This is a genomic window from Pseudomonas sp. GM21 (assembly GCF_000282215.1).
Taxonomy (GTDB): Bacteria; Pseudomonadota; Gammaproteobacteria; order Pseudomonadales; family Pseudomonadaceae; genus Aquipseudomonas.
On sequence record NZ_AKJS01000025.1, the window covers coordinates 1 to 41,066 of the forward strand.

At 59.4% G+C, this 41,066-nt stretch carries 45 protein-coding genes; 27 read left to right on the forward strand and 18 right to left on the reverse strand.

Annotation, left to right across the window (positions count from 1 at the left end; translation table 11 throughout):
* Window positions 1-426: SDR family NAD(P)-dependent oxidoreductase (locus PMI22_RS23750; protein WP_007943590.1), on the forward strand; the 426-nt coding region annotated here is incomplete at its 5' end.
* 31 nt (window positions 427-457) lie between these two features.
* Entirely contained in the window at window positions 458-1,732 is a 1,275-nt protein-coding gene (fabF, locus tag PMI22_RS23745; RefSeq protein ID WP_007943592.1) for a beta-ketoacyl-ACP synthase II, read from the forward strand.
* Here fabF and PMI22_RS23740 read toward each other — a convergent pair.
* The 3 genes from PMI22_RS23740 to eat all read right to left on the reverse strand — a co-directional run bounded on the left by PMI22_RS23740 (window position 1,729) and on the right by eat (window position 4,168).
* On the reverse strand, window positions 1,729-2,286 hold the full coding sequence (locus tag PMI22_RS23740; protein WP_007943593.1) for a TetR/AcrR family transcriptional regulator: 558 nt from the start codon (window positions 2,284-2,286) through the stop codon (window positions 1,729-1,731). The genes fabF and PMI22_RS23740 overlap by 4 nt on opposite strands.
* Window positions 2,287-2,510: 224 nt before the next feature.
* Window positions 2,511-2,678 (reverse strand): DUF2897 family protein, encoded by a 168-nt coding sequence (locus PMI22_RS30315; protein ID WP_007943594.1) that lies wholly within the window; start codon window positions 2,676-2,678, stop codon window positions 2,511-2,513.
* A 125-nt stretch (window positions 2,679-2,803) separates the two neighbouring features.
* Entirely contained in the window at window positions 2,804-4,168 is a 1,365-nt protein-coding gene (gene eat, locus PMI22_RS23735; protein WP_007943595.1) for an ethanolamine permease, read from the reverse strand.
* Between the two features lie 406 nt (window positions 4,169-4,574).
* On the opposite strand from eat, the gene kdpF reads away from it, so the two are divergent.
* The 6 genes from kdpF to PMI22_RS23710 all read left to right on the forward strand — a co-directional run bounded on the left by kdpF (window position 4,575) and on the right by PMI22_RS23710 (window position 12,630).
* Window positions 4,575-4,664: a K(+)-transporting ATPase subunit F gene (kdpF, locus tag PMI22_RS30320; protein WP_007899818.1), complete on the forward strand. Its 90-nt coding sequence runs from the start codon at window positions 4,575-4,577 to the stop codon at window positions 4,662-4,664.
* An 8-nt stretch (window positions 4,665-4,672) separates the two neighbouring features.
* Window positions 4,673-6,367, forward strand: a complete 1,695-nt coding sequence (kdpA, locus tag PMI22_RS23730; protein WP_007943596.1) for a potassium-transporting ATPase subunit KdpA — start codon at window positions 4,673-4,675, stop codon at window positions 6,365-6,367.
* 10 nt (window positions 6,368-6,377) lie between these two features.
* Window positions 6,378-8,435 carry a potassium-transporting ATPase subunit KdpB gene (gene kdpB / locus PMI22_RS23725; protein WP_033048858.1) on the forward strand — a complete coding sequence of 686 codons (2,058 nt, stop codon included), beginning with the start codon at window positions 6,378-6,380 and terminating at the stop codon, window positions 8,433-8,435.
* Between the two features lie 121 nt (window positions 8,436-8,556).
* On the forward strand, window positions 8,557-9,102 hold the full coding sequence (gene kdpC / locus PMI22_RS23720; RefSeq protein ID WP_007943599.1) for a potassium-transporting ATPase subunit KdpC: 546 nt from the start codon (window positions 8,557-8,559) through the stop codon (window positions 9,100-9,102).
* A gap of 137 nt (window positions 9,103-9,239) precedes the next feature.
* Window positions 9,240-11,891, forward strand: a complete 2,652-nt coding sequence (locus PMI22_RS23715; protein WP_007943600.1) for a sensor histidine kinase — start codon at window positions 9,240-9,242, stop codon at window positions 11,889-11,891.
* Between the two features lie 49 nt (window positions 11,892-11,940).
* Window positions 11,941-12,630: a response regulator gene (locus PMI22_RS23710; protein ID WP_007943601.1), complete on the forward strand. Its 690-nt coding sequence runs from the start codon at window positions 11,941-11,943 to the stop codon at window positions 12,628-12,630.
* Between the two features lie 48 nt (window positions 12,631-12,678).
* Here PMI22_RS23710 and PMI22_RS23705 read toward each other — a convergent pair whose 3' ends face one another.
* A complete protein-coding gene (locus PMI22_RS23705) occupies window positions 12,679-13,719 on the reverse strand; it encodes a patatin-like phospholipase family protein (RefSeq protein WP_007943602.1) in 1,041 nt (346 codons plus the stop codon).
* Window positions 13,720-13,944: 225 nt separating this feature from the next.
* Here PMI22_RS23705 and PMI22_RS23700 point away from each other — a divergent pair, with 225 nt between their 5' ends.
* The 3 genes from PMI22_RS23700 (at window position 13,945) to PMI22_RS23690 (ending at window position 16,081) form a co-directional block, all read left to right on the forward strand.
* The gene (locus PMI22_RS23700) at window positions 13,945-14,223 is read left to right on the forward strand and encodes a hypothetical protein (RefSeq protein WP_007943603.1); all 279 of its coding nucleotides are present in this window, start codon (window positions 13,945-13,947) and stop codon (window positions 14,221-14,223) included.
* Window positions 14,224-14,267: 44 nt separating this feature from the next.
* Window positions 14,268-15,035 (forward strand): CHAD domain-containing protein, encoded by a 768-nt coding sequence (locus tag PMI22_RS23695; RefSeq protein WP_007943605.1) that lies wholly within the window; start codon window positions 14,268-14,270, stop codon window positions 15,033-15,035.
* A 248-nt stretch (window positions 15,036-15,283) separates the two neighbouring features.
* Entirely contained in the window at window positions 15,284-16,081 is a 798-nt protein-coding gene (locus PMI22_RS23690; protein ID WP_007943607.1) for an acyl-CoA thioesterase, read from the forward strand.
* Here the strand turns inward: PMI22_RS23690 and PMI22_RS23685 are convergent, their stop codons facing one another.
* Window positions 16,082-16,447 (reverse strand): Mpo1-like protein, encoded by a 366-nt coding sequence (locus tag PMI22_RS23685; RefSeq protein ID WP_007943608.1) that lies wholly within the window; start codon window positions 16,445-16,447, stop codon window positions 16,082-16,084.
* 202 nt (window positions 16,448-16,649) lie between these two features.
* On the reverse strand, window positions 16,650-17,459 hold the full coding sequence (locus PMI22_RS23680; RefSeq protein ID WP_007943610.1) for a TatD family hydrolase: 810 nt from the start codon (window positions 17,457-17,459) through the stop codon (window positions 16,650-16,652).
* 235 nt (window positions 17,460-17,694) lie between these two features.
* Between PMI22_RS23680 and PMI22_RS23675 the strand changes: the two genes are divergently transcribed.
* From PMI22_RS23675 to PMI22_RS23665, 3 genes are all read left to right on the forward strand, one after another.
* On the forward strand, window positions 17,695-19,116 hold the full coding sequence (locus PMI22_RS23675; protein ID WP_007943611.1) for a transglycosylase SLT domain-containing protein: 1,422 nt from the start codon (window positions 17,695-17,697) through the stop codon (window positions 19,114-19,116).
* 103 nt (window positions 19,117-19,219) lie between these two features.
* Window positions 19,220-19,654: a DoxX family protein gene (locus PMI22_RS23670; protein WP_007943612.1), complete on the forward strand. Its 435-nt coding sequence runs from the start codon at window positions 19,220-19,222 to the stop codon at window positions 19,652-19,654.
* Window positions 19,655-19,901: 247 nt separating this feature from the next.
* Window positions 19,902-20,210: a hypothetical protein gene (locus PMI22_RS23665; RefSeq protein WP_007943613.1), complete on the forward strand. Its 309-nt coding sequence runs from the start codon at window positions 19,902-19,904 to the stop codon at window positions 20,208-20,210.
* Between the two features lie 3 nt (window positions 20,211-20,213).
* On the opposite strand, the gene greB is transcribed toward PMI22_RS23665, so the two are convergent.
* Genes greB through PMI22_RS23650 form a run of 3 tightly spaced genes read right to left on the reverse strand, consistent with a single transcriptional unit; the run spans window position 20,214 to window position 23,933 of the window.
* Complete coding sequence (gene greB / locus PMI22_RS23660) at window positions 20,214-20,711, reverse strand: transcription elongation factor GreB (protein ID WP_007943614.1); 498 nt, start codon at window positions 20,709-20,711, stop codon at window positions 20,214-20,216.
* Window positions 20,712-20,745: 34 nt separating this feature from the next.
* Window positions 20,746-23,250, reverse strand: coding sequence for an ABC transporter permease (locus PMI22_RS23655; protein ID WP_007943615.1), 2,505 nt, complete (start codon window positions 23,248-23,250; stop codon window positions 20,746-20,748).
* A complete protein-coding gene (locus PMI22_RS23650) occupies window positions 23,250-23,933 on the reverse strand; it encodes an ABC transporter ATP-binding protein (protein WP_007943616.1) in 684 nt (227 codons plus the stop codon). Before PMI22_RS23650 ends, PMI22_RS23655 begins: the two co-directional genes overlap by 1 nt.
* Window positions 23,934-23,943: 10 nt before the next feature.
* Between PMI22_RS23650 and PMI22_RS23645 the strand changes: the two genes are divergently transcribed.
* From PMI22_RS23645 to PMI22_RS23635, 3 genes are all read left to right on the forward strand, one after another.
* Window positions 23,944-24,549, forward strand: coding sequence for an arylesterase (locus PMI22_RS23645; protein WP_007943617.1), 606 nt, complete (start codon window positions 23,944-23,946; stop codon window positions 24,547-24,549).
* 56 nt (window positions 24,550-24,605) lie between these two features.
* Window positions 24,606-24,899 carry a hypothetical protein gene (locus PMI22_RS23640; RefSeq protein WP_003226812.1) on the forward strand — a complete coding sequence of 98 codons (294 nt, stop codon included), beginning with the start codon at window positions 24,606-24,608 and terminating at the stop codon, window positions 24,897-24,899.
* Between the two features lie 99 nt (window positions 24,900-24,998).
* Window positions 24,999-25,970, forward strand: a complete 972-nt coding sequence (locus PMI22_RS23635; protein WP_007943618.1) for a L,D-transpeptidase family protein — start codon at window positions 24,999-25,001, stop codon at window positions 25,968-25,970.
* Between the two features lie 124 nt (window positions 25,971-26,094).
* Here the strand turns inward: PMI22_RS23635 and oprI are convergent, their stop codons facing one another.
* The gene (gene oprI, locus PMI22_RS23630; RefSeq protein WP_007943620.1) at window positions 26,095-26,346 is read right to left on the reverse strand and encodes an outer membrane lipoprotei OprI; all 252 of its coding nucleotides are present in this window, start codon (window positions 26,344-26,346) and stop codon (window positions 26,095-26,097) included.
* Between the two features lie 642 nt (window positions 26,347-26,988).
* Here oprI and PMI22_RS23625 point away from each other — a divergent pair.
* Window positions 26,989-27,270 (forward strand): GNAT family N-acetyltransferase, encoded by a 282-nt coding sequence (locus PMI22_RS23625; protein WP_007943621.1) that lies wholly within the window; start codon window positions 26,989-26,991, stop codon window positions 27,268-27,270.
* Between the two features lie 65 nt (window positions 27,271-27,335).
* Here the strand turns inward: PMI22_RS23625 and PMI22_RS23620 are convergent, their stop codons facing one another.
* Together PMI22_RS23620 and PMI22_RS23615 are read right to left on the reverse strand one after the other, a co-directional pair.
* Window positions 27,336-28,412 (reverse strand): 3-deoxy-7-phosphoheptulonate synthase, encoded by a 1,077-nt coding sequence (locus PMI22_RS23620; protein ID WP_007943622.1) that lies wholly within the window; start codon window positions 28,410-28,412, stop codon window positions 27,336-27,338.
* A gap of 118 nt (window positions 28,413-28,530) precedes the next feature.
* The gene (locus PMI22_RS23615; RefSeq protein ID WP_007943623.1) at window positions 28,531-28,974 is read right to left on the reverse strand and encodes a PilZ domain-containing protein; all 444 of its coding nucleotides are present in this window, start codon (window positions 28,972-28,974) and stop codon (window positions 28,531-28,533) included.
* Here PMI22_RS23615 and PMI22_RS23610 point away from each other — a divergent pair.
* The 5 genes from PMI22_RS23610 to cysB all read left to right on the forward strand — a co-directional run bounded on the left by PMI22_RS23610 (window position 28,973) and on the right by cysB (window position 32,929).
* Window positions 28,973-29,359 carry a thioredoxin family protein gene (locus PMI22_RS23610; RefSeq protein WP_033048860.1) on the forward strand — a complete coding sequence of 129 codons (387 nt, stop codon included), beginning with the start codon at window positions 28,973-28,975 and terminating at the stop codon, window positions 29,357-29,359. The two genes, PMI22_RS23615 and PMI22_RS23610, sit on opposite strands and share 2 nt — an antisense overlap.
* Window positions 29,356-30,312, forward strand: coding sequence for a putative 2-dehydropantoate 2-reductase (locus PMI22_RS23605; RefSeq protein WP_007943625.1), 957 nt, complete (start codon window positions 29,356-29,358; stop codon window positions 30,310-30,312). The genes PMI22_RS23610 and PMI22_RS23605 overlap by 4 nt, the downstream gene beginning before the upstream one ends.
* A gap of 24 nt (window positions 30,313-30,336) precedes the next feature.
* The gene (locus PMI22_RS23600) at window positions 30,337-31,242 is read left to right on the forward strand and encodes a 5'-nucleotidase (RefSeq protein ID WP_007943626.1); all 906 of its coding nucleotides are present in this window, start codon (window positions 30,337-30,339) and stop codon (window positions 31,240-31,242) included.
* 95 nt (window positions 31,243-31,337) lie between these two features.
* Window positions 31,338-31,841 (forward strand): universal stress protein, encoded by a 504-nt coding sequence (locus tag PMI22_RS23595; RefSeq protein WP_007943627.1) that lies wholly within the window; start codon window positions 31,338-31,340, stop codon window positions 31,839-31,841.
* Window positions 31,842-31,954: 113 nt separating this feature from the next.
* Window positions 31,955-32,929 carry an HTH-type transcriptional regulator CysB gene (cysB, locus tag PMI22_RS23590; protein ID WP_007943628.1) on the forward strand — a complete coding sequence of 325 codons (975 nt, stop codon included), beginning with the start codon at window positions 31,955-31,957 and terminating at the stop codon, window positions 32,927-32,929.
* A 167-nt stretch (window positions 32,930-33,096) separates the two neighbouring features.
* Here cysB and PMI22_RS23585 read toward each other — a convergent pair whose 3' ends face one another.
* Complete coding sequence (locus PMI22_RS23585) at window positions 33,097-33,579, reverse strand: GreA/GreB family elongation factor (protein WP_007943629.1); 483 nt, start codon at window positions 33,577-33,579, stop codon at window positions 33,097-33,099.
* 2 nt (window positions 33,580-33,581) lie between these two features.
* The gene (locus tag PMI22_RS23580) at window positions 33,582-33,995 is read right to left on the reverse strand and encodes a hypothetical protein (protein WP_007943630.1); all 414 of its coding nucleotides are present in this window, start codon (window positions 33,993-33,995) and stop codon (window positions 33,582-33,584) included.
* Window positions 33,996-34,118: 123 nt separating this feature from the next.
* On the opposite strand from PMI22_RS23580, the gene earP reads away from it, so the two are divergent.
* Together earP and PMI22_RS23570 are read left to right on the forward strand one after the other, a co-directional pair.
* A complete protein-coding gene (earP, locus tag PMI22_RS23575; RefSeq protein ID WP_007943631.1) occupies window positions 34,119-35,285 on the forward strand; it encodes an elongation factor P maturation arginine rhamnosyltransferase EarP in 1,167 nt (388 codons plus the stop codon).
* 48 nt (window positions 35,286-35,333) lie between these two features.
* Window positions 35,334-35,903 (forward strand): elongation factor P, encoded by a 570-nt coding sequence (locus PMI22_RS23570; RefSeq protein ID WP_007943632.1) that lies wholly within the window; start codon window positions 35,334-35,336, stop codon window positions 35,901-35,903.
* 183 nt (window positions 35,904-36,086) lie between these two features.
* Here the strand turns inward: PMI22_RS23570 and PMI22_RS23565 are convergent, their stop codons facing one another.
* The 4 genes from PMI22_RS23565 to PMI22_RS23550 all read right to left on the reverse strand — a co-directional run bounded on the left by PMI22_RS23565 (window position 36,087) and on the right by PMI22_RS23550 (window position 39,435).
* Window positions 36,087-37,103, reverse strand: a complete 1,017-nt coding sequence (locus PMI22_RS23565) for an alpha/beta hydrolase (RefSeq protein WP_007943634.1) — start codon at window positions 37,101-37,103, stop codon at window positions 36,087-36,089.
* Between the two features lie 33 nt (window positions 37,104-37,136).
* The gene (locus tag PMI22_RS23560) at window positions 37,137-37,556 is read right to left on the reverse strand and encodes an organic hydroperoxide resistance protein (protein ID WP_007943635.1); all 420 of its coding nucleotides are present in this window, start codon (window positions 37,554-37,556) and stop codon (window positions 37,137-37,139) included.
* A gap of 350 nt (window positions 37,557-37,906) precedes the next feature.
* A complete protein-coding gene (locus PMI22_RS23555; RefSeq protein ID WP_007943636.1) occupies window positions 37,907-38,368 on the reverse strand; it encodes a MarR family winged helix-turn-helix transcriptional regulator in 462 nt (153 codons plus the stop codon).
* A 212-nt stretch (window positions 38,369-38,580) separates the two neighbouring features.
* Entirely contained in the window at window positions 38,581-39,435 is an 855-nt protein-coding gene (locus PMI22_RS23550; protein WP_007943637.1) for a LysR substrate-binding domain-containing protein, read from the reverse strand.
* 96 nt (window positions 39,436-39,531) lie between these two features.
* On the opposite strand from PMI22_RS23550, the gene PMI22_RS23545 reads away from it, so the two are divergent.
* Complete coding sequence (locus PMI22_RS23545) at window positions 39,532-39,747, forward strand: DUF1127 domain-containing protein (RefSeq protein ID WP_007943638.1); 216 nt, start codon at window positions 39,532-39,534, stop codon at window positions 39,745-39,747.
* Between the two features lie 64 nt (window positions 39,748-39,811).
* Window positions 39,812-41,041: a winged helix-turn-helix domain-containing protein gene (locus tag PMI22_RS23540; RefSeq protein ID WP_007943640.1), complete on the forward strand. Its 1,230-nt coding sequence runs from the start codon at window positions 39,812-39,814 to the stop codon at window positions 41,039-41,041.
* The last annotated feature ends 25 nt before the right edge of the window (window positions 41,042-41,066 follow it).

Here is a 41,066-nt window from a genome sequence, read left to right on the forward strand (position 1 = left end):
TCGGCGGCGGCCGCCAGTTTTGCCAAGGCTGGCCGGGGTTCTATCATCAATATAGCGTCGGTGGTGGCGTTGTTTCCCGAGCGCTTTAACGCGACATACAGCGCCAGCAAGGCATATGTGTTGAGCCTGACGCAGTCCTTGAATGCCGAACTCGATGGCACCGGGGTTAAGGTTCAAGCCGTGTTGCCAGGCGTGACGCGTACCGAGATCTGGGAGCGCTCAGGTATCGACGCTAGCCAGATTCCGGCAGACATGGTGATGGAGGTAGGTGAAATGGTTGATACAGCGTTATCCGGCCTGGATCAAGGTGAACTGATCACTATTCCATCGTTGCCTAACGCCTCCGAGTGGGACGACTTTGTAAAAGCCCGCCTGGTCATGGCCCCGAATCTTTCCAGAAATACGGCCGCTGCCCGCTACAAATGAACGCCTTCCATTGGCTTGAGGTATTTGCGACATGAGTGATCGTCGAGTAGTTGTCACCGGCATGGGCCTGGTGTCTCCCCTTGGTAGCGGTGTTGAAGCTGTCTGGGGGCGTTTGCTGGCCGGGCGTTCGGGGTTGCGTAATCTGCCTGATGAGGTGGTTGCCGATCTGCCAGCCAAGGTGGGTGGCGCGGTACTGACTGTGGCGGAAGATCCCGAGGCGGGTTTTGATCCGGATCGGGCAACGTCCCCCAAAGAACAGAAGAAGATGGACCGTTTCATTCTGTTTGCCATGGAGGCTGCGCGGCAGGCATTGGAGCAGGCGGGTTGGCAAGCGCTGGATCTGCAAGCCCAGGAACGCACGGCAACCATTATCGGTTCCGGGGTCGGTGGGTTCGGAGCGATCGCCGACGCGGTACGTACCACTGACAGTCGTGGACCTCGGCGGCTATCGCCCTTCACCATACCGTCGTTCCTGGTCAATCTTGCGGCTGGCCATGTGTCGATTCAGCACGGATTCAAGGGGCCGTTGGGCGCTCCGGTGACGGCGTGCGCGGCCGGAGTGCAAGCGATTGGTGATGCAGCGCGGTTGATTCGATGCGGCGAAGCGGATATTGCCGTGTGTGGCGGTGCAGAGGCCGCGATCGATCGGGTCAGCCTGGCCGGGTTCGCCGCGGCGCGTGCGTTGTCCAGTGGTTACAACGAAACCCCTGAGCGGGCTTCTCGGCCGTTCGACAGTGGTCGCGACGGCTTTGTGATGGGAGAGGGCGCGGGTCTTCTGGTGATTGAATCCCTGGATCATGCCTTGGCGCGCGGGGCTCAACCGATAGCCGAGTTGGTCGGCTACGGCACCAGTGCCGATGCCTTTCACCTGACCGCGGGGCCGGAAGATGGCAGCGGTGCGCGCCGGGCGATGACGCTGGCATTGGCACAGGCCGGCATTTCGGCGGCCCAGGTACAACACCTCAATGCGCACGCGACGTCGACGCCAGTTGGCGACCTCGGCGAGCTGGCCGCTATCAAGTCGTTGTTCGGTTCAGACAACAAGGTCGCGGTGACGTCCACCAAATCGGCGACAGGGCATTTGCTCGGTGCGGCCGGTGGGATTGAGGCGATCTTCACGCTGTTGGCGATTCGCGACCAGATCGTGCCGGCCACCCTGAATTTCGATAACCCGGACCCGGCGGCACAAGGCGTGGACATCGTCCACGGTCAGGCGCGGCCAATGGCTATCGAGTATGCGCTGTCCAATGGCTTCGGGTTCGGCGGGGTCAATGCCAGCGTATTGTTCAGGCGCTGGCAGGATTAGTCCTGAGGTTGTTTAAGAAACGCGCGTGTTACGTCGAGAATCCGCTGGGCCAACTCGGGATTCTCGACACAGCGCGATAACAGCAACGCCCCGACCAGGGCTGACATGATGAAGATGCTCTGGTCCGCGGCATCGTCGCTTTCAAGGGCGCCTTCTATTTGTTGAAGGCGTGCGATGAGCACTACGTCCGAGGTCGGACTGGGCTGGCCACGCAAACCAAGCTCCGAAGACATGGTTGGCAACGGGCAGCCTTCATGAGGCGAGGTCTGGTGCCATTCGGACAAATAAGCATCGATGAAGGCATCCAGTGGGCGATCCTGGGCAAACAACTCGGCACACACCGCTTCTACCTGATCACCAGCCGCTTGCAATGCCTTTTCAACCAGTTCGTCCTTGGATTTGAAGTGTGAGTAAAAGCCCCCATGGGTCAACCCCAGCGCTTTCATCAGCGGTTGCAGGCCTGTCGCTCCAATACCGTCCCGGCGGAATCGCGCTGAAGCTTCCTTGATGATGCGCTTGTAGGTCTGGGCTTTATGGTCCTGCGAGTAACGCATCTGAAATCTCCGCAACAATGCGCCATCTTAACCAATGAAAATAAGATGGTGATTGTACTTCTACCTCTAAAAAGCATGCAGATGCGTCCAACTCTGTTCTAAATACGCCAAAGACTTGTCACAAATAATGACAGTTCCTTGACTGGATTGTAGGAGGGTGGTGTTTGCCTACAACGCTAGACAAACAAAACCCCGTCATTCACTGAGAGTGACAGGGTTTTGGATTAGCGGTCCTGCGCTTCCTTGGCATCCATTTCCGCATTGCGTTCAGCGACGCGTTTACGTTGCTCATCGGTCAGTTCGACCTTGTTGGCGGTGTCGCGCAACATCATCAAACCACCAACAATCGAGCCGATAGCAACGACCAGAATCAACCAGGCATACCAGGGCATTGGGACTCTCCTTGAGGGCAAGGCGATTGGCGGGGGTCACCAATCGTTCGTGCATACCACTTTGAGCGATGGGATTTCGCAGTGGTTCCATTCTATGCCTGATAGTCCAATCGCACCTGACCTGTTTATAACCCGGTCAACATCGCGTCTGCCGGTGCATCCGCGCGCAACTGCGCGGCCAGCAGGAAGTACACGAAACCCACCACCATGAAGCCGAGAAAGATCAGCCCGATCAAGGTGTTGAACCAGGCCATCGCCACCAGGCACACCACTGCCAATACAAGCGCGATCATCGGCACCAGCGGATAGCACGGCGCACGGAACGTACGCTCCAGGTTTGGTTCGGTTTTTCGCAGTTTGAACAGGCTGAGCATGCTCATGATGTACATCACGATGGCGCCGAACACCGCCATGGTGATCATGGCTGCCGTCAACGTCATGCCGCCGAGGTTGATTAGGCCGTTACTGTAAATCGCGGCGATACCAATCACGCCGCCAACAATGATCGCCCGATGCGGCGTCTGGAAGCGCGACAGTTTGGCCAGGGAGGCCGGCAGATAACCGGCCCGGGCCAGCGCGAAGAACTGTCGTGAGTAACCGAGAATGATCCCGTGGAAACTCGCCACCAACCCGAACAGGCCGATCCACACCAGCATATGCAACCACCCGGAGTTTTCACCGACCACGGTCTTCATCGCTTGCGGCAGCGGATCGTTGATGTTCGACAAGGTGCGCCAGTCACCCACGCCACCGGCAAAGAACATCACGCCCATGGCCAGCAATACCAAGGTCAGAATGCCGCTGATGTAGGCCTTGGGAATCGTCCGTTTTGGGTCCTTGGCCTCTTCAGCGGCCATGACGGCACCTTCGATGGCGAGGAAGAACCAGATGGCGAACGGAATGGCCGCGAACATCCCGGCGATCGCCGGGGCGCCAAATACATCGGAGCCGGCCCAGCCATTCAGCGCGAAGTTGCTGAAGCTGAACGCCGGGGCAACCACGCCCATGAACACCAGCAGTTCGGCCACGGCCAGTACGCATACCACCAATTCGAACGTCGCTGCGAGTTTCACCCCGAGGATGTTCAAACCCATGAACACAATATAGGCACCGACCGCCGCATGTTTGGGGTCGAGAGCGGGAAACTGCACGTTAAGGTAGGCCCCAATTGCCAGGGCAATCGCGGGCGGGGCGAAGACGAATTCGATCAGCGTCGCCAACCCGGCAATCAGCCCGCCTTTTTCTCCGAACGCGCGACGACTGTAGGCAAAGGGACCGCCGGCATGGGGGATCGCTGTGGTCAGTTCGGTGAAGCTGAAGATGAAACAGGTGTACATGGTGGCGACCATGAACGAGGTCACCAGAAAGCCCAATGTGCCCGCGACGCCCCAGCCGTAACTCCAGCCGAAATACTCACCGGAAATCACCAGTCCGACGGCAATACCCCACAGGTGCAGCGTACCGAGGGTGGGTTTGAGTTGTGTGTTCATGCGGTTGCTCCCTGAACGGTTTGGAATTGCTCAGGGGAAGGCGTGTGCAGTGGGCGTGCCAGTATCGTGATGGCAGTCGTAAAGCGTAAAAACACGTCGTATCGGGGATGTTCCCCGCTGGATGTGCGGTTTTTGTGCGCTAGTTGAGGGCGATGCTGTCAGTTATGCCGCCATCGCGGGCAAGCCCGCTCCCACAGGAAATCTGTGTAGTCAGGGGCAATCGCATTCCCTTGTGGGAGCGTGCCTGCTCGCGATGGGGCCAGTCCAGACACCGTTGTAACCAGCATAACCCCCACTCTTTACGCCTTCTTTATGCCCCGCCCGCACCCTCGATCTCGTTCCTTTACAGCCTCCCTGCCGACAATGAATCCACACGCGGCACTACGCCGTAATAGGGAGAACTTCCATGAGCGTTCTGGACGGAGTGTCACTGCTGCTGGCTGTGGGGCTGTTCATTTATCTGTTGGTTGCGCTGTTGCGCGCGGACCGGAACTAGGAGCGGCTATGCACAGTTATGACTATTGGCTGATCCTTGCTTTTTTCGCAGTGGTGTTGGTCCCGGCGCCGTTTCTCGGGCGCTTCTACTACAAGGTCATGGAAGGTCAGCGTACCTGGCTGACACCGATTCTCGGACCGGTGGAGCGCGGCTGTTATCACGTTGCCGGTGTTGATCCACAGGCGGAACAGAGCTGGCAGAAGTATGCCTTGGCCTTGCTCGCTTTCAACCTCACGGGCTTCTTGATGTTGTTTGCGATCCTGTTGTTGCAGGGGCACTTGCCGCTGAACCCGCAAAACCTGCCGGGTCAGGAGTGGACGCTGGCGTTCAACACCGCCATCAGTTTCATGACCAACACCAACTGGCAGGCCTACAGCGGTGAAGCCTCGCTGAGCTACTTGAGTCAGATGGCCGGTCTCACCGTGCAAAATTTCGTCAGCGCCGCCACCGGCCTGGCAGTATTGGTTGCACTGTGTCGCGGTATCGGTCGCAAGTCGGCCATGACGCTCGGCAACTTCTGGGTCGACATGACCCGCGCCACCCTCTACGGCTTGCTGCCGCTGTGTCTGCTGCTGGCGCTGTATCTGGTCTGGCAGGGCGTGCCGCAAACCTTCGCCCAGTACGTGAATGCCGTGACCATGCAGGGCGTCGATCAAGTGATCCCGCTCGGCCCGGCTGCCAGCCAGATAGCGATCAAGCAATTGGGCACCAACGGTGGTGGCTTCTTCGGCGTCAACTCGGCGCACCCGTTCGAGAACCCGACGGCGTGGAGCAACCTGTTTGAGATGGCCTCGATCATCCTGATCCCGGTCGCCCTGGTATTCACCTTCGGCCATTACGTGAAAGACCTGCGTCAGAGCCGCGCAATTATCGCCTGCATGTTGGCGCTGTTTCTGATTGGCGGCGCGACCTCGCTGTGGGCCGAGTACCAACCGAACCCGACCCTGAACAATGTCGCCGTCGAACAGACCGCGCCGCTGGAAGGCAAGGAAGCGCGCTTTGGTACGACTGCCACCGTGCTCTGGTCGGTCACCACCACCGCCGCGTCCAACGGTTCGGTCAACGGCATGCACGACAGCCTCAACCCGCTGAGCGGCATGGTCGCGCTGGTCAACATGATGGTCGGCGAAGTGATCTTCGGCGGCGTCGGCGCCGGGCTCTACGGCATGTTGCTCAACGTGTTGATCGCGGTGTTCCTCGCCGGGCTGATGATCGGCCGCACCCCGGAATACCTCGGCAAAAAACTGCAAGCCAGGGAAGTGCAACTGCTGGTGGTGACCCTGCTGGTGATGCCGGTCGGCGTGCTGGTGCTCGGCGCGATTGCCGCAAGCCTGCCCGGCCCGGTCGCGGCGGTGAGTAACCCCGGCGCCCACGGTTTCAGTCAGTTGCTGTATGCCTACACCTCGGCCAGCGCCAACAACGGTTCGGCATTTGCCGGCTTTGGTGCCAACACCGCGTTCCACAACCTGATGCTCGGCCTTGGCATGTTGATCGGTCGCTTCGGTTACATCCTTCCGGTACTGGCGTTGGCCGGCAGCCTGGCGATGAAGAAAAGCGCACCGATTGGCCAGAACAGCTTCCCGACTCACGGCCCGCTGTTTGTGACCCTGCTGACCGTGACCATTTTGCTGGTGGGTGGTTTGACCTTCCTGCCGACATTAGCGTTGGGCCCGATTGCTGAACATCTGAGCCTGAGCTTCTGAGGAATCAATGATGAATATGCCCGCAACGAAAGTCGCCACCGTCAAGGCGCCGGAACAACCGAAAACCGCGATCTCAGCCCTCTGGCGCCCAGCGCTGGTGCAAGCCTTCGTCAAGCTCGACCCACGGCAATTGCAGCGCGCGCCGGTGATGCTGGTGGTCGAACTGACTGCGATCCTGACCACTGTGCTGTGCTTCATTCCCGACAGCGCTGTGCCCACCTTTGTCGCCGCGCAAATCGCCCTGTGGCTGTGGTTCACCGTGCTGTTCGCCAACTTCGCGGAAGCTTTGGCCGAAGGTCGAGGCAAGGCCCGCGCCGACAGCCTCAAGGCCGGCAGCGAAGGCATGAGCGCCCGTCGCAAAACCGCCAATGGCACGTTCCAGGTGGTGCCGGCGACCACCCTGCGCAAGGGCGATGTGGTCCGCGTCGAAGCGGGGGAAATGATCCCCGGTGACGGCGAGGTGATCGAAGGCATCGCGGCAGTCAACGAAGCAGCGATTACCGGTGAATCCGCGCCGGTGATCCGTGAATCCGGGGGCGACCGTTCGGCCGTTACCGGCAACACGCGTCTGGTCTCCGACTGGCTGCTGGTGAAGATCACCGCCAACCCCGGCGAGTCGACACTGGACCGCATGATCGCCCTGGTCGAAGGCGCCAAACGCCAGAAAACTCCGAACGAAGTCGCACTCGACATCCTGCTGATCGGCCTGACCCTGATCTTCCTGCTGGTGGTCGTCACCCTGCAACCGTTCGCCCACTTCGCCAATGGCAGCCTGCCGCTGGTGTTCCTGGTGGCGTTATTGGTCACGTTGATTCCGACCACCATTGGCGGTTTGCTGTCCGCCATCGGTATCGCCGGGATGGACCGTCTGGTGCGGTTGAACGTGATCGCCAAGTCCGGTCGTGCGGTGGAAGCGGCGGGGGACGTACACGTCCTGCTACTGGACAAGACCGGCACCATCACCTTCGGCAACCGTCGTTGCACGGCGGTGCATCCGGCACCGGGTGTCACGGCCAGGGAACTGGCCGAAGGCGCGTTGTTCGCCTCGCTGGCCGATGACACGGCTGAAGGTAAATCCATCGTCGAGTACCTGCGCGGCACTCAACCACAACCAGAGCCCGCCACCGAGTTGCTGACGGCCGTACCGTTCAGCGCTGAAACCCGCCTGTCTGGTGTCGACTACCAGGGCCGTGTGTATCGCAAAGGCGCGGTGGATTCGTTGCTGGCTTTCGTCGATCTGAAACGTGCTGACCTGTCCGCACCATTGTCCCGGGAAATCGACAAGATCGCTCAGAGTGGGGGCACCCCGTTGCTGGTCTGCGCCGACGGTAAATTACTGGGCGTGATTCACCTCAAGGACGTGGTCAAGCCCGGCATCCGTGAGCGTTTTGCCGAGCTGCGCAAACTGGGGATTCGCACGGTCATGGTCACCGGCGACAACCCGCTGACCGCCGCCGCGATTGCCGCCGAAGCGGGCGTCGATGATGTGCTGGCCGAAGCCACGCCGGAGAAAAAACTGGCGCGCATCCGTCACGAGCAAAACGACGGGCGCCTGGTCGCCATGTGCGGCGACGGCGCCAACGACGCCCCGGCGCTGGCCCAGGCGGACGTCGGCATGGCGATGAACGACGGCACACAAGCGGCGCGCGAAGCGGCGAACATGGTCGACCTCGACAGCGACCCGACCAAGCTGTTGGACGTGGTGCAGATCGGTAAAGAACTGCTGGTGACACGCGGTGCGTTGACGACCTTTTCCATCGCCAACGACGTGGCCAAATACTTCGCGATTTTGCCGGCGCTGTTCGCTTCGATCTATCCGCAACTGGGCGTGCTGAACGTCATGCACCTGAGCAGTCCGCAGAGTGCGATTCTCTCGGCGATTGTGTTCAACGCGTTGATCATTGTGGTGCTGATTCCACTGGCCTTGCGCGGCGTGCGGGTGCAGGCCGCGAGTGCGGCGGCGCTGCTGCGGCGCAATCTGTTGATCTATGGACTCGGCGGGATTGTGGTGCCGTTCGTGGGCATCAAGGCGATCGACATGCTGTTGACCGCGTTGCATCTGGTTTGACGTCATCGCGAGCAGGCTCGCACCCACAGGGGATGCGCTGTTTTTGTGGGAGCGAGCCTGCTCGCGATGAATGCACCACGGTCCGCCTGATTATTTGTTATCCGAATTCGAGGATTTTGAAATGACCACACTGATACGTCCGGCCTTGAGCCTGCTGGTCCTGATGACCCTGATCACCGGCGTCGCCTACCCCTTGGTCGTCACCGGTGTCGCCCAGGTCGCGTTCCCGGATCAAGCCAATGGCAGCCTGGTGCGCGATGCCGACAACAAGGTCCGTGGCTCGTCACTGATTGCTCAGGATTTCGTCGGTGACGCCTGGTTCCATCCACGCCCATCGGCCGGTGCTTTTGCCACCGTATCGAGTGGCGCGAGCAACCTTTCACCGAGCAACCCGGCGCTGGCGACTCGGGTGATCGACGATGCCAACAAACTGCTGGTGCCCGGTCAGGGGCCGGTGCCTTTGGCGATGCTCACCACCTCTGGCAGCGGCCTCGATCCGCACTTGCCACCAGCCGCGATTGCCTATCAACTGGCGCGAGTGGCTGCCGCGCGCAATCTGCCGGTGGCGACCCTTGAGCAATTGCTGGATGCGCACATCGAGCAGCCGTTGGTGGGGCCGCCGGTGGTGAATGTGCTGGCGCTGAATATTGCGCTGGAAAAGCTGTAAGAGATGATCGTTCCCACGCTCTGCGTGGGAATGGATCGTCGGACGCTCTGCGTCCGCTTTTGGGACGCGGAGCGTCCCTGGCTGCATTCCCACGCGGAGCGTGGGAACGATCAACCTGAAAAAAGAGAATTTCAAGCATGAGCGATTCCGGCCGCGCCGACGCGCTGTTAGCAGACCTGCCCCGCGATGGCCGTGGCCGGCTCAAGGTTTTCCTCGGCGCCGCACCCGGTGTGGGCAAAACCTACGCCATGTTGCAAGCCGCTCACACCCAACTGCGTCAAGGCGTGAAAGTCATCGCCGGTGTGGTCGAAACCCATGGTCGCGCGGAAACCGAAGCGCTGCTCGGTGGCTTGCCGCAACAGCCCTTGGTGCGCTCGGAATACCGGGGCGTGATGCTCGAAGAATTGGACCTCGATGGTTTGCTCGCGGCCAGACCGAAGCTGGTGCTGGTGGACGAACTGGCCCACAGCAACGCTCCCGGCAGTCGCCACGCCAAGCGTTGGCAAGACATACAGGAGCTGCTCGCCGCCGGCATCGACGTCTTCACCACCGTCAACGTCCAGCACCTCGAAAGCCTCAACGATCAAGTGCGCGGCATCACCGGTGTGCAGGTGCGTGAAACCCTGCCGGACTGGGTCCTGCAAGAAGCCTACGAACTGCTGCTGATCGACCTGCCACCACGTGAACTGCTGGAGCGTTTGCGCGACGGAAAGGTTTACGTGCCGGAGCAGGCGCGGGCGGCCATCGACGCGTTTTTCACCCAGACCAACCTGACCGCCCTGCGCGAGATGGCGATGCAAACCGCTGCCGCTCAGGTCGACAACGATCTGGCCCAGGGTTATCGCCAGCTCGGTCAAGCGGCGCCAGCGGTGCGCGGTCGTCTGTTGGTCGGTGTTGATGGCGATGCCCAGGCCGAGCGTCTGGTGCGTCATGCCAGTCGCGTCGCCCAGCGTCGGCATTTGCCGTGGAGCCTGGTGCATGTCGACAACGGCAGCGTGCGTGACGAGCAATCGCGCCTGCGCTTGCAAAGTGCCCAGCAATTGGCCGAGCGCCTCGGTGGCGAAGTGGTGTTGTTGCGCGCCGGCGAAGTCGCGAAAACACTGATCCAGCACGCCGCCGAACGCAGGGCCAGTCTGGTGTTGGTCGGCCAGTCGCGGCAGCGTTTGCGTCGGCGCTTGTTCGGCGGTGGTTTGGCGTCGCGCCTGCTGCGTGATGCGCGCGGGCTGGAGATCAACGTCCTCGACAGCGATCACCTGCCGCATCAACCGCGCCAGCGTTCGCCACAGTCGCTGGTGTGGTTCGATTACGCGCTGGCGGCAGTGGCGACGGTGTTGGCCAGTGCCTTGGCCTGGGGCGTGGCGAGTATTTTGCCTCTACCCAATATCTCCCTGGTGTTCCTCGCCGCAGTGTTGCTGGTGGCGGTGCGCAGCAGCCTGGGCCCGGCGTTGGCCTGTGCGGCGCTATCGTTTCTCACCTACGACTTTCTGTTCATCCCACCGAATTTTTCCTTCGCCATCCAGCGCGAAGAAGACGTGTTGACCTTGCTGTTCTTCCTGCTGATGGCGGCGCTCACCGGCAACCTCGCGGCTCGCCAACGTCGGCAATTGCAGGCGTTGCGTGACACCCAGGAAGAGACCAGCGAACTGCTTGATCTGTCGCGCAAACTGACGGCTGCCACCGACCGTCAAGCCGTGGTCAGCGCCGCCGCTCAGCACCTCAACGGCTGGAGTGACTTGCAACTGTGCCTGCTCAATCAAGACGGGCAGGGAGGCTGGAACGTTGAAACCGGTGGCCCGCTGGAGTTTTCCGAAGGCGAACGGGCGGCCGCCGATTGGGCCTGGCAACACGATCAACCGGCGGGTTCGGGCACCGGTACGTTGCCGTCGGGACGTTGGTGGTGGTGGCCGTTATCGGTGGACGACGGGCCACTGGCATTGCTCGGTGTGTGCGCTAAAGAAGGCCAGATGTTAAGCGGCCAGCGTCGGCGTCTGTTGACCGCATTGAGCCAGCCGCTGGCCCAGGCGCTGGCCCGTGCACAACTGGCCGAGGATCTTGAAGCGGCGCGACTGCACGGAGAAACCGAGCAACTGCGCAGTGCACTTCTGGCCTCGGTATCCCATGACTTGCGCACACCGCTGACGTCCATGCGCGGCAGCATCGACAGCCTGTTGGCCCTCGGCGAGGCCATCCCGCTGGAGGATCGTCGCGAACTGCTCGAAGGCACGCGGGACGAAGCCGAGCGCCTGGATCGCTACATCCAGAACTTGTTGGACATGACGCGCCTCGGCCACGGCGCGTTGAAGCTGGCGCGTGATTGGGTGTCGCCAGCCGACATTGTCGGCAGTTCACTCAACCGACTGCGCGCGGTGCTGGCGCCACTGCAGGTCAGCACCGACGTGCCACCGGAGTTGCCGCTGCTGTTTGTCCACGCGGCGCTGATCGAGCAGGCGCTGGTCAACGTGCTGGAAAACGCCGCGCGATTTTCACCGGCTCACGGGCGTCTGCAATTACGCGCCGGGGCCGATGACCGCGAGCTGTTTTTCTCGGTGAGCGATGAAGGGCCGGGCATTCCGCAGGAGGAGCGGGCGAAAATTTTCGACATGTTCTACACCGCCGCGCGCGGTGATCGGGGCGGCCAGGGCACCGGCCTCGGGCTGGCGATCTGTCAGGGGATGGTGGGCGCGCATGGCGGGCGGATAAGCGTCGCCGACGGCATTGATGGGCGTGGGACCTGCATCACGCTTCACTTGCCTTTGCAGGAACAACCAGCCTTTGAAAGTGAACGCTGAAAGTGAAGCCTGATACCCTTTGCACCTCTCCATGCCGCGATCAGACACCATGAGCCAGACTGCGACCATTTTGGTCATCGACGATGAACCGCAAATCCGCAAATTCCTGCGCATCAGCCTGGTCTCCCAGGGTTACAAAGTGCTGGAAGCCGGCACCGGCACTGAAGGCCTGGCGCAAGCGGCGCTGAACAAACCGGATTTGCTGGTGCTCGACCTCGGTTTACCCGACATGGACGGACAGCAAGTCCTGCGCGAGTTTCGCGAATGGTCGACGGTGCCGGTGCTGGTGCTGTCGGTGCGCGCAAGCGAAGGGCAGAAAGTCGAGGCACTGGACGGCGGCGCCAATGACTACGTGACCAAACCCTTCGGCATTCAGGAATTTCTGGCGCGGGTGAGAGCCTTGTTGCGCCAGGCGCCAGTGGGTGAAGCTCAGCAAGCGGCGCTGGCGTTCGGCCCGTTGACGGTGGACCTGGCGTATCGGCGGGTGCTGCTCGATGGCGTCGAAGTAGCGCTGACGCGCAAGGAGTACGCGGTGCTGGCACAACTGGCGCGGCATCCGGGGCGGGTCATTACCCAGCAGCAATTGCTAAAGGATATCTGGGGGCCGACCCATACCGAGGACAGTCATTACTTGCGGATTGTGGTGGGGCATTTGCGTCAGAAGCTGATGGATGACCCGACTCAACCTCGGTTTATCGTGACCGAGGCGGGGGTTGGGTATCGGTTGCTTGATACCTGATCGTTCCCACGCAGAGCGTGGGAACGATCGTCATTCGCTCAAAAAATCTCAGGAATCCCGCTCATTCTCATACCGATCCAGCGTATCCCGCGCAATCTCCCGCCCCAGCGCGATCAACTCCGGTGCCTTGTAGAACTCGAAAAACCGGCACACCCGCTTCGGCACGTTAATCAGAATATCCGGCGGATACCCGGCGATCTTGTACTGCGCCAGCGAGGTCTGCATCACTTCGAAACTCTGGTTGATCAGGTCCAGCAATGACGCCGGCCCGACGTTATCGATGATGAATGATCCCGTGGCCGACTTCGGTGCTCCTTCGCGTTCAGGGGCGGCGGCGGGTTGCTGGGCTTCGGGGTCGGCAGATTCGATCCAAGGGTTGATGTCGGCCGCTTCGGCCATCAATGCTTCCTTTTCCAGGATCAGCAATTTTTCCGCCTGACTGCGTCGGAACGGCATCTTCGAACCCAGGGAGTTGATCAAACTGTCGAAACGGCTTTTGAATGCTGCCGGGCGCTGGATAACCGGCATCTGATAGTGGCGCTGGTTGGTAGAGTTAAGGTTGACCGCGATGATCAGGTCGCAGTGACTCGATACCACGGGCACGATCGGTAAAGGGTTGAGGATGCCGCCATCCACCAGCATCCGGTTGCCCTGCATCACCGGGGTGAAGAGGCTGGGAATCGCCGCCGAGGCGCGCATGGCCTGGTGCAGGCAGCCTTCCTGGAACCAGATTTCCTGCTGATTGGTCAGGTCCGTGGCCACGGCCGTGTAGGGAATGCGCAGGTCTTCAATATTGATCTCGCCGACGATCTTGCGGATCTGCCCGAAGACTTTTTCACCGCGAATGGCGCCAAGCCGAAAGCTGACGTCCACCAGACGCAATACATCGAGGTAATCCAGGCTCTCGATCCAGTCGCGATATTCGTCGAGTTTGCCGGCGGCATAAATCCCGCCGACTACCGCCCCCATGGAACAACCGGCGATACAGGCAATGTCGTAGCCACGCCGTTCGAGCTCTTGAATGACACCGATATGAGCATAACCTCGGGCTCCACCAGAGCCCAGTACCAGTGCGATACGCTTTTTCATGAATCGCCCTCGTCTGACAAGGTTCAACAATGCACTCATCGAGGGGCGTGCTTCAATCGCCGAAGTCGTTCGATGGGCCGAGTGCGTCGTTTTTTCGACACTCCATGGCGGCAGATGGCTATTCTTGCGCACGCTATAGTGAGTTTGCTTAGTGCGGCCAAGGCACTTTTCACCCGCCGGGCCGTCTTACCTGCATGATTGTTGACCTGACTTGAGGTGGTATTGATGAAAGCCTGGATTTGCGTACCTTTGATGGCTCTGGCGCTCGCCGGTTGTGCCGGCAAAACGGCCTATCGTGAGAGTTGCGGTAGCCAGATTGACGCCGCGTGGCGTGAGCTAGACTTGGCCAAGGCCGAAGGTTTCGCCGGGACTGTCAGCTACTCCAAGGCCCTCTCGTTGCTGACCGGCGCCAAGACCCAGCAACAATTCGAAGCTTACGAAGGCTGCACCAGCAAGGCCGAGAAAGCGCGCTTCTATATTCGTGAGTCTCGTGCCGGCCGTTGAAGCATCTTGTAGGCGTCAGGGGCACTCGATTCAAGGAGCAAACGATGTCTGATTTGGTTGATCGGTTGGTGGCTCATGTCCTGGGCCTTGAAGTCCGCCTGTTGGCCTGTCAGGCACGTTTGAGTGCCCGGACTGACCCTGAAGCACTGCACGAGCTGCGCACCACGGTTCGGCGTTTGCGCAGCCTGTTGCGCCCCTTGCGTGGCCTGCCAGGCGTCGAGCAGGTCGAAGTGGCGGCGGCCCGGGTCGGCGAACTGACCACGCCGTTACGTGATCGCGAAGTGCTGGCTGCGTATTTACTGGAGCACGGTCAACCCGAAGCCGCGCATTGGCGCATGGCGCAGATGGCTCAGGCGTATCCGGCGGTGGCGGCGAGTCCTGAGCTGGCGCAGTTGATGATGATCTTCGATGCCTTTCCGCGTTTTTTACGCGCTTCCCAGCGTCAGGGATTGCTCAAAGGCTTGCGCAAGCGCATTGAAAAACGCCTGGGCAAACAGTGGAAGAAACTGGACGGTGCGCTGCACGATCCGGCCCACGACCGACACCGTTTGCGCCTGCTGATCAAGCGTGTGCGCTATGGTATCGAAGCCTATCCCGAGCTGGACCGTTTGCCGAAGGCCGCCTTGTCCCGATTGAAAGCCGCTCAAAGCGCCCTCGGTGATTGGCACGACAGTTGGCAGTGGCTGGCCAGGGCTGAGGAAGAGCCTGATTTGCTGCCTTGTGTTGCCGTCTGGAAAACCACGTTGGCCGATGCCGAAAGCCGCGCTGACCGCGTTCTCGAAAAACTCAGCGCCACTTGCTTCAAATCCTGAAATCACCACAGATCAAAATGTGGGAGCGAGCCTGCTCGCGAATGCGGTGTGCCAGCCTACAGGGATGTCGACTGATACGACGCATTCGCGAGCAGGCTCGCTCCCACATGGGTTTGGTGTTGGATATGGACTCGTATTCCAAAGCGGGTGCGGCTCTTCTGTCAGTACTTTTGGCCGGAATAAGTGCTGTATCAATGTCGCTGGCTGGTTAAGATCCCTCTCTACTATTTTCCGTCTCTGAGGTTTTCATGCGCTTTTGCGATCTGCTCGATGCCGTCCGCCGGCAACCGCTGGAGCTGTCTATTCCGGCAGGATGGGCGCAGGGGCGTGCCAGTTTTGGTGGCCTGGTAGCAGCGTTGCAATACGAAGCCATGCGCGCAAAAGTCCCGGCAGACCGACCGGTGCGTTCGCTGGCGATCACCTTTGTCGGACCGGTCGAGCCTGAAATACCTGTCAGCTTTGAAGTCGATGTGTTGCGCGAAGGCAAAGCCGTTAGCCAGGTGCTGGGCCGGGCAATGCAGAAGGGACAAGTGGTGACGTTGATCCAGGGAAGCTTCGGTGCGTCACGGCCCTCGGAAGTGTCGGTGAGGGCCGAGTCCGCACCTGAGATGAAGCACTGGGACGAGTGCCATGAGCTGCCTTTCATCTCGGGCGTGATTCCGGAGTTCATGCAGCACCTGGCGATGCGTTGGGCCCTCGGTGGCATGCCGTTTACCGGCAACAACTCTCGCGAGATGGGCGGTTGGGTGCGTTTGCGTGGGGACGTGAAGGAAGAGGCCGTCACCGAGTCGCATATCCTTGCGCTGGTGGACGCCTGGCCACCGTCCTTGTTGCCGCACCTGAAAAAAACCGCGATGGGCAGCACGCTGACCTGGACCATCGAGTTTGTCCAGCCGATGCTGGAATCAAGCACGCTGGACTGGTGCAAATACCGGGTGGAAACCGAGCATGGGGCCGACGGCTATGGTCATGCGGCCGCGAAGTTGTGGAGCGCGGACGGGCAGCTGATCGCCATCAGCCGGCAGACGGTAACGATTTTCGCCTGATCAGTGGCGACGGTGGCGCTCACGCCAGGCGCGCCACCAGCCGCCGCTCAAGAAAAACCGCGGGAACGTCAGGAACTGCTCGACCAGCAAGCGTGACACCGCATCTTTGCGATCGCTGAACGGCTCGGAGGCTTGCTCCTCCAGGCGGTGACCGTGACGTTGCAGACCCAGCGCCGCGAGCAGGCCGACCACGCCGATGGCGATGTTCACCAGGTTCAGGCTGAACACTCCGGAAACAATCAGTAGAAACGCCACGATGAACAGCGGCACGGCAATCAGGTGCAGCACCAGGTTGGTCGGGTGCTGATGATTGTTCGGGTACGCTCGCCATTGCCAGGCAGGCAGGTTGGGATGTCGTTTGCCCATGTTGTAACTCCTCAATCAGGGTTGACCTCATGATTGAAGAATAGGCGGGGTGAGGGCGGGCAGCGAGTCGAGGTTGGCTATTGGAGTGATAGGTCGGGATTGATGTTGCCCGGGCTGACGCTATCGCGAGCACCTGCAACATTGATGTATCAGACAGACCGCTATCGCCGGCAAGCCGGTCTCACTCACAGAGGATCGGTGATTACTGGGGGATTGAAGGCAGATCGTAGAACGCTCGCGCACAAGCAGTGGTGTGATCAGCCAGATCTTCCATCGTCTCGCCACGATGCAACGCCACTTCCCGCAACACTTCAGTCAAATACGCCGGTTCGTTGCGACCGTTTTTTGGTTTGGGTCGCAAACTGCGTGGCAACAGATACGGCGCATCGCTTTCCAGCATCAGCCGACCCCGTTTGATCTCCTTCACCAGCGGATGCAGGTGCGTGCCCCGGCGCTCGTCGCAAATCCAGCCGGTAATACCGATGTGCAGATCCAGATCGAGGTAGCTGAACAGGGCTTTCTTTTCGCCGGTGAAGCAATGCACCACGACGGCTGGCAATTGATCCCGGTAATCACGCAGGATTTCCAGCAGTCGTTGACTGGCATCGCGCTCATGCAGGAACACCGGCAACTGCAAGTCGACCGCCAACGCTAGATGCTCTTCCAGGACCTTTTCCTGCTGTGGGCGTGGCGAGAAGTCGCGATTGAAATCCAGCCCGCACTCACCCACGGCCACCACGTTCGGCTCCTTGAGCAAGCTGCGCAAACGCTGTGCGCTGTCAGCGTTCCAGTCGCTCGCCGCATGGGGGTGAATGCCGGCCGTGGCGAACAGCCGTTGAGCGGTTTCGTCCAGTTGTCGGCACAGTTCAAGAGCCTGTTCACTGCCCTCGACATTGGTGCCGGTCAGGACCAATTGGCAGACTCCCGCGGCATAGGCGCGGTCGAGTACGGCCTGATGTTTGTCGGCAAAACTGGGGTTGGTCAGGTTGACGCCGATATCGATGAGTTGCATGGTGCTACCTCAGACCAAAGGCCGGAAAGCATATCAGAGCTGTAGATTTATAAGAAAAGCCAAGAACTACAACGAGTTAAAGCTGTCTCTTGATGCCGCGAGACAGGGCAGGGTGGTCAGCGTGCCATCATTGTGCCAGTCTTTCGCACTTTGCCAGCGCTCATGGCGCTCTGTTTCTGTCGTTCGATTTCATGATTTTTTTTGAAGTCGGCCCAGTATTCTTTCCGGAGAGTGGATGATACGTCCCTCGATATTGCTACTGCTGTGCTGTTCGTTGCTGCTGCCGATGCCGGCGGTCGCGCGTCTGGCCGGGCCGCTGCAAGCCGTGCCGGCGGCCAAGGTGCGCGACCTTGCGGAGATTCGCAGCAGCCGGGTATTGCGGGTGCTGGTCAACCAGAGCCGCAACAGCTCCGGCGAAGTCCAGGGCCAGGCCATCGGTGTCGAATACCACCGCTTGCGCGCCTTCGAGCAATACCTCAACGGCCACGCCCGTGACGGTCAGGAAATCAGCCTCAAGATCATTCCCAAAGCCAAGGATCAACTGCTCGGTGCCTTGCAGCGCGGGGAGGGTGATCTGGTCGCACCCGGGGAGTTGCTTGATTTGCAGCCAGGTTACGCGGTCAGCAGCAGTGAACCGATCAGCAGAAATGTCCCGTTGGTGCTGGTGGGAATCAAAGGTGAGCGTCGTTACACCCGCGTTGAACAACTCTCGGGCAAGACCCTGGCGCTGCCCAACGGCAGTGCGGCCGGGGATGCGGTGAGCCAGATCAATTCAAAACTGGCGCTGCATAAATTGGCACCGATAACCATCGAGTGGGTCGATCCCAGTCTTGCTGTGGAAGACGTGCTGGAAATGGTTCAGGGCGGGATCTTTCACCTGACTATTGTCGAGCAACCGATCGCCGAGCGCTGGGGCAAGATCTTGCCTAAATTGCGCTTCGACAAGCAGGTGCAGATCAGCGAGCCGGGCGAAGAGTTCTGGTTTGTGCGCCGCGATGCGTCGATGCTGCGGGCGAGCATTGATCGTTTTCTGACGACGTACAAGAAACCGTCGGACCAGGACGTAGCGTTTCTGCGGATCTATCGGCGGCTGTACCAAGTGCATTATCCACTGGCCAAGGCTGACCGCCAGCGTCTGGAAAAACTTCGTCCGGTACTGCAAAAACATGCCGATGCCCAAGGCATGGACTGGTTGAATCTGGCGGCGCTGGCGTTCAAGGAGTCGGGTCTGCAACCCAATGTCCGCAACAGTGGTGGCCCCACAGGGCTGATGCAAATCACCCCGTCTGCCGCCCAGCGAGTGGGGGTCAATAACATTCAGGAACTCGACGCCAATGTCCAGGCCGGGGCCAAGTACCTGGCCTTGATCCGCCGCAAGTTCTTCGCCAGCCCCAAACTCAACGAGCGAGAGCGCATGGCCTTTGTGCTGGCCGCTTACAACATAGGCCCGGAGCGGGTTCAAGGCATGCGCACCGAAGCCCGGCGGCGGGGCCTGAACCCCAATCAATGGTTCTTCCAGGTCGAGCGCATTGCCTTGGAGCAGGTGGGTATGGCCCCCGTCAGCTATGTTAATAGCGTGAACAAGTATTACCTGGCATTCGATCGTGAGAGGGAGTCGCTGGAGCCCCAGGGACAAAACGTTGTCTCTCGCAAATGATCAACTAAACTGATTGTTAAGTCGCAATTAATGCGCTTTTAACATTTGTTTTGTCGATTAAGATGGCGCCCAACGAACACACTCTCACAATGGATTACACAGCATGAGCTCACTGATCAACAAGGTACTGTTTACCCGCGCCGGTTTCGGCCTGACCGCCATACGCATCGTCGTCGGGATCATCTTCGCAGCTCACGGCGCACAGAAACTCTTCGGCATGTTTGGTGGTTACGGCATTGCCGGCACTGCGCAGTACATGGAAAGCCTGGGCCTTGCGCCGGGTCAGCTGATGGCGATCCTGGCCGGTGGCACCGAGTTCTTCGGCGGCCTGGCGCTGATCATCGGACTGCTGGTACGTCCGGCAGCACTGGGGTTGACCTTCCTCTCGCTGGTCGCCATTTTTTCGGTGCATATCCATAACGGCCTGTTCATGGCCAACAACGGGTATGAATTTGCCCTGGCCTTGCTCGGTGGCAGCATTGCTGTATTGATCGAAGGTGCCGGCAAGCTATCGATAGACCACGCCATCAGCGACTGACCGCTCTGGCACAAGGATAAGGCCTGCATTGCGCAGGCCTTTTTGTTGCGCGTCATTCTTGACACTGTCCGGTCAGCTTCTCTAGGATGTTGCGCATGCGCCGATTTAAACAGCTACTTGCGGGGCGCCAGGTGACTCAGTCAGTTGCCGATAGAAGCTTGAAACAGGCTTCGAAATACCGCTAAAGCGCTGGTTCGGTGTTGCCTCTCACCTGCCATGCAGACTTTTGAGGCAGAGACACGACTCGATGAACGCACTTAGCCCTACAGTACGTCCCGCGCCGATCACGGCACATCTCACCCAGCGCAATCCAAAAATCCTGCTTGGCGGTCAACATCAGCCAACGCTTCTGCGTTATCTCGATGGCTGGCCACGACGTACCGGCGGTCCTGCTGCGTTCCTGATCCAGTTTGTCGAAGACGGCGAATCGCTGGCTCGATTTGCCAGTGACAGTTTTGATCTGGCGGTGATTCAATCACCCAGCCTTGAAGACGCGCCTGAAATGATCAGGCAGTTGACCCGCGTTGCCCGACAAGGCCTGATCACCCGCCGCTGAGGTTCAAAGGTACTCAATCGCCACGATATACACGCATTGCTCACCGGTCGGTGTCTGGACGCGAACTTCGGCGTCCAGCGCCTTGCCAATCAGCGCGCGGGCGAGCGGTGAGTCGATGCTGATCAGCCCAAGTTTCAGGTCCAGCTCATCCGGCCCGACAATGCGATAGCGCGACTCTTTGCCGTCCTCGTCTTCGATCGTGACCCAGGCGCCAAAATAGACCTTGTTAGGATCGCTGGGCTTTTCGCTGACCACCTTGAGCGCTTCCAGCCGCTTGGTGAGAAAGCGCACCCGGCTGTCGATCTCACGCAGCATTTTTTTGCCGTAGGTGTATTCCGCGTTCTCGGAACGATCACCCTGAGCCGCAGCCTCGCTCACCGACTGTGTCACTTGCGGTCGCCGTACATGCCAAAGCTCATGAAACTCGGCCCGCATCCGCGCTTCACCTTCGGGGGTGATCAGCGCGGTGCCAGCGGGGCGGGGAGGGCGATAACGGCTCATGGCAACTTCTTGTGATGGAGAGGGTTCGAGTCTATCAACCCTCGCGCAACACTGTCAGTGGGCTGGCGTTCAATGCACGACGAGTACCGAACACGCCGGCGCCGCCAATCAGCACCGCGCCGATCACTGGCAACACCAGCAACCACGGATGCGGATGCCACGGCAGGTCAAAGGCGTAGCGGTAAAGCACCAGGCTCACCAATTCCGAGCCCAGTGCCGCCAACAAACCGCTGACCGCGCCGAGTAACCCGAATTCGATGCGTCGGGCCTTCACCAGCAACTTCCGTTCGGCCCCCAGCGCTCGCAACAGGGCGCCTTGGCGAATGCGTTCATCGAGCGTCGCCTGCAAGCCGGAAAACAACACCGCCATCCCCGCTGCCAGTACAAACAACAGTACATACTCCACCGCCAGCGTGACTTGGGCGAGGATACTGCGCAGCTGCTCCAGCAAGGCTTCGACTTGCAGAATGGTCACCGCCGGGAAGCTTCGCGACAGGTCGACAATCTGCTGATCATGGCCGGCCGCCAGGTAGAAACTGGTCAGGTAAGTCGCTGGTAAATCCTTCAAGGTGCCTGGCTGGAAAATCATGAAGAAGTTCGGCTGGAAGTTGTCCCAGTTGATGTCTCGCAAGCTGGTGACTGTCGCTTCACGATTGACCCCGCCCACGCTGAACACCATGTGATCGCCGAGCTTGAGCTTGAGGCTTTCGGCCACTTTGCCTTCAACCGAAACACCGGGAACCTTCCCGGGTGTCTGTTCGGTCCACCAGTTGCCCGCTGTGATCTTGTTCCCCGCCGGCAAGTCCGCCGCCCAGGTCAGGCTCAGGTCGCGCTGGATCGCTCGATCACCGGCCGAATCCTTGCTGACGATGTCCCGCACTGGCTCGCCGTTGATGCTGATCAGTCGACCCGGCACCACCGGATAAAGCGGCGCGGACTGTGCTGACAGTTGGATCAGGCGATCCGTAAAGGCCTGTTTGTCCGCCGGCAGGATGTTCAGCGCAAAGTAATTCGGCGCGTTTTTCGGCAACTGGTTCTGCCAGGTGTCCAGCAGCTCGCCCCTCAGCAGCGCGATCAGCGCCATGGACAGAAGAATCAGGCCGAAGGCCAAGGCTTGTCCTGCTGCCGCCAACGGATGGCGCAGCAATTGGCCCAGCCCCAGGCGCCAGGGCAGCGAAGCGCGGGCCAGCATCCGGCGCAGGCTTTTCAGCAGCAGCAAGAGCAAGCCACCGAGTACCAGCGCGGCGATCACGCCGCCGCCGAGCAGGGCGAAGGTCAACACCAGGTCGAGGCTAAGGCGCCACATGATCAGGCCGAGGGCGCCCAGGGCGGCGCCATAGACCATCCAGGTGCTGGAAGGAATCGGCAGCATGTCCCGACGCAATACCCGCAGCGGTGGCACGCGACCGAGTGCGGCCAGCGGTGGCAGGGCGAATCCGGCCAGTGAAACCAGCCCGGTGCCGATCCCGGCGATGGCCGGCAGCAGACCACCTGGCGGCACATCGGTCGGCAACAAATCATGCAGCAACGCAAACAGCCCAAGCTGAGCCAGCCAACCGATGAAGGCGCCACTGAGGCTGGCGAGCAGGCCGAGTACCGTCAACTGCAAACTGAACAGCACCATGGTTTCCCGGCGTGAAAGACCCAGGCAGCGCAACAATGCGCTGGCATCGAATCGGCGCGTGGCGAAGCGCGTGGCCGACAGCGCCACTGCCACGCCGGACAGCAGAACCGCTACCAGGCTTGCCATGTTGAGGTAACGCTCGGCCTTGCCCAACGCACCGCCAATTTGTCGGTTGCCGTCGCGGGCATCCTGCAGGCGCTGGTTGGCGGCCAGGCCAGGCTTGATCAGTTGGCGATAGGTTTCCAGCGCCTCGGCTTTACCGCGCCAGAGTTCGCGGTAGCTGACCCGGCTACCCGGTTGCACCACACCGGTGGCGGCAAGGTCGCTGAGGTTGATCAGCACCCGGGGTGTCAGGCTGTAGAAGTTGCCAGCCCGGTCGGGTTCGTAGGTCAGCACGCGCGCCAGTTTCAGGGTTTTCATGCCGACGTCGATGCTGTCGCCGATCTTCAGATCCAGCGCTGTCAGCAGTCGCGCCTCAACCCAGGCTTCGCCGGGTTTCGGTCCGCCGCCAGGTACTTGCGGGGCGAAGGGCGCTGGGGCACTTTTCAGTTCGCCGCGCAGGGGGTAAACCTCATCCGCAGCTTTGATGCTGGACAGCTGAATACCATTGTCGGTGGCGATGACGCTGGAGAACTCCACCACTTGTGCGTGTTCGAGCCCCAGCTCCACGCCGCTTTTGATCTGTTCGGGCCGTGCCGGTGAGCTGCCTTCGAGCAACAGGTCGGCACCGAGGAATTCGGTTGCGCGCAACATCATGGCGCCGTTCAGGCGGGCGCCGAAGTAGCCGATGGCGGTACTCGCCGCCACGGCCACCAATAAGGCGAAGAACAACACACGCAATTCGCCGGCGCGGGCATCGCGCAGCAGTTGGCGGATGGCAAGACTGAACAGACGCAACAGCGGCAGGCGTGCCATCAAGGCTCCAGAGGGGCGACCAACAGGCCGGCTTCAAGGCGGATCAGGCGCCGGCAACGATGTGCCAGGCGTTCGTCGTGAGTCACCAGCACCAGTGTCGTGCCGCGTTCCTGGTTGAGTTCGAACAACAGATCGCTGATGCGTTCGCCGGTGTGGCTGTCGAGGTTGCCGGTGGGTTCATCGGCGAACAGCACATCGGGTTCTGCGGCAAACGCTCGAGCAATCGCCACACGCTGTTGTTCACCGCCCGAGAGTTGGCGTGGTGAGTGCGTCAGGCGTTGGCCCAGGCCAACCCGTTGCAGTAACTCGGTGGCACGCTCACGGGCGTCTTTGCGGCCATCGAGCTCCAGGGGCAGCATGACGTTTTCCAGGGCGTTGAGGCTGTCGAGCAACTGAAAGGACTGGAACACAAAACCGACATGCTCGGCCCGAATGCGTGCCCGTTGATCTTCATCGAGCGTGCTCAGCCCTTGGCCGGCCAGCGTGACTTCGCCACTGCTGGGCAGATCGAGCCCGGCGAGCAGGCCTAGTAGGGTGGACTTGCCGGAACCGGAGGCGCCGACGATGGCAAGGCTGTCTCCCTTGTTCAGTTCCAGGCTGAGTTCGTGCAGGATAGTCAGTTCACCTTCCGCGCTGGGTACCACTTTGCTGAGGTTCTTCGCGGTGAGAATGCTTGCGCCCATGGAGAATCCGATGCGTGTGTGGTTTTTGAGTGCTGGCCTGGCCTTGATGTGCATGGCCCAGAACGCAGCGGCGGGTACTGTCCTGATCGTTGGCGATAGTATCAGCGCGGGTTTCGGACTGGATACCCGGTTGGGGTGGGTCTCGCTGCTCGAGCAGCGGCTCAAACACGAAGGTTTCGACGATAAAGTGGTCAATGCATCCATCAGTGGCGACACCAGCGCCGGAGGCCAGGCACGCCTGCCTGCGCTGCTTGCAGAGCATAAGCCGGAACTGGTGATCCTCGAGTTGGGCGGCAATGACGGGCTGCGGGGAATGCCCCCGGCTAATTTGCAACAAAACCTTGCTTCGATGATCGACAGTTCCCGCGACAGCGGTGCCAAGGTCCTGCTGCTGGGTATGCAATTGCCACCCAACTACGGCGTTCGTTACACCGAAGCCTTCGCCAAGGTCTACAGCTCACTGGCCAACGAGAAAAACATTGCGTTGGTGCCGTTTTTTCTCGATGGCGTGGGCGGCCATCCGGACTTGATGCAGACTGACGGCATACACCCGGCGGCCGGGGCTCAGGACAAGTTGCTGGAAAATGTCTGGCCTACCCTAAAACCGCTGTTATGACGCTTTTCTAGGCGCGGGCTTTCGGCTAAGGTGGCGCCCCCGATTTGGAGCCCCCGATGCCGCGTCCCGCCTGGTCACTTTTTGCCTATCAACTGATCGAGCCTGACGAACAGCTGGATCTGTTCGCCTGCCAGGAAGTGCGGGTACATCTGGTCACCCGTCAGCTTGAGCTGGGCGGCTCGGCGGACCGAACGTTGTGCGGCAGCCTGTTGCCGGCACAGCCGCGTTGGTCGAGTGTCGATCGTCGAGTATTCCAGGACCAGCGTCTGTGCTCGCTGTGTCGGGCCATCCTGGAATCGCAAAAACGCGGTACCTCGCCGATCTGGCCAGAGCTGCGGTTCGAGCTCTAGCGCTTACAAGGTAGCGTGCTATCGGCCGACTCCCCGAATTTATGGGCGCCGGTGTACAATCCCGCTTTTACCCTTGTCGATCTGCGAAGGACTTTCCGGATGTTGCCGCGTTTTCCTGCCGTCACCCGCTTCCTGTCTCTTGCCGCCCTCTGTGTGGCCGGTCCAGTTGCAGCATTGGAGTTGCCCCTGCCACCACCCGGTGAAGACATCATCGGTCAGGTACAGGTGATCAAGGCCAAGTACGAAGATACCTTCGCTGACATTGGTACTGCTTACGACCTGGGCTACACGGAAATGCTCGCGGCCAACCCGGGCGTCGATGCCTGGTTGCCGGGCGCAGGCACCGAAATCATTCTGCCGACACGTTTCATCCTGCCGCCGGGACCGCGTGAAGGCATCGTGATCAACCTGGCTGAATACCGGCTCTATTACTACCCGAAAGGCCGGAACGTGGTGTACACCTTCCCGCTGGGTATCGGTCGTGAAGGTTGGGGCTCGCCGATTGCCCACACCAGCATTATTGCGAAAACACCGAACCCAACCTGGACCCCTCCAGCATCGATCAAGGCCGAGCACGCCGCCGACGGTGATCCGCTGCCAAATGTGGTGCCGGCAGGCCCGGACAACCCTCTGGGGCCGTTCAAGTTCACATTGGGCACACCGGGCTACCTGATCCACGGTTCCAACAAGAAGTTCGGAATCGGTATGCGCACCAGTCACGGTTGCTTCCGCATGTTCAACAACAACGTATTGGAAATGGCCGGCATGGTGCCAGTCGGGACGTCGGTGCGAATCATCAACGACCCGTACAAGTTCGGGCTCAGTGGTGGCAAGGTTTATCTGGAAGCGCACACACCGCTGGATGACAAGGGCAACCCTTCGGTGGTCGACAAGCACACCGCCGTTATCAATGCGATGCTCAAGCGTGAGGACATCACCAATAACCTGCGCATGAATTGGGATGTGGTGCGCGACGTGGTCGCCGCTGAAGATGGTTTGCCGGTGGAAATCGCCGTACCGAGCAATGCCGCGCCAATGATGTCGAGTGCGCCGCTCGATCCATTGCAGTAAGGCGTGAAAAAAACCCGCCGACGCAGGCCGCGTCGGCGGGTTTTTTATTGCCGGAAAGAACGCATCAGGCAATAAAAAGCCGACCCATAAAATGGGTCGGCTTGATAATAATCCCGAGGGATTATTACTTGCGGCTAGCTTTGTCCAGCATACGCAGAGCACGCTCGTTAGCTTCGTCAGCAGTCTGTTGTGCTTTTTGAGCAGCAGCCAGAGCTTCATCAGCTTTACGGTAAGCTTCGTCTGCACGAGCCTGGGAGCGAGCAGCTGCGTCTTCAGTAGCGGTCAGACGTGCTTCGGTTTCTTTCGATGTGCTGCTGCAACCGGTAGCCAGAACTGCGGCGAGGGCCAGAGCAGAGAATTTCAGAACGTTGTTCATCGTGTTCCCCTTCAAGGACTTTCTATTAATTTAGCTGTCTCCTCAGAGTGAGGAAATAGCCGGCGTACATACTACTCATTACTAGTCGTAAGTAAACTGACGTAAAGCGAGAAGCAAAAAAAATTGTAGGCGTTGATTCTTTTTCGAGCAACTTTTAACTGCATTGTTTAAAAAATATCCAGCTGCGAGGCCCGAGCCTGAGCGAACCGACGAGGAAAAGTTCCCCACACTCACGGCTGTTTTTTTCAGTCTTGGCTAAAGTCTGGCTAGATGAATTCGTCCATACTTCTGTTCGAATTTTGCGCAGCAGCTCTCATAATCTTTATCCATGTAGAGGTGACTTTAAGAGAACGGGTTCGTCTTATGTCTCAACATCCGGCAATGTTCAGGCTACCGACCCGTAAAGACCGTCGATCGAGCCGTCCCTGCGTACCCTGGAGTAGCACCCGCTGGCTGAGCGTGATGACGAGCGCACCTTGAGCATTTCTGCCAATGGTGCCTACTATTTGTACGTGCTCGGTTGCGCGAGATCGGTGCAGCTCTTCTCGGCGTCCATTCAGGCACGGGGTGGCGTAGATGTTCCTTCGCCGGAAAAACATCGGTAAGGTAGGGGTCAGATTTCAAGACCCGCGAGGAGTAGTGATGAGTGAGGCGTTGTCCATCCACCATGACCAGGCTGGTCATCAGTTCGAGACCACTGTGGACGGTCATCGTGCCTACCTGACCTATATGGATCTGGGGAAACAGACCCTGGATATCTATCGCACCTTTGTGCCCAACGCATTGCGTGGTCGCGGCATTGCCGCTGCCTTGACCGAGAAGGCGCTGGAGTACGCAGACGAGATGGGTTACACCGTGATTCCATCGTGCTCCTATGTGGAGCGCTACATGGAACGTCACCAGCGGCACGCCGCCAAGCTGTGACCAAAAAGAACGCATAAAAAAACGCCAGGTTTAAGCCTGGCGTTTTTGTGTGCGCTAAACGGTGATCAAGTGCGATCGCGTTTAGGCAGTACGTCCTTGAGCTTGGCATGCATGCTGCGCAAGGTGTTTTCGGTGGCGGACCAATCGATGCAGGCGTCGGTAATCGACACGCCGTATTGCAGGTCGGCGAGGTCTTTCGGGATGGCCTGGGCGCCCCAGTTCAGGTGACTTTCGACCATCAAGCCGATGATCGACTGGTTGCCTTCGAGGATCTGGTTGGCCACATTCTCCATCACCAGCGGTTGCAGGGCCGGGTCCTTGTTGGAGTTGGCGTGGCTGCAATCGACCATGATGTTCGGTTTGATTTTCGCCTTGTTCAGCGCTTGCTCGCAGAGCGCGACGCTGACCGAGTCATAGTTCGGCTTGCCGTTGCCACCGCGCAGCACTACGTGGCCGTAGGCGTTGCCCTTGGTGGTGACAATCGAGACGCCACCTTCCTGGTTGATACCCAGGAAGCGGTGCGGGCTGGAAACCGATTGCAGGGCGTTGATCGCCACTGTCAGGCCGCCGTCGGTACCGTTCTTGAAGCCGACTGCCGAGGACAGGCCGGACGCCATTTCGCGGTGAGTCTGGGATTCGGTGGTACGTGCACCGATGGCCGACCAGCTGATCAGGTCCTGCAAATATTGCGGGGAGATCGGGTCGAGGGCTTCGGTCGCGGTCGGAAGGCCCATTTCAGCCAGGTCCAGCAACAATTGACGACCAATGTGCAGACCATCCTGGATCTTGAACGAGTCGTCCAGGTACGGGTCGTTGATCAAGCCTTTCCAGCCGACGGTGGTGCGTGGCTTCTCGAAATACACACGCATGACCAGATACAGGGTATCGGCCACTTCAGCGGCGAGAACCTTCAGGCGATCGGCGTATTCGTGGGCAGCCTTGATGTCGTGGATCGAGCAAGGCCCGATGACGACGAACAGGCGGTGGTCGGTGCCATCCAGGATATTGCGAATGACTTCGCGGCCCTTGGTGACGGTGCGCAGGGCGGCGTCGCTCAGAGGGATATCGCACTTGAGCTGATCAGGAGTGATCAGCGTCTCGTTGGAGGCGACGTTTAGGTCGTTGATCGGTAAATCAGCCATCGTTTACTCGTCAGGTCACGGGTGCCGGCCGCCAGCGAACCCGCGCGGCGGAGCACAGCAAATTAAGCGCGTCGGGGAGCCGAACCTTAGCGCGTTATCCGCCTGCTCGACAATGGGTTTAATCCAGCACAGGCTGAGCAAATGCCTTGTGAACGGTGTCGTGAGAGAACTCGTCGGCATGCTCCTGGACCCATTCCAGGGCCAGCGCCTGAATTTCCTGCAAGTCTTCGCGCGCGTCGTGCAGGCGACAGTAGCGTTCGATCTGGCACACCTGCTCACTCATCCGGGCACTGAACAGCATCTGCTCGTCCACAAACGCAATGCCCACCAGATAGCCGCGTTTGCGCCGCAGGCACCAGGCCACATAGCCCAGATAACGCATGTCGGGGTTCAAGGTCGGCATGCGCACTTCCAGCGCCGTACCATGGCGCCAGGCCCGGTGATAATTGCAAGCCATGCCCCCGAGGCTGATAGTGTGCAAGCGCTGGCGCGAGATGCACTCATGTTTGAGTAACGTTAATTCGACGGGCACATCATCAGGATGAGGAATAAAACGTCCCATGAACACGGACTCCCTGTGTCGGCCATCTGACATTGTTTCCCGAAGTATAGTGGTCGAATTGGAACTGACCGATTTCGATGCCGACCAGCGGCTACTGGCAATGAGCGGCGTATCCCTGGTGATTTTCACCAGTGTCGGCTGTGCCGGTTGCCGATTTGCCCGTGAACAATTGCCCAGTCTCGATCTGACGGTCGATCGCTTGTGCTGGATCGATGCCGGGAGCAATGGCGGGGTGGTCGAGCGTTATCAGGTTTTTCATTTGCCGGCGCTGTTTGTGGTGCGCGACGGTGAGTTTTTCGGGGTACTACAATCGCGTCTGACCGGCACCGAACTCAATGAAGCGGTCGATCGGGCGTTGAAAAGAACAGCAGAGGAGTTGCCATGATGGGCACAGTCACCAAGCCGACAATCGGCATAATCGGAACCGGCGCAATCGGCGGGTTCTACGGGATGATGCTGGCGCGTGCCGGCTTCGACGTGCACTTCTTGTTGCGCAGTGAATTTTCAGCGGTGGCCGAGCGCGGGTTGCAACTCGACAGTGCGGTGCATGGCGCGTTGACGTTGAACCCGGTTCAGGCCTATTCCTGCGCTGAAGACATGCCCGCTTGCGACTGGTTGCTGGTCGGCGCCAAAACCACCAGTAATGCGGACCTGGCGCCCGCCATCATTCAGGCGGCCGCACCGAATGCCAAGGTACTGGTCCTGCAAAATGGCCTCGACGTTGAAGACAGTCTGCGCGAGTTGCTCCCCGACTCGTTGCACCTGCTGGGCGGCTTGTGTTTTATCTGCGTCCATCGCACCGGTCCCGGGGAAATTACCCATCAGGCGCTCGGTGCAGTCAACATCGGCTACCACAGTGGCCCCGCTGTTGATGCGCCGGCACGCGTGGCAATTGTCGAAGAGGGCGCCGGGTTATTCCACCGTGCCGGTATCGACTCGCAGGCCATGCCGGATCTGCACCAGGCACGTTGGCAAAAACTGGTCTGGAATGTCCCGTACAACGGTCTCTCTGTTCTGCTCGGGGCCAGCACCACGCCATTGATGGCCGATGCCGACAGCCGGGAGCTGATCAAGGCATTGATGGCCGAAGTGGTCCAGGGGGCTATCGCCTGTGGTCACGACATACCGGCCGGTTATGCCGACCATCTGTTCATGGTGACCGAAAAAATGCCGGACTATTGGCCGAGCATGTACCACGATTTCCTGCACAAACGACCGCTGGAACTGGCCGCGATTTACGCCCGGCCCTTGGCGGCCGCCAAAGCGGCGGGGTGTGAATTGCCACTGATTGAAAGTTTGTATCGCAGTCTGGGTTTCATCGATCGACGCAACAGGTGAACCGATCTACCTGGGGGGAAGGACATGGCAAAGACTATCGACGACAAACTGGTGCTGGCGATTTCTTCGCGAGCGCTGTTCGACCTGAGCGAAAGCCACAAGGTGTATTTGTCGAGCGGCGTCGAAGCCTACCGGCAATATCAGATTGAGCACGAGGACGAAATCCTCGAACCCGGTGACGCCTTCCCGCTGGTGCAGAAACTCCTGAACCTCAATACCGACCTCGGTCGAGCGCGGGTCGAGGTGATTCTGGTGTCGCGCAACAGCGCCGACACCGGCCTGAGGGTGTTTAACTCGATTCACCACTACGGGCTGGCGATTTCCCGTGCGGCGTTTGTCGGCGGGCGCAGTCCCTATCCGTATCTCAAGGCCTTCGGCTGTGACCTGTTTCTGTCGACGCATGCCGACGATGTGCGCAGTGCACTGGACGCCGGTTTCGCGGCGGCGACCATTCTGTCGGGCGGTGCCAGCCGCGCGGCCAGTGATGAATTGCGGATTGCCTTTGACGGTGATGCAGTGCTGTTTTCCGACGAATCGGAGCGGGTCTACCAGTCCGGTGGTCTGGAAGCGTTCCAGGCCAGCGAACGTGATGCCGCCCGCGAGCCGCTGCGCGGAGGGCCGTTCAAGGGCTTCCTGGCCGCTCTCAATCTGTTGCAGCGTGAGTTTCCCGACGACGCCTGCCCGATCCGCACGGCGTTGGTGACGGCGCGTTCGGCGCCGGCCCATGAGCGAGTGATTCGTACGTTGCGCGAATGGGACATTCGTCTGGACGAATCGCTGTTTCTCGGTGGCCTGACCAAATCCGCCTTTCTCGAAGCGTTTGCCGCCGACGTGTTTTTCGATGATCAGGCCGGCCATTGCGAATTGGCCCGCGAAGTCGTCGCCACCGGCCACGTACCGCACGGCATAAGCAACGAGCAAAAGGTTTAAGCCCGCGGTTCAATGCGTTACGCAAAGCGTCGTATTCGCCAAGGCACTGCTAAGCTGAATCAAATCTCCGCCATTTTGGCTTGCGAGGAGATCCTATGATTCAGTCGATGCTGTATGCCACTGACCTTGGCTTATATGCACCGTTGGTGATGCAGCACGCCTTGGCCTTGGCACGGACATTCAATGCCGACTTGTATGTGGTGCACGCGGTTGAGCCCATGGGGCTGTTTGCCGAATCGGTGCTTCAGAGTTATCTCGATGAGCAGGCGTTGAACGAGTTTCACAGTCAGGGCCTGAGTACGGTGATTGCCAATATCGAGCAGCGGGTGCTCGACAGCTTTCGTGAAGAGCTGGGGGATGAAGGGGACCAGGACCTGGCGCGGATTAAAGCGGTGAGGGTGCTTCAGGGCGATCCGTCGCAGGTGATTCTCGACCAGGTGGAGAAACTCTCCGTGGATTTGCTGATCGTAGGAAGTCATAGCCACGGTACTGGCGCGGAAACGCCTCTGGGCAGGACCGCAGCACGCGTGTTGCAGCTATCCCGGGTGCCCGTCTATCTGGTGCCACTGGTGGAGCGGCGCCGGCAGGGTGATCGCTAGAATACGAATACTGGCAATTCGACAAAAAAGTTCTAGATTTATTCTTCAAACCATTAATATAGTTATATACCGTCGCTGATGCCCGTGGCGTCTACCTGCTTTGAGGGATACATATGAAGCTTCAACAATTGCGCTACATCTGGGAAGTGGCGCACCACGACCTCAACGTTTCCGCTACTGCCCAAAGCCTTTACACCTCGCAACCGGGTATCAGTAAACAGATCCGCCTGCTGGAAGACGAATTGGGGGTCGAGGTTTTCGCTCGCAGCGGCAAGCACCTGACCCGCGTGACCCCGGCCGGTGAACGCATCATCACCACCGCCGGCGAGATTCTGCGCAAGGTTGAAAGCATCAAGCAGATCGCCCAGGAATTCTCCAACGAGAAAAAAGGCACCCTGTCGATCGCTACTACTCACACTCAGGCACGTTATGCGTTGCCACCGGTGATCAGCAATTTCATCAAGCAATACCCGGACGTTGCCCTGCACATGCACCAGGGCTCGCCGATGCAGATTGCTGAAATGGCAGCTGACGGCACCGTGGATTTCGCCATTGCCACCGAAGCGCTGGAACTGTTCGGCGACCTGGTAATGATGCCGTGCTACCGCTGGAATCGCTGCGTAGTCGTGCCTCAAGGTCACCCGCTGACCAAACTGTCGACGCTGACCCTCGAAGCCCTGGCCGAATACCCGATCGTCACTTACGTGTTCGGTTTCACCGGCCGATCGAAGCTCGACGAAGCGTTCAGTCATCGCGGCCTGACGCCCAAAGTGGTGTTCACCGCCGCCGACGCCGACGTGATCAAAACTTACGTTCGTTTGGGCCTGGGGGTGGGTATCGTGGCGAAAATGGCGGTCGACGCCAAGCTCGATAGCGACCTGGTAGTGCTCGATGCCAGCGAGCTGTTCGAGTCCAGCATTACCAAAATCGGTTTCCGTCGCGGCACCTTCCTGCGCGGTTTCATGTGCGATTTCATCGAGAAATTTGCCCCGCACCTGACCCGCGAAGTCATGGCCAAAGCCATTCAGTGCCACAACAAGCAGGAACTCGAAGAGTTGTTCGACGGCGTCGAACTGCCGGTGCACTAATGGGTGTCCTGCCTCGCAAATACTGTTCCTTTTTGACCGCGTCTGTTGCCGTCATGCTGCGTTGCCGCTCCTCGCCATAGCGGGCTATGACTCGTCGCGGCGCCTTGCCTGACGACAACATCCACTCGTCAAAAGAGGAACGTATTCGCGAGGCAGGACACCTTGTTCTAGACCACCTCGGTAACAGAAAACTGTTGCCGAGCGCCCGCCACCAGAATCTCCACTTCATCCCCTTCGAACTTGCCCAGCAGGCTTTTGCCCAGCGGAGAGCGGGGGGTGATGACAGTAATCCATTGCCCCACCAGATCGACCTTCAGGCCAGCTGCATCAGGGGCCAGAAACAGCCATTGCTCACGCCCCTTGTCGTCTTCCAGGCCGAGCAATGCACCGACTTCAATGCCGCGCTGATCGTCATATGAACGCAAGGTCAGGTTCTGGCACAGCGTCAGTGATTGCCTGATCTCTTCCACGCGCCTGGCCTGTCCGGCCGCCAGATAAGAAGCCTCCAGCCCCAGGGTGTCGTACTTGTTTTCGGCGATGTTTTCTTCGTGGGTCGCGGTTTCGTAAGCGGTTTGCGCAGCACGCTCGGCGATATCGAGGTCGACCCGCAGTTTGTCGAGGATCAATTGGTGGACGGTCTGTTTGTTCATGATCAGTCGCAGAACTGCAAAACATTGGCGCGGCTTTTTTCGCTCGGCGCGGTTTGATCCTGCTGCAACCAGAACTGGCATTTTGGATTGGACAGGTTGCGACTGCTGCCACGGGCCTGATCCATTCGTACCTGCTGCTCGCTCTTGCGCAGGTTCTCTTCGTACTGCTCGAATATCGGGCTCTGCGCTGGAATATCCGGCCGTGGCGGCTCGATGACCACCGGCGGCTTGGCCAGTTGCTCCACGGCGGCGGCTACCGGGGCCAATTGCTCTTTGAAAAACAGTGCAGAGACGAGCCAGCAGGTCAGGGCGATGGCGAGAAATCCCAGCCACACACCGAGGGCAATGCTGCCGGTCAGTTGCAGGGCGTTGAGCCGGAACGGCAACGGGTGGTGGGGATTCGGACGGTCAGGCATGGTGCCTCCTGGCGGATGGTTGCAGGCGAGTGGCAATTGTCGCACGAAGATTAATCGCCGTCGGCTCTTCTGCGCGAGGTAATTTATGCGGACAATCGTCGCCTTTGCCAACGGGAACCTGGAATGCCTGAACTGCCTGAACTGCCTCAAGTGAAAAACCGCTGGCGCTGGGATATTTTTTGCACCGTGGTCGACAACTTTGGCGACATCGGCGTGACCTGGCGCCTGGCTCGACAATTGGTGGCCGAGCACGCCATCGACGTACGTTTGTGGGTCGATGACCTGCGCGCCTTCGAGCGTCTGTGCCCCGAGATCGATTGCCATGCCGCGCAGCAATGGCAGTCAGGTGTCGATGTGCGCCAATGGTCAACAGAGTGGCAGATCACCGAAGCGGCGGATGTGGTGATCGCCGCGTTCGCCTGTCAGTTGCCGAGTGTCTACATGGACGCCATGGCCGCACGGGAGCAACCGCCGCTGTGGATGAACCTCGATTACCTGAGCGCCGAGGACTGGGTGATCGGCTGCCACGGATTGCCGTCGGTCAAGTACAAAACGGTGCAGAAGTACTTCTTCTTTCCGGGGTTCCAGAAGGGCACCGGAGGGCTGCTGCGTGAAACAGGGTTGCTCGATCGCCGCTGGCAGTTCCAGCGAAGTCCCGAGGCGCAGCAGGAATTTCTTCAAGGGCTGGGGATTGATCGTGCCCCTGATGCGCAATTGATCTCGCTGTTTGCCTATGAGAATGCCGGGTTGTCGAGTTGGCTGGATGTACTGGCCGCCGATTCGACACCCACGCATGTGCTGGTGCCCGAAGGCCGGATACTCGGCGATGTCGAACGCTGGCTCGGCATTGAAGGATTGGCCGCGGGGGCTCTGCATGTGCGTGACGGCTTGACTGTCCAGGTGCTGCCGTTCGTCCGACAGGATCAATACGATCAGTTGCTCTGGTGCTGCGATTTCAACGCCGTGCGCGGTGAAGATTCCTTCGTTCGCGCTCAATGGGCGGGCCGGCCAATGCTCTGGCACATCTATCAGCAGGAGGAAGACATCCATCTGGACAAGCTCGATGCGTTCCTCGCGCTGTACACAAAAGGCTTGTCCGAGGCTGCCAGTCAGGCGATCAACGGTCTTTGGCACGCATGGAATGCCGGTCATGATATGTCCGACCACTGGCGCATGGCCCGCAAACATTGGCCAGAGCTGCAAAAACACGCTGAGGCGTGGTGTCTGGAACAAGCCTTGCAGGCCGATCTTGCCGCGGCGCTGGTACAGTTTTATGTAAATTGGATATGATACGCGGCCTAGATTTTTGTAAATCCCATCCAAATTCGGATATTCGCAATGAAAACTGGTAAAGAACTGAAACCCGGTACCGTGATCCGTCTCGAAAACGATCCTTGGCTGGTTCAGAAAGCTGAATTCACCAAGTCGGGTCGTAACAGCGCGATCATGAAGACCAAGCTGAAAAACCTGCTGACCGGTTACAAGACCGAGATCGTTTACAGCGCCGACGACAAACTGGACGACGTAATCCTCGACCGCAAAGAAGCGACCCTGTCCTTCATCAGCGGCGACACCTACACGTTCATGGACACCACCGACTACACCATGTACGAGCTGAACGCTGAAGACATCGAAGCCGTTCTGCCTTTCGTTGAAGAAGGCATGACCGATGTTTGCGAAGCGATCTTCTTCGAAGAGCGTCTGGTTTCCGTAGAACTGCCGACCACTATCGTGCGTCAGGTTGACTACACCGAAGGTTCCGCTCGCGGTGACACTTCCGGCAAGGTGATGAAGCCTGCCAAACTGAAGAACGGTACCGAGCTGTCGGTAGCTGACTTCATCGAAATCGGCGACATGATCGAGATCGATACCCGCGAAGGCGGTTCCTACAAAGGCCGTGCTAAATAAGCACTGCTTCAGGAATGAAAAAGCCCGACCATTGAGTCGGGCTTTTTTGTGCCTGCAATTTCAGCTTCAACGGTGAACCCCTTGTGGGAGCGAGCCTGCTCGCGATTGCGATTTTGCATTCAACAAAGATGTTGACTGGTCTACCGCTATCGCGAGCAGGCTCACTCCCACAATTGAAACGTGTTACTTCTTCAGATGCTCTTTGAGTTCTTCGGATGCCTGCAGCATCGCCGAGCGCACCGCTGGCACCTGACTGACCACATTGAGCAAACCGTAGTCGTGGATCATGCCGTTGTAGCGAACCGCCGTCACCGGCACCCCGGCCTCGTCGAGTTTTCGTGCATAGGCTTCGCCCTCATCGCGCAGAACGTCAGCGCCCGCCGTCTGCACCAGCGCGGGTGGCAAGCCTTTCAGTTGGGCGGTGGTTGCCCGCAGTGGTGAGGCGTAGATCTCGTTACGCTGATTGGCGTCGGTGGTGTAGTTGTCCCAGAACCACTTCATCATGTTTTTGGTGAGGAAGTGCCCCTCGGCAAACTGGTTGTAAGACGCGGTGTCGAAGTTGGCATCCGTCACCGGCCACAACAGCACCTGGAATTTGATCGCCGGCGTACCCTTGTCTTTGGCCATCAGCGCAACGACTGCCGCCATATTGCCACCGACGCTATTGCCGGCCACGGCCAGACGTTTGCCATCAACGTTGATCTCCTTTCCGTGCTCGGCCACCCATTGGGTCGCCGCATACGCCTGATTGATCGCCACCGGGTAATGCGCTTCCGGTGACGGGGTGTAATTGACGAATACAGCCGCCGCCCCCGAACCCGCCACCAGGTCACGAACCAATCGTTCGTGGGTCGGGAAGTCGCCCAATACCCAGCCACCTCCGTGGAAGAACATGAACACTGGCAACTCGCCCTTGACCCCGGCTGGCCGGACGATGGTCAGGCGCAGCGGCTGGCCGTCGACTTGAATGGTCTTCTCGCTGACATCAACTTTTGGCAGCGTCAGTTTCACCCCGGCTTGCGCACCCACCAGTACGGCGCGGGCGTCTTTGGGGGAAAGCTGTTCAATAGGCTTGCCAGTACCGGCGTTCAATACGTCGAGGAATGCCTGGGTGTTGTGTTCAACACCGTTGCCAGCGAATGCATTGCCGATGGACAGGGCGAGAAGGGTACCGGTCAAGACTTTGCTGAAAGTGTTCATGTTCGTTTCCTGTTCGGGCCTTGGGATCAGCGGTTAGACGGTAACGTGCAGGCGCACATCGACGTTGCCACGGGTGGCGTTGGAGTACGGGCAGACCTGGTGGGCGGCGTCGACAAGGGATTGCGCGTCGGTTTGTTCAAGGCCTGGCAGGCTGATGTGCAGGTCGATGTCCAGACCGAAACCGCCGGGGATTTGGCCGATGCCGACATGGGCGGTGATCGAGGCGTCGTTGGGGATGGAGCGCTTGGTCTGACTGGCGACGAATTTCAGGGCGCCGATGAAGCAAGCGGAGTAACCGGCTGCGAACAGTTGCTCAGGGTTGGTCGCCGCGCCGCCAGCACCGCCGAGTTCTTTCGGGGTGGCGAGTTTGACGTCGAGGATGTTGTCGCTCGAAACAGCACGACCATCACGGCCACCGGTGGAGGTTGCGATTGCGGTGTAGAGAGTTTGCATGGTGTGAGCCTCATTCGGGTTGGATGTTTTGCGCTAATTGTTTGCGCGCTAAGTAAGTGCGAGATGAATGTATCGTGCTAGTATTTAGCGCGCAAGATAAATTTTTGAAAAAGATTTGCCGTGGATTCGGTTGGATGATGTGAAGGGCTGAGCTAGAGCTGTGGAGAGCGGATTTTCAGCGCTGAAAATTTTTTGGGGAAGAGACGAATGTGGCCGAAAGAACACTGCAAAACGAATGTGGGAGCGGGCTTGCTCGCGAAAGCGGTGTGTCAGCCAACATCAATGCTGAATGTCACATCGCATTCGCGAGTAAGCCCGCTCCCACAGGGGGATTTAGGTTGGCTGGGGGATCAGAGGCTGTCTTGCAGATTGCTGCGCAGTATTTGCAGCTCCGCTTGCAGTTTGTTCAGCCTCTCCACCGACATCCCGCTGGCACCGAGGATGCATTGCGGAATGCTGCGTGCCTTGTCCCGCAAGGCGCGGCCCTGTTCGGTGAGTTCGACGATCACCACCCGTTCATCTTCGCGGCTGCGGGTGCGGCTGAGCAGACCTTCAACTTCCAGGCGCTTGAGCAACGGGGTCAGTGAGCCGGGATCGGTCAGCAGTCGAGTACTGATTTCACCGACGGTCAGACCATCGCGCTCCCACAGCACCATCATCGCCAGGTATTGCGGATAGGTCAGGCCCAGCGCTTGCAGCAGCGGTTTATAGACCTTGGTCATCAGCAGCGAAGTCGAATGCAGGGCGAAACAGGCCTGATTATCCAACAGCAGGTGTTCGCAGTTATCCAGGGTGTCGCGTTCGGAGGTCATTTCAAAAGCCTTGATCGGTAGTCCTCAGAATCTAGCGGGCGAATCTTTAATGCGCCAGATAATTTTGGATGAGTGGCGATCCGGGGTGTTTCGCAGCATCAGTCGCAAGGCTGGAGGCTGTCAGTTTCGGATGTTGGCAGGCCGTTTATCAGTTGGGGGGTGAAGATCGCCCACGCTCCGCCGGAGCGATTGCTGCGCGGTGATGCTTGCGTTTAAAGTTTGAAGCCTTCGACGATGTGCTCGGCCAGGCACTCGGTGATGGGGGAGGGGTTGTGCAGGTTACGCACGAGCATGATGCAGGCTTCCGGCAACTGCGGCAGGTCTTCGGCCTCACCGAGGATACGCATGTCCGGGGTGATCAGGCTTTCCAGCTGCGCAGTCACCGCCAACCCGGCGCTGACCACGGCCATCAAGGCCGACAGGCTCGAACTGTTGTACGCAATTCGGTAGTCGCGGCCCATTGCATCCAGCGCATTACACGCCCACAACCGGCAGAAACAATCACTGTTGAACATTGCCAGGGGCAGCGGCGTCTGCTCATGGGCGCTGAAGCATTGCGCCTCGGCCCAGACAAAACGTTCCTTGCGCAGCAACTGGCCAATCTCGGTGCCGGGCTCGCGGGTCACGATGGACAGGTCCAGATCCTGACGAAGCAGCAATTGTTTTGATGATTCGCAGTGAACCTCGATCTGGATCAGCGGATAGCTCTTGGCGAAGCGCGACAAAATTCCTGGCAAAAAGCGCATCACGTAATCATCTGGCGTACCGATGCGCACGGTGCCGACCATGTGCGGCTCACGCAACGTATTGAAGACTTCGCTGTGGAGTTTGAGGATGCGCCGCGCATACCCCAGCAAAACCTGGCCTTCGGCGGTCAGCTTGACCTGTCGCCCATCGCGTTCGAACAACTGGCGCTGCAACACGTCCTCTTCCAGACGCTTCATCTGCATGCTCACCGCCGACTGCGTGCGATTGACCAATTCCCCGGCACGGGTAAAACCGCCCTGGTCGGCGATGGCGACAAAGGTCCGTAGCACATCCGTATCGATACTGGGGAACGCGGACATCCATCAATCTCCGAGATGGTTACCATCAGAAACATTCGTTGGATTGATCTTATCCCCGGGGCGAGACTTGGGCCATCCCCAACGGAGGACAACAAGATGAAAGGTCATCACGAGCATGTAACGGAACACAAATTCTCAACCCACGTGGTATCTGATTTGCTGCACAAGTTTAGTCGCTGGTACGAACTTCATCGCGAACGCGAACTGCTGGCGAGTTTGAGCGATGAAGCACTGAAGGACATCGGCATGAGTCGCGCCGATGTTGAACATGAATCGATCAGACCGTTCTGGGATGATCCGATGCATAAATGATGAGGCCATTGCTACACAAACCCCTCTCTGGTGAGGTAGGTTGCGAGCAGACACGGAGGTATTCATGCCCGCAACGCTGTCCTTTTCCAACACGCAGGCTCGACGTCTGGCGCTGGCTGCCCAAGGGTTCAACGGGCGGCAGTCGCCAGCCGCGATCAAAGCGCTGCAACTCAACCGCCTGATCGAACGGCTGGGCATTCTGCAGATCGACTCGGTCAATGCGTTGGTGCGTTCGCACTACCTTCCCTTGTTTTCCCGCCTCGGTAACTACTCATCCGATTTGCTCGACCAGGCTGCCTGGAGTCAGGGCCGACGTCGTACGCTGTTTGAATATTGGGGGCATGAAGCCTCGTTGCTGCCGTTGTCGATGTATCCCCTGATGCGCTGGCGCATGCAGCGCGCGAGTCGCGGCGAAGACATCTATCAGCAATTGGCGCGTTTCGGGCGCGAACAGCAGGACACGATTCGCCGGGTGCTGGCGTCGGTCGAAGAGCTCGGTGCACTGGGTGCTGGCAGCCTGTCGACCCGTCAGGAACGGGCCGGGCCGTGGTGGGACTGGAGCGTGGAAAAGCATGCTTTGGAATGGTTGTTTGCCGCCGGTGAAGTGACGGTGGCCGGCCGACGTGGTTTCGAACGTCTTTATGATTTGCCGGAGCGGGTGATTCCTTCAGCCGTTTTACAGCAGCCCTTGCTCAGTGAAGCTGAGGCTCAACGCGGACTGTTATTGCACGCAGTGACGGCGTTGGGTGTCGGCACGGAAAAGGATTTACGCGACTATTTCCGGCTGAACCCGGTAGACAGTCGTCCGCGCCTGGCGGAACTGGTCGAGGCAGGGGAGTTGCTGACTTGCGAAGTGCAAGGCTGGCGGCAACCGGCTTATTGCCTGCCCGATCCGAAAATACCGCGCAAGGTTGTGGCCGGTGCGTTGCTTTCACCCTTTGATTCGCTGGTGTGGGAGCGCAGTCGTACCGAGCGGTTGTTTGATTTTCGCTATCGGCTGGAGATTTACACCCCGCAGGACAAGCGGGTTTACGGGTATTACGTGTTGCCGTTCTTGCACAACGAACGGATTGCCGCGCGGGTGGATCTGCGGGCGGAGCGGGCGCTGGGGCGATTGGCGGTGCACGCGGTACACGAGGAAGAGCCGGGGCTGGATGACGAAGGGATGCTCGCGCTGGCGATCAATTTGCGGCGGATGGCGGATTGGTTGGGGCTGGAGCGGGTGCAATTGAATTGTCAGCGGGTGAGTGCGGCCAGATTGAGGGGGGCATTGGCACAGTTCAGTGGTGTTTGAGCAGGCCTCATCGCGAGCAGGCTCG

Bases quoted from the DNA above. Each gene is read 5' to 3' on its own strand.
- PMI22_RS23545 (WP_007943638.1), top strand. From the start codon at position 39,532: ATGAAAGGTCATCACGAGCATGTAACGGAACACAAATTCTCAACCCAC.
- PMI22_RS23665 (WP_007943613.1), top strand. From the start codon at position 19,902: ATGAACGCACTTAGCCCTACAGTACGTCCCGCGCCGATCACGGCACAT.
- oprI (WP_007943620.1), bottom strand. From the start codon at position 26,346: ATGAACAACGTTCTGAAATTCTCTGCTCTGGCCCTCGCCGCAGTTCTG.
- PMI22_RS23710 (WP_007943601.1), top strand. From the start codon at position 11,941: ATGAGCCAGACTGCGACCATTTTGGTCATCGACGATGAACCGCAAATC.
- greB (WP_007943614.1), bottom strand. From the start codon at position 20,711: ATGAGCCGTTATCGCCCTCCCCGCCCCGCTGGCACCGCGCTGATCACC.
- PMI22_RS23615 (WP_007943623.1), bottom strand. From the start codon at position 28,974: ATGGGACGTTTTATTCCTCATCCTGATGATGTGCCCGTCGAATTAACG.
- PMI22_RS23625 (WP_007943621.1), top strand. From the start codon at position 26,989: ATGAGTGAGGCGTTGTCCATCCACCATGACCAGGCTGGTCATCAGTTC.
- PMI22_RS23585 (WP_007943629.1), bottom strand. From the start codon at position 33,579: ATGAACAAACAGACCGTCCACCAATTGATCCTCGACAAACTGCGGGTC.
- fabF (WP_007943592.1), top strand. From the start codon at position 458: ATGAGTGATCGTCGAGTAGTTGTCACCGGCATGGGCCTGGTGTCTCCC.
- PMI22_RS23700 (WP_007943603.1), top strand. From the start codon at position 13,945: ATGAAAGCCTGGATTTGCGTACCTTTGATGGCTCTGGCGCTCGCCGGT.
- PMI22_RS23675 (WP_007943611.1), top strand. From the start codon at position 17,695: ATGATACGTCCCTCGATATTGCTACTGCTGTGCTGTTCGTTGCTGCTG.
- PMI22_RS23620 (WP_007943622.1), bottom strand. From the start codon at position 28,412: ATGGCTGATTTACCGATCAACGACCTAAACGTCGCCTCCAACGAGACG.
- PMI22_RS23580 (WP_007943630.1), bottom strand. From the start codon at position 33,995: ATGCCTGACCGTCCGAATCCCCACCACCCGTTGCCGTTCCGGCTCAAC.
- PMI22_RS23550 (WP_007943637.1), bottom strand. From the start codon at position 39,435: ATGTCCGCGTTCCCCAGTATCGATACGGATGTGCTACGGACCTTTGTC.
- PMI22_RS30315 (WP_007943594.1), bottom strand. From the start codon at position 2,678: ATGCCCTGGTATGCCTGGTTGATTCTGGTCGTTGCTATCGGCTCGATT.
- PMI22_RS23690 (WP_007943607.1), top strand. From the start codon at position 15,284: ATGCGCTTTTGCGATCTGCTCGATGCCGTCCGCCGGCAACCGCTGGAG.
- PMI22_RS23650 (WP_007943616.1), bottom strand. From the start codon at position 23,933: ATGGGCGCAAGCATTCTCACCGCGAAGAACCTCAGCAAAGTGGTACCC.
- PMI22_RS23680 (WP_007943610.1), bottom strand. From the start codon at position 17,459: ATGCAACTCATCGATATCGGCGTCAACCTGACCAACCCCAGTTTTGCC.
- PMI22_RS23705 (WP_007943602.1), bottom strand. From the start codon at position 13,719: ATGAAAAAGCGTATCGCACTGGTACTGGGCTCTGGTGGAGCCCGAGGT.
- PMI22_RS23610 (WP_033048860.1), top strand. From the start codon at position 28,973: ATGAACACGGACTCCCTGTGTCGGCCATCTGACATTGTTTCCCGAAGT.
- PMI22_RS23640 (WP_003226812.1), top strand. From the start codon at position 24,606: ATGCCGCGTCCCGCCTGGTCACTTTTTGCCTATCAACTGATCGAGCCT.
- PMI22_RS23560 (WP_007943635.1), bottom strand. From the start codon at position 37,556: ATGCAAACTCTCTACACCGCAATCGCAACCTCCACCGGTGGCCGTGAT.
- cysB (WP_007943628.1), top strand. From the start codon at position 31,955: ATGAAGCTTCAACAATTGCGCTACATCTGGGAAGTGGCGCACCACGAC.
- PMI22_RS23570 (WP_007943632.1), top strand. From the start codon at position 35,334: ATGAAAACTGGTAAAGAACTGAAACCCGGTACCGTGATCCGTCTCGAA.
- PMI22_RS23645 (WP_007943617.1), top strand. From the start codon at position 23,944: ATGCGTGTGTGGTTTTTGAGTGCTGGCCTGGCCTTGATGTGCATGGCC.
- PMI22_RS23655 (WP_007943615.1), bottom strand. From the start codon at position 23,250: ATGGCACGCCTGCCGCTGTTGCGTCTGTTCAGTCTTGCCATCCGCCAA.
- PMI22_RS23670 (WP_007943612.1), top strand. From the start codon at position 19,220: ATGAGCTCACTGATCAACAAGGTACTGTTTACCCGCGCCGGTTTCGGC.
- PMI22_RS23685 (WP_007943608.1), bottom strand. From the start codon at position 16,447: ATGGGCAAACGACATCCCAACCTGCCTGCCTGGCAATGGCGAGCGTAC.
- kdpC (WP_007943599.1), top strand. From the start codon at position 8,557: ATGACCACACTGATACGTCCGGCCTTGAGCCTGCTGGTCCTGATGACC.
- kdpB (WP_033048858.1), top strand. From the start codon at position 6,378: ATGAATATGCCCGCAACGAAAGTCGCCACCGTCAAGGCGCCGGAACAA.
- kdpF (WP_007899818.1), top strand. From the start codon at position 4,575: ATGAGCGTTCTGGACGGAGTGTCACTGCTGCTGGCTGTGGGGCTGTTC.
- PMI22_RS23715 (WP_007943600.1), top strand. From the start codon at position 9,240: ATGAGCGATTCCGGCCGCGCCGACGCGCTGTTAGCAGACCTGCCCCGC.
- PMI22_RS23565 (WP_007943634.1), bottom strand. From the start codon at position 37,103: ATGAACACTTTCAGCAAAGTCTTGACCGGTACCCTTCTCGCCCTGTCC.
- eat (WP_007943595.1), bottom strand. From the start codon at position 4,168: ATGAACACACAACTCAAACCCACCCTCGGTACGCTGCACCTGTGGGGT.
- PMI22_RS23605 (WP_007943625.1), top strand. From the start codon at position 29,356: ATGATGGGCACAGTCACCAAGCCGACAATCGGCATAATCGGAACCGGC.
- PMI22_RS23595 (WP_007943627.1), top strand. From the start codon at position 31,338: ATGATTCAGTCGATGCTGTATGCCACTGACCTTGGCTTATATGCACCG.
- PMI22_RS23635 (WP_007943618.1), top strand. From the start codon at position 24,999: ATGTTGCCGCGTTTTCCTGCCGTCACCCGCTTCCTGTCTCTTGCCGCC.
- PMI22_RS23740 (WP_007943593.1), bottom strand. From the start codon at position 2,286: ATGCGTTACTCGCAGGACCATAAAGCCCAGACCTACAAGCGCATCATC.
- PMI22_RS23555 (WP_007943636.1), bottom strand. From the start codon at position 38,368: ATGACCTCCGAACGCGACACCCTGGATAACTGCGAACACCTGCTGTTG.
- kdpA (WP_007943596.1), top strand. From the start codon at position 4,673: ATGCACAGTTATGACTATTGGCTGATCCTTGCTTTTTTCGCAGTGGTG.
- PMI22_RS23695 (WP_007943605.1), top strand. From the start codon at position 14,268: ATGTCTGATTTGGTTGATCGGTTGGTGGCTCATGTCCTGGGCCTTGAA.
- earP (WP_007943631.1), top strand. From the start codon at position 34,119: ATGCCTGAACTGCCTGAACTGCCTCAAGTGAAAAACCGCTGGCGCTGG.
- PMI22_RS23540 (WP_007943640.1), top strand. From the start codon at position 39,812: ATGCCCGCAACGCTGTCCTTTTCCAACACGCAGGCTCGACGTCTGGCG.
- PMI22_RS23600 (WP_007943626.1), top strand. From the start codon at position 30,337: ATGGCAAAGACTATCGACGACAAACTGGTGCTGGCGATTTCTTCGCGA.